Source organism: Caenispirillum salinarum AK4 (assembly GCF_000315795.1).
GTDB lineage: Bacteria > Pseudomonadota > Alphaproteobacteria > Rhodospirillales > Rhodospirillaceae > Caenispirillum > Caenispirillum salinarum.
In genome coordinates this window covers 56,680-111,593 of the sequence record NZ_ANHY01000021.1, presented here as the reverse complement: position 1 = coordinate 111,593, position 54,914 = coordinate 56,680, and the positions used below count along the sequence as shown (strand labels likewise).

Genomic DNA, 54,914 nt, shown 5'->3' with positions numbered 1-54,914 from the left:
CGACGGCGGCATCGTCCTCATCGCCCCGGACCAGCCCGTGCCGAACGGCCAGCGTCTGCACTGAAGCCGCTTACGTCCGATTCCCGATTGACCGACTCGGGTTTAACCGGTTGTCATTGCTGCACAACAACCGGGAGGACGTCACGCATGGCTTTTACCCTTTCACGCCTGGCCGCCTCGACCGCCGTGGCGGTCGGTCTTCTGGCCGCCGGGCCGGCCGCCGCCTATGACGAGCTGGTGGAGAAGCAGGTCTTCGACATGCCCGAGTACACCACCGCCGGCGGCGAGACCATCGCGCCGGTCAAGGTGGGGTGGGAGGCCTACGGCACCCTGAACGAGGCGAAAGACAACGCCATCCTGATCACGCATTTCTTCTCCGGCACCGGTCACGCGGCCGGAAAATATGCCGCCGACGACGCCGCGCCAGGCTACTGGGACAGCATCATCGGCCCCGGAAAGCCTATCGACACCGACAGGTACTACGTCATCTCGTCGGACACGCTGGTGAACCTGAACACCGGCGACCCCAACGTCACCACCACCGGCCCGGCCAGCATCAATCCCGAGACCGGCGAGCCCTGGGGCATGGACTTCCCGGTGGTGACCATCCGCGATTTCGTCAACGTGCAAAAGGCGCTGGTGGAAAGCCTGGGGATCGAGCGCCTGCACGCCGTCATGGGGGCCTCCATGGGGTCCTTGCAGGCCTACGAGTGGGCCAGCGCCTATCCCGACATGGTGGAGCGCGTCATTCCCGTCATCGGCTCGGGCGCGTCCGACGCCTACCTGATCGGCTGGCTGAACGCCTGGGCCGCGCCCATCAGGCTGGACCCCAACTGGCAGGGCGGCGATTACTACGGCGGTACGCCGCCGACGGCCGGGCTGGCCGAGGCGCTGAAGCTGGTGACCCTGCAGGCCAATCACTGGGAATGGGCCGACGACACCTTCGGCCGCGCCTGGGCGGACGCCTCCGCCGATCCCGCCCGCAGCATGGAGGCGCAGTATCAGGTGGAGGCCGTGCTGGATCAGGTCGCCGCCGCCCGTGCGGCCAAGTCCGACGCCAATCATTTCCTGTACCTGGTGAAGGCCAACCAGACCTTTCTGACCGGCCACGGCGGATCGCTGGCGGATGGGCTGGCCGCCATCGAGGCGCCGGCGCTGGTGATCCATGCGCCCGAGGACCTGATCTTCTTCCCCGAGAAGGTGCGCGAGACGGCGACGCTGATCGGTGCCGACGGCACGCCGGTGGACATCGTGGAGCTTCAGGGCACCCGCGGCCACCTCGACGGCGTCATCGGCATTGCGCAGGCCGGCGAGGCGATCCGCGCCTTCCTCGCCGAAAAGGTCTCCGGCACGGCGCCGGACTGAGGTCTACACCGGCAGTTCCACCCGCACCCGCAGTCCGCCGAGCGGGCTGCGGTCGAGCGTGATGTCGCCGCCGTGGCTGCGCACGATGTCGCGGGCGATGGTCAGGCCCAGGCCCGTGCCGCCGGTCTTGGGATTGCGCGAGCCCTCCAGCCGCACGAAGGCCTTGAATACGGCCTCGCGCTTGTCCTCGGGGATGCCGGGGCCGTCGTCGTCAATGAGGATGACGATGGTCCCGTCCCGCAAGCCGGCGCGCACCGCCACATGGCTGCCGTAGCGCATGGCGTTGCCGATCAGGTTCTGCAGGCAACGCTCCATGGCGTTGCGCTTGAGCGGCAGCACCAGGTCGCGCTCCAGGTGCAGGTCGACCGGGTGGTTCTGGCGGCGAAAGCGCGCCGCCACCTCAAAGAGCAGGGCGCCCAGGTCGGTGGGGGCGATGCCCTCGGTCCCCTCGCCGCGGGCGAAGGCCAGGTAGTCGTTGAGCATGCGCTCCATCTCGGCGATGTCCTCGCGCAGGGCGGCGACGTCCTCGTCCTCGTCGTCGAGCATGGCGAGCTGCAGCTTCATCCGTGTCAGGGGCGTGCGCAGGTCGTGGGACACGCCGGCCAGCATTTCCGTTCGCTGCTCGATCTGGCGGGTGATGCGCTCGCGCATCTGGTTGAAGGCCAGGCTGGCCTGCCGCACCTCGCGCGCGCCTTCCACCTTCAGGCGCGGCACCTCGCGGCCCTTGCCGAAGCTGTTGGCGGTGGCGGCCAGGCGGCGGACGCTGCGCACCTGATTGCGCATGAAGACGGTGGCGATGCCCATCAGCAGCATCGACGTGCCGACCATCCACAGCACGAAGATGTAGGTGGTGGAGCTGAACAGACGCTTGCGCGGGGCCAGCACGCGCAGCACGCCGTCGGCCAGTTGCACGCGGATTTCCACCCGGTCCTCCACCGACTCGGTGTCGATGATGAAGGGCCGCCGCACACGCTCGTCCAATGCGTTCACGAGGGCGTTTTCCATCTGGCCCCAGGGCTCGGCCTTGGCGCGGTTGGGCAGGATGGCGCCCTCCTGCAGGGTGATCGCCAGGTGCAGGCGGTGGTGCACGTTGGTCAGAAGCTGGGCGCGCGCTTCCTCGTCGGGCATCCGGCGCAGCATGTCGGAGACCAGCGCGATCTCGCCCGCCAGGCCGCCGGTCAGCCGGCGCAGCATGGTGTCCCAGTGGCGGTCGTAGAAAATGATGGCCGCCACCACCTGCGTGATGACCAGCGGCGTGATGATGATGAGCAGCGACCGGCCCATCAGCCCGCGCGGCGCCAGCTTCTTCAGGCTGCGCGGCGTGCGCAGCAGGCGCCGGCGGCGCGGCCGGTCGTCACGGGACGGGTCGGCCGTGCGGCCGGCGTCCTCCGTGCCGTCGGCGCCCGTTCCGCCGGAGCGTGAGATGGAAATGCCCATCGCGGTCTCGTCCGTCCTTGTGGCCCGGTGGCCCGGTGTCAGTCGGGCCGCAGCATGTATCCCTTGCCGCGCACGGTCTGAAGATAGCGCGGCAGCCGCGGGTCGTCCTCCAGCTTCTTGCGCAGGCGGGTGACCTGGACGTCGACGTTGCGCCCGGCGCCGCTGGTGCCGGTCATCGCCGCCAGGTCCTCGCGGCCGAGCACCTCGAACGGGTGGTCGGCCAGCGCGCGCAGCAGCGCGGCCTCCGCCCCTGTCAGATGGATGCGGACGCCGTCGTGGGACAAGTCCTCGCGCGTGCGGTCGTACTGGAATGCGCCGAACCGCAGGACCGGCGGGACGTCGCCCGCCGCCGCCTCGGCCGCCGGGGCCGGGGCGGGTGCCGTGCGGCGGAGGATGGAAGCGATGCGCAGCAGCAGTTCGCGCGGCTCGAACGGCTTGGCCAGATAGTCGTCGGCCCCGTTGGCCAGTCCGTTGATGCGGTCCTCGGTCTCGCCCATGGCCGTCAGCATGAGAATGGGCACCGCCGCACCGTCGGCGCGCAGGGCCTTGGTGAGGTCCAGGCCGTTCTCGCCCGGCATCATGACGTCCAACACCAGAAGGTCGAAGGCCAGCGCCGCCATCTGCGCCCGGGCCTCGGCCGCGTCGGCGGCGGTTGAGACCAGATATCCGTGGTCCGTCAGGTACTTGCGCAGCAGGCGGCGCAGCCGTTCGTCGTCGTCGACCACCAGGATGTGGGGCGCCTCGTCGGCGGTCATGCGGATCATCTCCGTCTTGCGGGCAGCCGGGTCAGGGGCGGCGGCGGCGGCCGGTCGGTGCGGCGGCGGCCATGAAGTGGCTGCGGTCGGGCTCGTCGATCATGCCCGTCAGCACCTTGCGGAAACCGTCGACCGCTCCCGGCCCCGCCTCGCGGAAGGCGCGGGCGATGCGGCGGCGCTGACGCTCGGTCAACTCGGCTTCCAGCGCGACGCCCTTGTCGGTCAGTTCCAGCAGGCGCTGGCGGCGGTCGCGCGTGCCCTGCTTCTGGGTGATGAAGCCCTCGCGCACCAGCTGGCTGAGCACGCGCGACAGGCTCTGCTTGGTGATCTTCAGGATGCCCAGAAGCTCGCTCACGCTCATGCCGGGGCGGCGGCCGACGAAGTAGATGACGCGGTGGTGCGCCCGACCGAAGCCGTGCTTGGCGAGCATGGCATCGGCCTCGCCGGTGAAGTCGCGATAGGCGAAGAACAGAAGCTCGATGCCCTGGCGAAGTTCCTCCTCGCGGAGGAACAGAAGGTTTGCGCCGGATTTGATGTCTGACATGGAAGCTTTGCGCGCGTCTCGGCTGTGGTCGGTGGCGGGCGGGCGGACCTGGCCGGGGGCGTCCGACACAGGGCAGTATGGCATAAACTGCATGGGACAGTCATATTGACATATCTGCGGGAACAATGTTACCGAGGATAACCCGGTACGGCTAAATTTCTATCACCAAGAGGCGCAGAAACATGTCGGTTCCCTCCTTCGACGACCGCGACGGCCTGATCTGGCACGACGGCAAGCTTGTTGACTGGCGCGACGCCAAGGTGCACGTGCTGACCCACGCCCTGCACTATGCGTCGGCGGTGTTCGAGGGCGAGCGTGTCTACGCGGGCAACGTGTTCAAGCTGCGCGAACACTCCCAGCGCCTGATCGATTCGGCCAAGGAGCTTGGCTTCGAGATTCCCATGACGGTGGAGGAGATCGACGCCGCCACCATCGAGACGGTCAAGGCCAACAACATCGTCGACGGCTACGTCCGCCCCATCGCCTGGCGCGGGTCCGAGCAGATGGGCGTGTCCGCCCAGCAGACCAAGACCCACGTCGCCATCGCGACCTGGCCGTGGCCCAGCTACTTCTCGCCGGAAGCCCGCCTGCGCGGCATCCGCCTGGCGATTTCCGACTGGCGCCGCCCCGACCCGCGCACCGCGCCGGTCAAGTCCAAGGCGGCGGGCCTGTACATGATCTGCACCATGTCCAAGCACAAGGCCGAGAACGAAGGCTACGACGACGCCCTGCTGCTGGACTGGCGCGGTCAGGTGGCCGAGGCGACGGGCGCCAACATCTTCTTCCTGATGAATGGCGACCTGCACACGCCGACGCCGGACTGCTTCCTGGACGGCATCACGCGCCGCACGGTCATCGAGCTGGCGAAGAAGCGCGGCCTGAAGGTGGTCGAGCGCAAGATCATGCCCGAAGAGATGGCCGACGCCACCGAATGCTTCCTGACCGGCACGGCCGCCGAGGTCACGCCGGTGCGCGAGATCGGCCCCTACAGCTTCACCCCCGGCGACGTCTGCAAGGCGCTGGTGGAGGACTACGACGCCCTGGTCGGGCGCACCCATGACAAGGCGGCCTCGGCCCGCCACTCCGCCGCCTGACCCGGCGGCACCGTACCGGATGACGAAAGCGGGGCGGCTCCCACGGGGCCGCCCCGTTTTTCATACCGTTTTCCGGTTGCGCTGCAGTGAAATGCGAGGGAGCCACGGCCTCCCTCGGGCTCCGTCGCTTCCTGGTGGGATCGATCAAGCGCTTAAACCGGGTGAAGAGGTCGCCGGCGGGCGTTCCGGTGCGCCAGCGCGCGCTGTCTTGGGGCCATTGGTGTCGTGGTGGCTATCCCCGCACCACGCCAGCCGCTGACGCCCCGTCACCCCGCCAGCTGCCGGCTTTCCGTGCCTGTGCCCGACGGAATGCGGCAGATGACGGTCGTCCCCTCGTCGGGCACCGACACCAGCTCTACCGAGCCGCCGTGCAGTTCCACGAAACTGCGCACCAGCGACAGGCCCATGCCGTGGCCGGGCGCGCCGCCCCCGCGGGCGAAGGTGTCGAAGATGACCCGCTGGTCCTCCTGCGCGATGCCGACGCCGGTGTCGGCCACCGTGAAGACGATGTCCGCCCCATCGCGCTGGGCCGCCAGGATGACGCTGCCGCCCTGGGGCGTGAACTTCACCGCGTTGGACAGAAGGTGGTAGAGAACCTGCTTCACGCGCTTCTCGTCGGCGACCATCCAGCCCGTGTCCGGCGGACAGTCGAAGTTCAGCGTCACCTCTTTGCGCTTCATGCTCTCGCGGGTGAGCGCAAGCACGCTCGCCAGCGCGGCGTGGACGTCGAAGGCGTCCAGCTCCAGCGACAGTTCGCCGGCCTCGATGGACGCCAGGTCGGAAATGTCGTCGATCAGCGTCACCAGCGACTGCGCCGTCTCCGCCACCGAGCGCGCATATTCCTGCTGGCGCGGGTTGAGCGGGCCGTAATAGCCGTCGGCCAGGATCTCGGCAAAGCCCGACACGGTGGTCAGCGGCGTGCGCAGTTCGTAGGAGACGTTGGCGAGGAAGCGGCTTTTCAGCCGGTCGGCCGTGGTCAGGGCCTCGGCGCGCTCGCGCAGGGCGCGCTCCACCCGCGCGCTGTCGGTGACGTCGGCGAAGGTCGCCAGCACCCCGCCGTCGGGCAGGGGGACGGAGACGGCCTCCAGCACCGTGTCGTCGGCCTTGATGAGCCGCGCCCGCCGCGCCGACCGCTCGCCGGGGGCGGGCGGCGCGAGGAAGGCGTGCAGGGACTGCGCCTCGTGCTCGCTGGCGCACAGGTCGTCCAGCCGTTCCGCCAACTGGACGACGTGGGGCCGACTGCCGACGTCGGTGGGCTGCAGGTCCCACATTGCCAGGAACGTGGGATTGGACAGGCGCAGGCGGCCATCGTCGCCGAACACCGCCACGGCCTCGCGCAGGTGGTCGAGGGTCTCGCGGTGGACGGCGATGAGGGTGTTGTAGCTGCGTTCCAGCGCCAGGCGGTCGGTGACGTCCTCGAAGGTGCAGAGCAGCCCGCCCATGGGGTGCGGCGCGATCACCCGCCGCAGGGTTGAGCCGTCGGGCAGGTGCAGAAGGTCTTCCGTCGCGCTGAGCTGGTGGCGGAAGCGCGCCAGTTCCCCTTCCTTGAAGGCGGGGTAATCGGCCACCTCGGGCAGTTGGCGGTTCTCGCGCAGGATCTCCAGCACCTCGCCGTAGCCGGGCCCCTGCGACAGCCATTCCGGGTCCAGCGCCCACAGTTCCGAGAAGCTGGCGTTGAAGAAGCGCAGCCGCGCGTCGTTGTCGAAGATGGCGATGGCGGTGGACAGGCGCTCCAGCACCTCGGCATGGGCGGCGTCCTCGCGGGCCAGGCGTTTCGCCAGGTCCTCGCGGCTGGTGACGTCGTAGGCGACGCCGGCGGTGAAACGGCGCGGCTGGTCGTGGGGCGTGCGGCCGGGCAGGTTGATGGGCCCTTCGGACACCTCCATCAGCCGCCGGTTGCCGCGCACCACGATGGGCACGGCTTCCTGCCGCAGGGTGCCGGCGGCGCGGGCGGCGGCGGCGAGCGCCCGCAGGCGCCGGGCGGTGGTGGTCGAGGCCAGCTCGCGCTGCTCGGCGGTGACGGCGTCGCGGTCCGCGGCATCGACGGCCAGCATGTAGGCGCGGTTGGCGTAGACCAGCGACAGGTTCTCGTCACGCAGCCACACGGGGCAGTCAAGCCCATCCAGCGCCGCCCCCAGGCGGTCCCGCTCGGCGCTCAGGGCGGCGGTTTCGGCAGTCAGGCCCTCGACGGCTGCGGCACCCTCGGTGACGTCGCGCATCCACACCACGTCGGCCAGCGGACCACCGTCGTCGCGCACCGCACGGATGCCGACGGCGAGGATGCGGCGGCCGGAGTCGCGGTGCTCCAGTTCGATCTCGAACCCCTCCCCATGGGTCCGCAGGGTGCCGACGGCGTCTTCCAGCCGGGCCGTCTCGCCGCCGCCGAAACCGCCGGCGACGTCGCTCCAGGGGGTGTCCGTGCCGCGGAACAGGCCCAGCAGAACCGCCAGCCGGCGCGAGCAGCCGCCCGCCGCCTCCTCGGGTCCGTCGCGGTGGAACCAGATGAAGTGTCCGTCGGGCGCGGCGGCCAGCGCCCCTTCCAGGGCGGCGACACGTTCCGCCAGGGCGCTGGCGCGGGCGTCCGAGCGCGCGCGGTGGTGGCGCTGCAGCAGGGTGAGCGCCAGCAGCGCGCCGGCGGCGCCGAGCGCGGCCACCAGGGCGGTCATCAGTGCGGGGGCGAAGGCCAGGGTCACGGCCGGAGCGGGTCCCTCGGTCGGCGTAGGAGAATTGGATGAGACGCTGGGCGCCAGTTTGCACGCCGGGCGGTCCGGCGGCAAGGCGCGCGCCCTTCCTAGTCGAAGATGTCGAGCAGCCCGCCGCCGTCGGGATCGCCCGGCCGCACAGGCGCCGCCGGCAGGTCGGGCACGCCGGGGTCCTCGCCCTCAGCCGGTTCGTCGACCACCGGTCCCGGGACGCGCACGCCCAGCGGCCCGGGCTCGACGCCGGTGACGCGCTGCTGGCTGCCGTCGGCCGGCGCTTCGGGCTGGTCGCATCGGAAGAAGCTGCGGTGCGGGTGGAGGACCGTGCACTGTCCGACGTCGGAGGTCTCGTAGACGGCCACCCGCCCGGTTTCGGCGCAGACGGCATCGGCCAGGGCCTGCACCTCCTGGGCGGTGGCGTTGATGGTGTTGTAGCAGATGGCCGGCCGTTCGAGCCTGGAGCTGCCCACCACCCGCAACGTCCCCGCTTCGCGCCGCATGTCGATGAACGGCTCGGGCAGCGGATTGCAGGCCGTCAAACCGACACCGGCGGCAACGAGGACGATCAGCGCCCGGGCGGCAGGGGCGCGGCGGCTGGGTGCGGACATCGGCGGTGGCACTCCTTCTGAAGACGGTCCAGTTGTAGGGGATCGCGCGCCGATCGGCTAGACTGCGGTGACAGAACGGGAAAAATCCGTCGCCTGCTGAAGGACGTCCGCCTGATGAACCTGCACGCCATGCTCGCCCGCCGCGCCGCCGACTCCCGCCCCGTGCGCGTCGCGCTCATCGGGGCCGGCAAGTTCGGCACCATGTTCCTTGCCAGCGCCCGCACGACGCCGGGGCTGCACGTCATGGCCGTCGCCGACCTGGACCCCGAACGCGCCCGCCAGGCGTTCTCCGCCACCGGCTGGCCGCAGGGGCACGCCGACGCCAACACCGCCGCCAAGGCGCTGCGCCACGGCACCGCCTGGGTCACCGACGACCCCCACGCCGCCATCACCGCCGGCGGGGTGGACGTGGTGGTGGAGGCCACAGGCCACCCCGAGCCGGGCCTGCGCCATGCGCTGTGGTGCCTGGAGAACGGCCGCCACGTGGTGATGGTGAACGTGGAGGCCGACGTGCTGGCCGGGCCGCTGCTGGCGCGCCGCTTCACCGACGCGGGCCTCGTCTATTCCATGGCCTACGGCGACCAGCCGGCGCTGATCTGCGAGATGGTGGACTGGGCGCGGGCCTGCGGCCTGGAGGTGGTCGCGGCCGGAAAGGGCACCAAGTACCTGCCGGACTACCATGCCTCCACGCCGGACACGGTGTGGGGCTACTACGGCCTGACGCCCGGGCAGGCGCGCGAGGGCGGCATGAACCCCAAGATGTTCAACAGCTTTCTCGACGGCACCAAGAGCGCCATCGAGATGGCCGCCGTCTCCAATGCCACCGGACTGGCCGTGCCGACGGCGGGGCTGGACTTCCCGCCGGTGGGCTGCGACGACCTTGCCAAACGCCTCAAGCCCGAGGCCGACGGCGGCCTGCTGGCGGAGGCCGGCGTGGTGGAGGTGGTCTCCAGCCTGAACCGCGACGGGTCGGCGGTGCCGCGGGACCTGCGCTGGGGCGTCTACGTCACCTTCCGCGCCAACGGCGACTACATGGCGCGCTGCTTCGGCGAATACGGCATGGCGACCGACGAGTCGGGGCGCTACGGCGCGCTCTACCGCCCCTACCACCTGATCGGGCTGGAACTGGGGGTGTCGGTGGCCTCGGCCGCCCTGCGCGGAGAGCCGACGGGCCAGTGCCACGGCTTTACCGGCGACGTCGTCTGCATCGCCAAGCGCGACCTCAAGGCCGGCGAGGTGCTGGACGGCGAGGGCGGGGAAACCGTCTGGGGCCGCCTCATGCCCGCCGAGGACTCGGTGGCCGCCGGCGCCCTGCCCATCGGGCTGGCCCAGGGCGTGCCGCTGACCCGGCCGGTGCGCAAGGGCGAGGTGGTGACGCGCGCGGCGGTGACGCTCGACCGCGACTCCCTGGCCGTGCGTCTGCGCCACGACATGGAAAGCGCGTTCGCCGCCGCGCCGCCCGAGGATATTCCCGGCCCGCCGTGACCGGTCTGCCGCGCCGCACAAGAGCGCGTTGCATCGGCCGCGCCGCGCGTCTACTCTGCCATCCGGACTACCACCTTAGATACTGTTCGGATGGGGGAAAGAGATGACCGCCGGTGAAAAGTTCCGCCTGGTGACCCGCAGCGACTTCGACGGCCTGGTGTGCGCCATGCTGTTGAAGGAACTGGGCATGATCGACGACATCAAGTTCGTCCACCCCAAGGACATGCAGGACGGCAAGGTCGAGATCACCGGCCGCGACATCACCACCAACCTGCCCTATGTGGACGGCGTGCACCTGGCCTTCGACCACCATTTTTCGGAAACCCTGCGCGTCGGCCAGAAGGACAACCACATCATCGATCCCGACGCGCCTTCGGCGGCGCGGGTGGTCTATGACTACTACGGCGGCAAGTCCAAGTTCCCCCGCATCTCCGACGAGATGATGGAGGCGGTGGACCGGGGCGACTCGGCCAACTTCACCAAGGAGCAGGTGCTGAACCCGCAGGGCTGGGACCTGATGAACTTCATCATGGACGCCCGCACCGGCCTGGGGCGCTTTCGCGAGTTCCGCATCTCCAACTACCAGCTGATGATGGAGCTGATCGACTACTGCCTCGACCACTCCATCGACGACGTCCTGGCCCTGCCCGACGTGAAGGAGCGGACGGACCTCTATTTCGAGCACCAGGACAAGTTCAAGGAGCAGCTCAAGCGGTGCTCCGAGGTGCACAAGAACCTGGTGGTGCTGGACCTGCGCGACGAGGAAACCATCTGGGCCGGCAACCGGTTCATGATCTATGCGCTGTTCCCGGAAACCAACATCTCCATGCACGTGCTGTGGGGGTTCCGCCAGCAGAACACGGTGTTCGCGGTGGGCAAGAGCATCTTCGACAAGTCGTCCAAGACCAACGTCGGCACGCTCATGCTGGAATACGGCGGCGGCGGGCACGAGGCCGCCGGCACCTGCCAGGTGGACAACGCCATGGCCGAGGAGGTGCGCCAGGCGCTGATCGACCGGATTACCGCCGACGGCTGAGGCCGGCTGCTCTTCCCGCGCCCATGGCGAACGCCGGTCCCGGCCGCCGTGTTGGTCCGTTGACCCGGACGACACGGAGGCCGAGGGGCGGTCATGCTTGCAGCCGAGGAACGCGCCAGTCTCGCCGCCTTTTCGCGGCGCCTGCTGATCGTCGTGATGGCGGTGGTGGCGCTGTGGGTGGCGTGGAAGGTTTCCACCCTTCTGATCCTGGGGTTCGGCGGCATTCTGCTGGCGGTGATCCTCAACCGCGTGACGGCCGGTCTCTGCGCCCGCACGGGCCTCGGCCACCGCTGGGCGCTGACGCTGGTTCTGGCGACGCTGGCGATCATCCTGGGCGCCGTCGGGACCCTGTTCGGAGCGCAGGTGATCAGCGAGGTGCAGGACCTGCGCACAACGGTGTCTGAGGGCATCGACCAGGTCCGCCAGTGGTTCGGGCAGGTCGGCGTCAGCATGGAAGCCGCGACCGGAGCCGGCGCGGCGGGGTCCGGGGACACCGGCACGCGGGCACAGGGGTTCGGCGAGTTGCTGTCCGGCAGCATGGTCGAGCGGGCTGTCAGCGTCGCCACCGTGGCGGTGGATGCGGTGGTCGGGGCGCTGATCGTGCTGTTCATCGCGCTCTATCTGGCGGCGACGCCCGACGTCTACCGCAAGGGCGTGGTGCTGCTGTTCCCCAGGGAGCGCCACGCCCAGATCAGCGGCGCGCTCCAGGCCACCGGCGAGGCGCTGTGGCGCTGGATGATCGGCCAGTTCATCTCCATGCTCATCATCGGCGTGCTGACGACGGCTTTGCTCTATGCTCTGGGGGTGCCGATGGCCTGGGCGCTGGGGCTGATCGCGGGGCTCTTGGAGTTCATCCCCATCCTTGGGCCGTGGCTGGCGGCGGTGCCGGCGGTGCTGGTGGCGCTGACGGTGGGACCGCAGACGGCAGCCTTCGCGGCATTCGGGTATTTCGTGATCCAGCAGGTGGAAAGCTACCTGATCACGCCCCTGGCCGAGCGCTGGGCGGTCAGCCTGCCGCCGGCGCTGACGGTGGCAGCGGCGACGGCCTTCAGCCTGATGTTCGGCTTCATCGGCCTGCTGTTCGCCACGCCCATCACGCTGGCGATCCTGGTGCTGGTGCGCCGCCTGTACGTGCGCGATGCGCTGCGGGCGGAGGTGGAGGACACCCGGATGCCGGGGTGAGGGGGCAATGGCAACGCGCCCTTCCGCATTGCATTATAACCCGGTATCGTTCCGCCGCCCTTGGCGTTCAACAGGAAGGTTTCCGCGCAGTCCATGTCCCAGACCGGCCCCCTCGCCCTGTACCGCAAGAAGCTCTCCGACGGCGAGCTGAAGCCCGACGGCGCCCAGGAACTGGCTGCCGAAAAGCTGGAGAGCCTGCACCACGCGCTTAACGGCTATGAGCCGGCCACCGGCCCCACCGGCTGGCGGGCGCGGTTCGGGCTGGCCAAGCGGCAGGAGGCGCCGACGCCGCCGCAGGGGCTTTATCTGTACGGAGAGGTCGGGCGCGGCAAGTCCATGCTCATGGACCTGTTCTTCCAGACCGCGCCCGTGCCGCGCAAGCAGCGCCTGCACTTCCACGAGTTCATGCGCGACGTCCACGCCGATTTCCACGCGCGGCGCACCGCCAAGAAGGGCGGCGACGACATCCTGGCCGACATCGCCAAGGGCATCGCCGACCGCACATGGCTCTTGTGCCTGGACGAGCTGGAAATCCACGACATCGCCGATGCCATGATCGTCGGGCGCCTGTTCCAGACCATGATGGCCGCCGGCACGGTGGTGGTCACCACGTCCAACCGGCCGCCGCAGGACCTGTATAAGGACGGCCTCCAGCGCGAGAAGTTCCTGCCCTTCATCGACCTGATGTGCCGGAACCTGGACGTGCTGGAACTGGCCTCGGTCACCGACTACCGCCTGGGCCGGGTGCGCGGCGGCAACGTCTTCGTCACGCCGCTGGGGCCCGAGGCCGACGCCGAGATCGACCGCCTGTTCGACCGCCTGCTGGACGGAAAGCCGGCGAAGCCGGACACGGTGGTGGTGCACGGCCGCGAGATTCCGGTGCCGCAGGCGGGCAACGGGACGGCGCGGTTCGACTTCACCGACCTGTGCGACAAGCCGCTGGGCACCCACGACTACCTGCAGATCGCGACGCTGTATGATGCGGTGGTGCTGGAGAACATCCCGCGCCTGGGGCCCGAGAACCGCAACCAGGCGCGGCGCTTCGTGACGCTGATCGACGCGCTCTACGATCACAAGACCCTGCTCGTCGCCTCCGCCGCCGCCCCGCCGGAGGACCTGTACGTGGAAGGCGAAGGCAAGTTCGAGTTCCAGCGCACCGTCTCGCGCCTGATGGAAATGCAGTCCGAGGACTACATCGGCAGCCAGCATTTGACCTGAGACAAGGGGCCGGGCGCCTCAGCCGGCCCCGGTGCAGCGGCCCCCTGAAGTGCCGCCAGCGCCGCCCCCGTGACGCCGCTCCGGCTGTTGCGTTCCGTTGGGGGAGCGCCTCGGCCGGAGGGAGGATGCGACGGGAAAGCGGACGCCGGATCAGGGTTCGACAGCGGCCGAGCAGCGGGGGGTGGAGGGGGGCGTGCCCAGGCGTCCGGTGCACAGCTTCACCGAGCCGTCGTTGAACAAGAGCCACGCCCCGCTCACGTCGCCGGAGACGGCCCCGGCCGACGCGATGGAGGTGGCGTAGGCGGTGGGCTTGAGCGGGTTCTGCTGGGCCAGCGGCGCCTGGGCGAGGGCGATGCCGATGAGGATGCCGGCCAGCGTGGGAAACAGGATGGTGACGGCGGTCTTCATGCGCGTGCCTCCGGGCGGCGGTGAAGTGCGGGAGCGACCATCAGACCATTCCCGCGCCGCCCGGTCAGGTGTGCAGCCGTCGTACCACCGGCGCACGAAACCCGCCGCCCATGGACTCAGGCGCCGGAGTCTCCCGGCGCCCCCAGACGCTTGTCCTGGCTGCGCTTGACGACGGAGACCCCCAGCACGGCCAGCGCCACGCCCCAGATGGGCGCGGTGTTGACCAGGGCCGAGATGACCCCCGGCGCCAGTTCGGGCTCGGCCACCACCGTGTAGGCGGCGGCCCCCATGGTCGCCATCCACGACAGCGCCACCGCGTATCCGAACGTGGGCCGCCAGCGCCGCACATAGGCGTCGCCGCTGGAAATCTCGGCGCGGAAGGTGCGGTTGATTTCGCGGATCTTGGTCTGCACCTCGCGGCTTTCGATCTCCATCATGCGCTCGGTATGATGATTGGCGGCGGCGATCTGGTCGGGCGTGATCTGGCGGCCGCTGATGGCTTTTTCCACATCGCCGACTGCGGCGCTGGCGGCCTTGGCGACCGGGTTGTCGATGGCGTCCAGGCCGAGCCCCACCGCCTTCAGAAGAAGCGGCAGGCCGATCTGCGCCAGAAGGGCGGGCAGCATGGCGGTTACTCCACGTCGTTGTAGAACAGGTGCCGGCCGATCTCCGCGCATGGGATCAGCCGCCACGCCCATGGCGGATGGATGCCGCGGGCGTGGTAATGGGTGGCGCCGGCCGTCGGGTCGGGCAGGCGCCCGGCCAGCGCCCGGCGCGCGATGCGCAGGCACGCGGCGAAAGCGGGATCGCGCGGCGTGACCTTCAGAAGCTTGGCGCGGTTGGGGTCGCCTTCGTTCCAGCAGGAGAACTGCCAGGGCTTGTGGCAGACCTCCACCACGCTGCCGCCCCACCAGTAGCCGCCGGGGCGGTCCAGCGACCGGGCGACGCGGTTTAGCACGACGCAGGCGACGGCCTCCTTGCCGCGCACCGGCTCGCCACGTGCCTCGCCCCAGATGGTGCGGGCGAGGATGTCCACGGCCTCGTCCGACGGCGGCGGTGCCGGCGCGGTCGGGGCCGGCGGCTTGGGCGGAGGCGGCGGCGGCGAAGCGGGCGCGGTGACGGGGACTTCGGCCTCGGCCATGGCGGCCAGGGCGACGCAGGCGTTGTGCCAGCGGCTCTTGCGGCGGCTCATGGGCGGCCTCCCGCCACGCTCGCGGCCGTGGCCTGGACCTGCACGCCGTCGAGCTTCTTCTCGATGCGCTCCAGGTGGGTGGTCAGGCGCTTTTCGGTGTCGCGCAGATGCCCGAGGGAGGCATAGGACTGCGCCACCTCCAGCTTGTAGGCGGCCAGGCCTTCGCGCACCTGGGCGATGCCGCGCTCGAAGCAGCGGCGGTTGTCCTCGGTGGCGGCATCGGCGTCGCGCCGGTTGCGCCAGACGAGCCAGAACAGCCCGCCCAGCGCCGGCAACTCGACGGCGCTGATCCACCACATGATGTCCATCACCATGGGGGTCTCCTCATTGTTCGGTGGAAGCGCCACGGTCATCCGGCGCGCGCGGTGCGCGTGCCGGCAAGGGCGACTGCCCGCCGGCCGGTCAGGCCGTGAGCCTGCGTGGCGCTTGAACGCAGCCGAGCCGAAGGCTCGGCGTCCAAAGCTCTAAAAACCCGGCGCGCGCGGTGCGCGTGCCGGCAAGGGCGACTGCCCGCCGGCCGGTCAGGCCGTGAGCCTGCGTGGCGCTTGAACGCAGCCGAGCCGGAGGCTCGGCGTCAAAAGCTCTAAAAACGGCGCGCGCGGTGCGCGTGCCGGCAAGGGCGACTGCCCGCCGGCCGGTCAGGCCGTGAGCCTGCGTGGCGCTTGGACGCAGCCGAGCCGAAGGCTCGGCGTCAAAAGGCTCAAAAACTGAACTCGCTTTCCGCCGTCCATCCGGCCCCGCCGGGGCGCCAGCCGCCGGGGTGGCGGGCGGTGGCGGAGGGGACGCGGGGCAGGCGGACGGGCTCCGCCGCCAGGCAGCCGGCGACGGCGTCCAGGCCGTCGTCGCGCCCGCCGGTGCCGGGCAGCCACTCGCGCATCTCGGCCACGAAGGGCGTCGTCCACACCGAGCGGTGCGCCGACAGGGCCCCCGCCGCCAGCACGGCGTCGAAGGCCTCGATGATGCGCAGGTCCTTGTTGCGGCTCGAAGAAACCTCCACCACCGCACACCGCAGGCCGGCGTCGGCGATGGCCTTGCGGAGCAGGCCCGGCAGAAACTTGCCGACGCCGTTGGTCTCCACGCGCACCGATGGCAGGTGATGCTCGCCCAGGAAGCGGGCGACGGCGGCGCACTGCTGCGTCGCCTCGTCCTCCTTGGCGGCGGTGTCGGTTTCCAGCCACTGGATGCGGTGGAGCCAGTACTGTCCCGCCTCGTCGGTGAAGACGCAGGCGATGACGCTGCCGTCGCCGCGCCCGGGCGCGCCGTAGGCGGGGTCCCAGAAGCATGACGCCGAAACCAGCGTGCGGCCCATGAGGGTCAGCGTGGCGACACCGTTGCCTTCCAGATACTCAAGCTCGCCGTCGTAGAGCCGCAGGCGGTCGGGGTCGAGCCGGCCGTCGGCGATGTTGACGGGCTTCAGCATCATCTGGCTGGCGAACTTGTTGGGGCCGGTGCGCCGACGGATGCCGGCCACCTTGTCCAGCGGAAACCGCTCGGGCCAGGCGCTGGCGCCTGCGCCGTCCAGCAGCGGGATTTCCAGGCGGTGGAAACCGTCCAGGAAGGGCCGCGCCTCGCCGACCTCGGTGCGCGGCTCGGCGGCGTAGATGGTGTAGAAGGTGTGCGGCGTGCCGACGTAGAGCTGCATCCCGCCGGGCACCAGCACGTAGTCCAGTTCGCCCAGGCGGGCGCGCAGGTCGGTGCGCTTGGGCGCGGTGTCGCAGGTGTTGGGCACCTCCACGTCGTCGCAGACGATGACGTCGGCGCGCGAGCCCGTGATGTTGCCGCCCATCCCGCGCGCCAGCATCGACGGATCGCGCAGCTCGCCGGGGCGGTTCACGGTGAACTGGTCGGACGCCCAGCTGTCGCGCCGTTTGGGCTTGAGTCCCTTGGTCAGCGGGTGGCGTTCGATGATGCGCTTGACGTTGCGCACCATCTTCTTCGCCAGCGCATGATCGGCGGCCAGCACCATGATGCGCAGGTCCGGCCAGCGCCACAGCAGCCAGGCGCAGAACAGGCCGACGACGGTCGACTTGCCGGAATTGCGGAAGGCCATGAGAAGGCATTCGCGCTGGTTCGTCGTCCAGCGTTCGGCCAGCCAGCGGGCCATGCGGACCTGGTGGCGCGGCGTCGAAAGGCCGGTGGCGCGGTTCCAGATCCAGGCGAACTCCGGAAAATCCAGCGGCCCGCCGACCGTCAGGTCAGGCGTCGTCTTCTTCGTCGGTGTCGTCCTCTCCCGCGTCGTCGGCGGCGAAGGGGTCGGGGCGGGCGGTCGGGTGGTCATGGGGATCGCTGTCCTCGCTCAGGGCGGCGCGGGCCTCGGCGATGAGGCGGGCCAGGTCGTCGGCCTCGGGGTCCGGGGCGGTGGCGGCGGGCTCGGGCGGCGCCGCCCAGCGCAGCAGCTTGACCGCCGCCTCGACGTGGGCGAGCGCCGCCTTGCAGGCCGCATGATGGGCGGCGAAGCCCTTGGCGTCGTCAGGCGGGGCTTGCCCGGCGAAGGCCTCGTAATCGGCCACCGCCGCCGCCGCCCGGGCCGGCAGCCGGGCCGCCAGCACGCCCTTCAGCCCGTCCAGGTCGCGGGGCGCGGCGGTGGTGGAGGTCGAGGCGGGCGCGCTCATTGCGTGGCCTCGATCAGGTCGGCGTCCGGCAGCCGGCGCGGATAGTGAAGCAGCAGCCCGATATGGCCGCAGAAGTCCCGTCCGGCGTTCTCGCGCCGCTGGTGGCCGAGCGCCAGGGCGACGCCGGTCTCCGCCGCGATGGCCGAAACCGTGCCGCCGCCGGTCAGGGCGGTGCGGCTCAGGCTGCCGTTCATCACCGCCGTGGGATCGCTCTCGCCGGCGGTCCAGCCCAGGGCGATGCGGTGCCAGGCAGCGTTCCAGGTGCCGGTCGCGCCGCCGCCCGCACCGTAGCCGGCCGAGGTGCCGAAGGCCCAGCCGGTGCGGTCGCCCTGGTCGGGCTCGCGCTTGACTTCCAGCAGCGCGTCGGTGGCGGCGGAACTGTCTCCCACCGCCACCAGCGTCTGCACGGCGGCGCCGGCGGGCAGATCGGCGGCCAGCGGGCGGCAGTGGACGATCAGCGCGCCCTCGGCGGCGTTCCAGAAGTCCGACAGGTCGCGCACGGTCAGCCGGTCCGGCGCGCGGGATACGGCGCCGGTGCCCGTGGCGATGCGGCTGGTGGCGTGTGGGCCGTCCTCCAGTTGCGCGAAATCGGCCACCACCGAATCCCCCGCCGCCGACAGGCGGATGCCGACGGAGGGGTCGGCGGCGGTGGTGGTGAGCGTCACGCGGGTGAAGCGTCCGGCGCGCAGAAGGCTCGTCACGGCGGTCCAGGTCGCGCCGCCGTCGACGGTGATGGAGACGGCGCCGGTCACCGTCAGCGGCAGGATGTCGACGCTGAAGGTGCGCTCGCCGGAAAACAGGGACAGGGCCTGGGTCACGGTGGCGTCGGCGGCATCGGCGCGCAGGCGGCAACCGCTGCCCGCGACGCCGTCGGCACCGGCGCGGTCCTTCACCGTAGTCAGGCCCGTGCGCGTCCAGGCGCCGGCGCCCATGTCGCGGCCGTGGGGCAGGTGGTTGGTGGCGAAGGGCTCGACCAGCCAGCCCCGGTAGGCGCCGGTCTCGCGGTCGAAGTCGTCGCGCAGGACGTCGTTGCCGACCTCCGCCACCAGGCCGGTGGCGGTGACGCGGGTGGCGGGCGAGCTGCGCACCACCTCCAGGCGCGGCGGGACAAGACCGGGGCGGGCGGCGAGCACCAGCCCAGGGTAGTGTCGGGGAAGCAGGGTCATGTCTCGGTCCTTTACTGGGATGCGGACGCGAAAAAGGCCGCGCCCCTGGGGGACGCGGCCTTTCTTTCGCGAGCACGTTGGTCCGGGCCTCGGCCCGGCGATGTCGGTTACTTCTCGGGCACCCGCAGGGTCAGCAGCTTGACCACGTCGCCGATGAGGAAGCGGCTGTCGATGGTCTCCAGCCCGACCTCCTGGGCGTAGCGTTCGTAGCCGGCGGTGTAGCGGGCGGAGAAGGCGAAGTTCAGCCACGGCGTCATGACGCGGCTCCAGGCCTTCACCAGCGGCTTCTTGCTCTGGGTGTAGTCCAGGATGCGGATTTCCGCGCCCGGCTTGCAGATGCGGGTCATCTCGGCCAGGGCGGCGCGCTGCACTTCTTCAGGAATGACGCAGAACACGTAGGTGGCGGCGGCGGCGTCGAAGGTATCGTCGGCGAAGCCGGTGGCCGTCAGGTCGGTCTCGCGGAACGCCACCGGCCGGCCCAGGCGCTGTGCGCGGCGCTCGGCGCGGGCCAGCATGCCGGGGCTCAGGTCGGCGGCCAGCACGTCGGCGTCGGCCGGATAGTAGGGGATGTTGCAGCCCGTGCCGGCACCGGCGTCCAGCACCCGGCCCGACAGGCCGGCGAAGGCGTGCTCGCGCAGACGGCCCTTCCACGAGCGTTCGTAGACGGCGTCCAGAAGGTCATAGACCGGTGCGATCCGCTCGTACTTGCGCAGACTCACCCGCGTGGCCTCCGCCGGTGCCGCATGACCGGAGGGCGTGGCGTCGGCCGAGGTAAGGGGCTGTTCGGTCTGGCTGACGGGGGTCTCGATGGGGCGGTCGAACACGCGCGGGCTCCTTCGCCGGTCGGTTGCGGGGCGGGCTGCCTTCGGTTGTGAACGCACGGCGCCCTATCGCGGTTGATCGCCTCACGCCCTGCCGGTGGCGGCCCAATTGGGCAGAACCTGCCACGGCTTGCTGCCGACGACAACCATTGCCTCGGCCCGCGCGGCGGCGGCTTCGGTGCGCAGACGCTCCACCAGGGCGGCGTCGGCGGCGGCGCGGGCGCCGGTCTCCGCGGCCTGCGCCACAGCGGCCATGCCCGACACGGCCAGCCGGTTCACCTCGGCGATCCACAGCGATGTCATCGTATCGTCACCACCCGTCCGGCTGACGGTCGCGTCGGCCGCGGCCTCGGCGGCGGACCCGGCGGCGGCGGTTTCCGAGGCCGCTGCGGCGGAGGCGGATGCGGCGGCTGCCGTCTGGCTGTCCTGGGCCATGATCGCCGCCTCCTGGGCATCGACGGTGGACAGCAGCAGCGGCTCGGTCACGGATTCGGCGATGGCCGCCCGCTCGTCGGCCCGCTGGGCGGCGGCCTCGGCGGCGGCGGCATCGGCGGCGACGGCGCTTTGCACAGCCGTGAAGTCGGCTGGATCGTTGGTCAGGCCGGTGCCGTCGGCGTTCCACCCGATGGGCTTGCCCGGCTCCACGTGCGGCAGTTCCAGGTTGGCCTGCGTGGGGTCGGTGGGAGACAGGCGCAGGCAGCGCGAAATGTCCACCGCCAACTGCTGGAGCACGGCCGTCTGGTAGTCCAACTCGTCGTTGACCACCTTGGCCCGGAAGGCGCCGCCCTCCTGGAAGTCGGTGACGCGCTGCACCGTCAGGCGGCGGCGCAGGGTGACCAGCGTGCCGGCGGCCGGGGCGGCGGTGAAGGCGACCGTGCCGCCGCCGTTTTCGCCGATGCCGGTCACGGCGAAGCCGCTGGCGGTCAGCGTCTCGCCCAGATAGACCTCCAGGTCGGCGGCGTCGAAGATGGGAAAGGGATAGCTGAAATCGGCCAGCGTGCCGTCCGCCACGTACTGCACGCGCGGACGCAGGTCGCCGATGGTGATGTGTTGCGATGCCGTCATGGCGGGTGTCCTTCGGACCTAGAAACGCCGCGCCAGCCCGCTGATGGTGCGGGTGACGACGGGCTGGAAGAAGCTCATGGGGTCGGGCCGGCGTACCGTCAGGTCGGCCAGCCGGCCTTCGGTCTGCAGCGCGCTGCGCCGCACCTGCAGCCAGGCGTCGGCGACCATGCGGTTGGCGGCGCTCCTGGCGCGGTAGACGGCCAGTTCGTTGTCGGAGACGGCGCGCGAGCGATCCAGTTGGGCCGCCTCCGCCAGGTCGCTGAGCGACAGCGTGGCGCGCTGGCGCATCTGGCTGAGGTCGAGAAGGTTCTGCTGGCGCGTGCTCTCAACCGACCGCCACAGCGAGCCGATGTCGCGCGCGCGCTGGGCGGCCTGCTCGGCGGCCGCGTCGCGGGCGGCCTGTCCGGTGCGGCCGGCGGCCGCGTCGCGCGCCGCCTTCTCCTGCGCCATGCCCGACAGCACGGCGGTGGCCGAGGTGGAGGCCGCCAGGCCCGATGCGCCGAAGCGGGCCCGGGCGGCGGCCTGGGCCTTCTTCAGGTCCGCGGCCCGCAGGCGGGCGGCCTCGGCGCGGGCGTCGGCGGCCTTGCGCTGCTCGATGTCGGCCCGTTGCTGCTCGCTTTCCAGGCGGCGCTGGGCGGCCTCGGCCTCGGCGCGCGCCTGGGCCTCGGCCAGTTCGGCCTCGCGTTCGGCGTTGGTCAGCGTGAAATCGTTCCAGCGCGCGGCGGCGGCGCGCTGGGCCTCGGTTTCCAGGTCCAGGAAGGCCAGCCGGCGTTCGGCTTCGGCCTTGGCGTCGGCGACCATGCCGTCGGCCTCCTGGCGGACGTTGGCATAGGACTCCTGGTCCAGGGCATGAAGCTGGCGCAGGCGCCCGGCATCCTGTGCCGCCGCCGCCGCGCGCTGCTGATAGCCGGCGCGGGCATTGGCGTAGTCGAGGGCGGCGGGCAGCAGCGACGTGCCGACGCCCACCACGGCGTTGGTGAAACCACCCATCAGTCGGTGACCTTCATTTCGGTTGCAACGGAAAGGATCGTGCAGGGCAGCGGCGTGTCCTGGACGACGCGCCACACCGGCTCCAGCGCCTGCCGACGCCAGCCGACGGCGCGGACCGAGACGTCGCCGGACACCGCCGGCGGCGGGCTGTCGAGCACGCCCGACGGCCCCAGCCTTTTCAGCGGTGCCGGCGCAGGGCCGCGTCCGGTGTCCACCGCCAGCGCCTGTGTGTCGAGCACCCGGAAGCTGGCGCGGATGAGGCGCAGGGCGCGGCTCTGGCGCACGCCGCCCTGGCCCACCGAGACGGGCGGCAGCGGTGCGATCTCGTGCGTGAACGGCAGTCCGACGCGGATTCCGGAGACGGCATAGGGCAGATCGACGGCGCCGCCCGACACGGTGGCCGGCGGCAGTTCCGCCCCGTCGCCCAGGACCTTCACCGTGCGCCCCTCAAGGTGGTCGAGGCCGCTCCAGCGGGTCTTGGGTTCGGCGGCGGTGCCGGACAGGGCGGCGTCCATGGCGTGGACGTCGTCGAAGGCTTCCACCGACCAGGTGCCGGCCCGCTCGATGCAGGCGTAGACGGTTTCGCCCACAACGGCGACGGCGTGAAAGGCGCCGTCGGTTTCGTGGCGGGTCCAGCCGGTGACCTGCTCGGCGCGATAGTTGGTGACGGTCGCCAGCGAGCCGTCGGACATCACCAGGTGAATGAGTCGGCGGGTGGCGTCATAGTCCATGTCCGAGGGGTCCACCATCAGGTGCCGGGCCAGCATGGCCAGGTCGGCGGCCTGATAGGCCTGCTCGGCGTCCGTGAACAGGAACTCGCGCAGTTCCTTGCCGGCGGCGCCGATGAACAGGGTCGCCCCGTCCACGTCGCGCGGCGGGATGGCGCGGCTTGGCGGCATGCCGACGCGGGTCTGGCGGTGGACGGCGATGCTGGTCGGCGTGATCGGGCTGCCGGTCACCGTCCACTCCGCGCCCGTGGTGAAGACCTGCAAGGTGCGGCCCGAGAACACGGTGCGGATGGCGTTCACCTGGTCGGACAGGATGGCGAAGTCCACCGATTCGTCGTCCAGGCCCGTGCCGGGATCGAAGGTGAAGTAGGCGGACGTCTTGGACATCCACACCCGGTTGGGAAGGTCGCGCGAGCCGCCGATGACCAGCCTGTCCTGGTGGAAGGTCACGCTGACCGGCCAGCCCCGCGCCGCCGAGAACGCCATCTCCGTCCAGTCCTTGGTGGAGTCGGTCGACGCCAGGGTTTCATGGCAGGTGGCGGTGGCGGTGCGGGCGTCGGTGACGGCGGTGATCTCCACCTCCTTGCCGTCGATGCGCAGGCGGGCGCCGACGTGCTCGGCCGTGAACACGTCTTCGTCCACCGTCAGCGTCACGCTGCCCGAGGTGCCCGACGGCGTGATGCGCGAAAACGTCGAGGCGAACTTGTGGTGCGGCTGATGGCGCCGGTTCTGCACGTCGTACCAGTACCACGGCGCGATCACCCAGCGGGTGTGGCTGGTCCGCGTGATGGTCTGGGGCTCGCAGTCCGGGTGGACCACCAGCAGCGTGTCGGCCGACTGCGTCCAGTTGAGGTTCGGCAGCATGGCCTCGGTCCACGGCGTGTCCAGCACGGCGATGCGGACGTCGTCCTTGTAGACGGCCATCTTCGCGTGCGTGAACACCAGCAGGTAGACCTGTTCGGTGTTGAACTCGAAGGCCAGCAGGCGGGCCTTGCCCTCGATGCCGTCCACCCAGCGCAGCCCCGGCCGCCGGCTGACGCCGCCCGTCGGGTGAATGACCACGTTGCGCAGGCGGCTCGCCCCGTTCTCGTAGGCGCGCAGGTCGCCGCGGCCGTACAGGCGGGGCGACAGCTCGCCGGCGGAGAAGTTGGTCTTGGTCTGGATCACCATGCCGCTCATCGCCGGGCCTCGATCAGGCTGAAGTCCTGGATGGCGGCCGGCGTGTCCTCCTGGGCGTCGATCAGGCGGGCGCGGCGGATTTCCTCTTCCGCCAGCTTGTGCAGAAGCTCCGCCCGGCTGGTGCTCTCGGTCAGCGGCAGGCAGAATTCCGCCGCCAGCCGCATGATGAGCGCCTGGTCGAAGAAGGCCGGGAAGGCCTCTTCTCCCGGCCGGAAGACGTAGGTCAGCGTCACGGCGTCGGCATCTGTGTGCAGGCGGCGTTCGTGGATGCGGTAACGCAGGCCCCGGCCGCTGGCTCCCGCCCCCGCCGACAGCGCCCGCAGGAAGCCCGGCGGCAGCTGGAAGGCGTTGGCGAAGTCGGCTGCGGGGACGGCGGCCATGCGCGGCAGGGCGCTTTGCGCGGTGGCGAAGTTCCAGGGGTGCGACGACAACAGCGCGTCGCGCAAGGACGGGTAGAGGTTCGCGGCGACCTCGGCCTCGGCGGTGCCTTCGTCGAAGGAGGCGATGCCGGTGGCGCCGATCTTCAAAAGCGCGCGCGAACACAGGGCGATGGCGGTCAGCGCCATGGCGAGGGTCTCCTTAAGAAGCGGCGTCGGGCGGCGGGGCCGCTCAGCGGGTCAGCAGTTGCAGGTCGGCGTCGGACAGGCGCCGCGGGAAATAGGCTCCGTGGCGGAAGTGACCGTAGAGGCATTCGGTCGCCCCGATGTTGACGCCGCAAAGCAGGTGGGTGACGGCGGGCAGCGCGGCCGGCGCTGCGGTGCCGATGATGGTGCCGGCGACGCAGAAGCTCACCTCGCCCGACGCATAGGCGACCGCCATGCGCACCGGCGCATCGGCGGCGGCGGCGGTCGACGCCGTGATTTCGGCTTCCACGACGGAGGCGGCCTTGACCATGACGCTGGGGCGGCGCGAGCCGTCGAAGCGCAGGGACAGGCGGTTGTTCTGGTCGCTGCTCAACTCCAGGGCCGTCAGGGCGTGCGACAGGCCGAAGGTCGAGGCCTCGACGTACAGCGTCCCTTCGTCGGGGCGCATGGCGATGTCGGCGATGCTGCCGTACAGGCCGTCGTAATCCCGCCGCCCGCTGACCGAGGTGGTGGGAATGACGCTGCTGGCGAAGGCGCCGAGTTCCAGCTGGAATGCGTCGGGCGTGCCGGTGACGGTGACGGTCACGCTGCCGCCGCCGGTGGTGACGGTCAGCGGCGTGCCCTCGCTCGCCGATCCGCTGGCTGCGCCCGACAGGGTGGCCGATCCCGCGCCGTGGACGGACAGCGTGTAGGTGCCCGCGTCCAGGGTCACGGTCTGGCTGGCCGGGGCCAGGCTGTTGAGCAGCAGGTTGTCGCGCCGGCCCTCCAGCAGAAGGCCGCGGTAGACGCCGCTGTTGCGTTCGAAATCGTGGCGCAGCGTGTTGCTGGCGACGCTGACCCGCGCGCCGGTGGCGTCGATGCGCGTCGACTCGCCTTCCCGCGTGAAGGGCGGAAAGCTGATCGTCGCCCCGGGGCGGGCCAGAAGATTGAACGTCGGGAAGATGTCGATGGTCATGGGTCGCTCTCGGAATCGCTGGTGGCGCGCTGGGCATCCGCGGCCCCCGCACCGCCGGGGCGATGGACGGGGGCTGCGGCACCGGTCAGACGGCGGCGGTGGTGACCGTGCCGCCCGAGACGTCGCTGATGCGCGACAGCGCGGTGGCCGGGGCCGTGCCGGTGTCGGTGGTCAGGATCATCAGGTCGCCGGTGTTGATCATGTCGGCGGCCGGATTGAAGTAGCCCGCGCCGGTGACCGTGGCGGCGGTGTCGGCGCTGGCGTAGTGCCACAGGGTGAAGCCGTTGGCGTAGGCCAGGACCGACAGGTCCTTGCTCTGGAAGGCCATCGTTCGATACTCCGGTTTGTTTATGAAATGTTCCCCAGTCCCCTAAAGGCGGGGGATCAGGATTCCAGGCAGCGCAGGGAGACGACGCCCGAGGGGTCGATCAGCTTGGCGCCCTGGCTCATCATGTTGTTGACGAAGTGCGACGCGCGGTCGCCGTGCCACGAGACGTCGGTGACGACCTCGGAGCCGATGGCGTGGCCGACGGCGGTCTTGTGGTACCAGTAGCAGAAGCGCACGCCGCTGGAGAGCGTCAGGCCGCTGTGCGGCATCCACAGCGTCCCCAGCCACTTCTTGGCCTGGGTCCCCTTCCACGGCAGGTCGTCCTCGCCGACGTAATCGGCGTTGGAGAACTCGGGGATCGCCAGCAGCTCGGACCACTGTTTCCAGCCGACCACGGCGTGGCGGTCGCCGTCGTCGGGCACGTCGGCCTCGCCCAGCATCTCGAAGGCGGCCAGCACCTTTTCCTTGGTCAGGCCGGTGGTGCCGTCCTGGGCGTAGTTGGTGGAAGCGTCGAACTCGTTGATGATCAGCTCGTCGGTCTTGCGGCCCAGCGCGTAGGCGCCGGCCTTCACCAGCACCTGGCGCTCGTCGATGTTGGTCTTCAGCTCGTCCAGCCGGTCGACCCAGTCGCCGGCGTAGTAGTCATACAGCTGGCACTCGACCGGCGTGTGGTCGAGGTTCATCACCGGCACCTTGCCGTGCCGCGCCTTGGTGGAGGCGGTGCCCTTGCCCACCTTCTGGAAGACGGTGGAGGAGCCCCGGACGTCGTTCTTGGTGCGCACGGTGTTGCGCAGCTTGGACCCCATCTGCTGGAAGGCCAGGTGGACGTCGGCCTGGAAGTGCTTCACGAACGACTTGTCGATCTGAACGGACATGATTGGTCGGTCCTTCGGTTGTGGTGGTGGTGTCTTGGGGAAGGGCGAGAGGGGAACCACCAAGACACCAAGACACCAAGAAAGCGCGCGACGGCGCGTCACCCTCATGTCCTTCCCCGGCTTTCGCCGCCGGGCAATGGACCGCGGGAGCGCGTGGGAGGCCGTGCCTCCCTCGCAATGGATCGCCGCGCAGCGGCGAAGTCTTGGTGTCTTGGTGCCTTGGTGGTTAATCCCCCGCCGCCGGGGCCTTACGCCCCCGGGTAGAGCCGCTTGAAGCCCTCGGCGACCTTGCGGACGGTGGCGGGGTCGCGGTCGCGCCAGTACTTGGGGTCGCGCATCAGGGCCTTGACCTCGTCCTCGGACGACGGTCCGGCCGCGCCCTTGTCCATGCCGCCGAGGCCGGGTTCGCCGGACTGCATCATGCGGAACAGCGCCATGACGCCGTCGGCGGTGCCCGACAGGGCCGTCAGCACGTCCGCGGGCAGGTTGGCCTTGCCCCAGGCCTGGAGCTGGCGGCTGATCTCGCCCCAGCGTTCCTCGCCGCCGAAGTGCTCGATCAGGCGCGACAGCTCACGGTCGCCGTCCATGTCGGCGGCCATGGCCTCGATCACGGGGATCACGCGCTCGGCGGCCAGGTCGTAGACCAGCTGCACCTGCTCGGGCGTGAAGCCGGCGGCGTGGAGGCGGGCGTTGACCTCCGGGTCGGCCTCCAGCAGCGCGTGCGGCGCGGCGATCTGGTAGCCGTCGGGGCTGTCGGGCACACCGATGGGGCCGGCCGCGACCTGCTGCTTGAGCGCCATGTAGGCGGCGAACAGCGCCTCGACGTCGACCTCGCCGGTCTCGGGGTTGAGGAACTCCGCCGGCACCGCGGGCGTGACGCTGGCGGGCTGGGGCGCGGGAATGGCGGGAATGGTCATGGTGACTCCTTCCTTCGGGTGAAGAGGAAGAACCACCAAGACACCAAGGCACCAAGAGAGCACGCGAAGGCGCGCCTTCCCTATTTCCTTCCCCGGCTTGTGCCGCCGGGCAAAGGAAACGAGGGAGCGCGAGGGAGGCCGTGCCTCCCTCGCAACCTCATCGCCGCGCAGCGGCGAAGCCTTGGTGTCTTGGTGTCTTGGTGGTTCAAAAAATGTGCTGGCCTCAGCCCGCCCGTCCCCGCGCCACCAGGGCGAGGATGTGGCGGACGAGGCAGCGCTGGCCTTCCAGGTGACGCAGGGCGTCGGGGCTGGCCTCGGGGCCGAGGGCGCGGTCGAGGGTCAGCGCGCGCAGGTGCTCCAGCGCGCGGGCGCCGTCGCCGCCGGAAAAGACGCGGGCGAAGAGGAAACCCGTGTCGTCTTCCTTGGCGGCGACGGCGTTCTGCCGACCGTCTTCGACCGCACCCCCGGCCCCCGGATCGAGGCCGCTCCAGCCCTCGCGATCAGGCACGCCGGGCATCATGGCGTGCCTCCCGCGCCGGGACCGGCCGCGCCCGGGGAGGGGGCGGGCGTCAGGCCGGCGGTGGCGGGGTGATCGGGCGAGGGCGGAGCGGCCCCGGCGGACGGCGGCGGCGGCGCGGCGGGCGTCACGCCCAGCGGCACGGGGCCGCCGGGGACGGGCGCCTCGGGCGGCGTTTCGCGGATCAGTTCCGCGGGCACGCCCAGCGCGCGGCCCAACCAGCGGGCCGCCGCCACCGTGTCCACGGCCCCGGCCGCTTCCGGGCCGAGGCCGGCGACGGATGTCAGCCAGGTGAGGGTGTTCTGCGCATCGGCCTGGGCCTGCGTGCGCGCCAGCGGCGACTGATAGGTCAGGTCGACCACGCGGCCGTCCACACGCATGTCGGGGATCTCGCCCCGCCGGCGCAGGATGGACAGGGCCCGCATGACCAGCGGCGTCAGAAGCTCCGATTGCAGCCGGCCGTAGGTGGCGCCCAGGATGCGCGCCATCTCGGCCGACCGTTCCAGCACCTCCGTCGCCGTCATGGTCGGCGCGTCGGGCTGGCCCAGGCGGTCGACCAGCAGGGCGTGCCGGATGCGCCCGCGCAGGTCGTCGAGGACAAGCTGGCTGACGTCGAACCGTCCCGGCGCCTCCAGCGGCGTCAGGCCCGACGAGCCGACGGCCTTGGGAATGATGGCGCCGGGAACCAGGCGGATGTTGGCTGGGTTCAGCACGCCGTCGTCGTCGGCCTGCCAGATGCCGGTGACGGAGATGCTGGCGTTCTTCAGCACCAGTTCCACCACCTTGTTGGCGGTCTTGATGTCGGGCAGGGCCTTCATCACCGGACTGCGGCCGTAGGCCTCGCCGGGCGCCTTGAGCCAGCGGAAGGTGATGAACGGCGAGCGTGCGAAGCGCCCTTCGGCCAGCACGACGGCGTCGGACACCGCCGGCATGCCTTCCGGGTCCAGCAGGGCCGTGTAGACGAAGCCCGCGCCGTCCGGGGCGGGCGTCACGGCCTCCAGCACGGCAAAGCGGGCGTCGGGATCATCCTCGGCGCGGGCGACCATCGCGTCGGGCAGGGCGGCGGCGGGAAAGCGCTCGCGCAAGGTGGGCAGACCGGCTTCCGATCGGCGGAAGGTGATTTCCAGCCGGCCCGAGGCACCTTCCTCAACCACCAGTTCCGACAGCGGCACGGCGGTGAAGCGGAACGCGCTGGGGCTGCCCGGCGGGGCTTCCTCGAACAGAAGGCTGGCGGTGCCGGCGATGACCAGGTCCAGGTAGGCCTGGTGCATTTCCACGGCGAAGTTGGCGCGGTCGAAGTGGCCGCGGACGATCTCGGCGGTCTTTTCCAGCAGCGGCGCGACGGCGTCGCGCTCGGCGTCCTCCACCTCCACGCCGGCGGCCAGCCCGAACCAGCGCGCCCATGGCGGGGTGAGCTGGGCGAGCAGGCTGGCGGCCAACTGGTCGACGGCGTCCGGCGCGGTGCCGTCGAACAGCCGGTCGGTGCGCTTGGCTCCCTCCGCGCCCGTGCCGGCGGTCGAGCCGTCACGGCTGGGCAGGGTGAAGTCGTAGCATTCGCGCCAGTGGCCGTCCCAGGCGCTGCGGCGCGACCGGGCGGCCCGGTAGCGGCGCAACAGGGCCTCGGTGTCGACGGTCATGGGTCATTCTCCCAACAGGGTCTTGCGGCGGCGCTCCGGCGCGCCGGGCGGCGGGGTGAGGACGCCGCGCCATGATGTCGCGACGGTGCGGCGGCGGGCGGCCTCGGCCTCTTCCCGGGCGCGCATCCGACGGCGGCGGTCGTCCTGCGGCGTCGGTCCGGCGGGCGCCGCCGAGGCGGGGTTGGGCGACGGCTCGGCACCCTGCGGGGGCGCGGCGTTGTCCGGCTGCGGCGAAACCGGCGCCGGGTCGGGGGCGGCGGGTGCCGGCGCCTTCCTCTCGGCGGGGCCGTCGCTGGCCGCCGCGACCACCCGGCCGTCGGCGGTGACGGCGGTGGGCGGGGCGTAGGTCCCCGTCTTCTTGCGCCAGGCCCGGTATTCCGCGGCGGACATCTCGGTGCCGTCATCGAACACGACGCGGTACCAGTCGCGCCCGGGGGTCTTCATCCAGGACGGCGGGACGGGCTCGCCGGCGCCGTCGTCGACCCAGGTCATGGGCTTGGGCGGCGGCGGCGTCGGCAGGCTGTCGAGCAGGGCCTTGCTGGGACGGCCGGGCGGCAGGTTGCCGGAGTCCATCAACCGCTCGAAGTCCTCGATGGTGTCGAGCGGCGGCAGGGATGCAAAACCTCCCATGGACCGGATCTCCCTTCGGTGGGTGGGTGGGTGGATGAGCGGTCACGCCCGGGCCGCCTACGAAAAAGCCCGCCGGACGGGGTGTCCGGCGGGCGGTGGGCGCACCTGTGGCGTTGACAAGAGGATTTATGCCCCATATTCCGGCGTCGTGTCAAGAATATTTTCTTCGAAAACGCATTTTGTCTTCGTGCCGCCCAGCGCGCGGTACAACTGCCAGGGGGTGAAAACGCCCGGCAGCCGCACGCCAATGACGCGCTTGACCGCTTCCACACACGTATAGGGCCGCCACGGCGCCAGGCGGCGGGCGGGCTCGCGGATGCGGGCCGGCAGGACGGTCAGGCCGCGCGCCCGAAACCAGCGCGCCGGGTCCCATCCCGCCAGTTCGGGCACTACGCGCAGGGCGGTATAGTGGGACAGCGGGTCGACCACCACCCATGCCCCGTCCGTCCGCACCACGGCGAAGCAGTGGCGGAAGCCGGGGCGCAGCAGGCGCAGCCAGCGGATGTCGGTGTCGCCGCTGAACACCACCAGCGCCGGTGCTCCAGGCGCGTCTGTCGTGGCGGCGGCCTCTGGCGGCAGGCCGGGGCGCGGTACGGCCGCAGCTGCAGTGGCGCAGGCGGGGGAGGACGCCGTGCCGCTCATGCCACGATCCCCTTGCCGCGCAGGACGGTGGTCAGGCGGTCCAGCGCGTCCTCCCACAGACGGTGGGCGACGACCTGGTCGGGCAGGCGGGGGTCCGGTGGGGTGAGCGCGCGGCCGTAGTTCCCCAGCACCCGCAGGTGGCGCCGGTCGATGACGCGCCGGCGGGCGAGTGCCAGTGCGGCGCGGCTGATGTCGTCGGGGTCGCAGGGGCGGGCGACGCGGCCGGCGCCGGCGACGAATCGGGCGCCTTCGTCACGGGCGATCTGGCACTGCCAGAACCAGAACCAGGCCTCCTGGGCATCGGCGAAGGGGTCGGTCGGCCGCTCGTCCAGGGCACGGACGGCGGCGGGCTGAGATTGGGCCATGACGGGTCTCTCCACGGTTGGAACATAACAAGAACAACCGGAAGTGTTAGGATTGCGCGCCCAGCCGGTCAAGGAAATTCTCGGAATTTCTTCTTAATGCGTTAGCGGTCCTGCTGTAAGACCATGTTCCCATGCTGAAGCACTCGCAGATCTGGCGCGCCATTGATCGCCTTGCCGAATCCAAGGGCCTGTCTCCCTCCGGGCTGGCGCGACGGGCCGGACTCGATTCCACCACCTTCAACAAGTCCAAGCGCACGACGCGCGAGGGCAAGCCCCGCTGGCCCTCCACCGAGTCCATCGCCAAGATCCTGCAGGCCACCAACACCTCGCTGGCAGAATTCACGGCGCTGGTGGAGGGCGACGGCATCGGCCGCCCGGCACCGCAGACCCTGCCGCTGATCGGCTTTGCCCAGGCCGGGCAGGCGGGCTACTTCGACGATGCCGGCTGGCCCGTCGGCGCCGGCTGGGACGAGATCCGAACGCCCGAGGTCACCGATCCCCACGCCTATGCCCTCGAGGTCTCGGGCGATTCCATGCAGCCGGTCTACCGCGACGGCGATATCCTGGTGGTCGCACCCGACGAAGCGCCCCGCCGCGGCGACCGCGTGGTGGTCCGCACCATGGAGGGCGAGGTCATGGTCAAGGAACTGCTGCGCCTGTCGGAAAAGCGGGTGGAACTGAAAAGCCTCAACCCCGTGCACGACGACCGTTCGCTGGCGCGCGAACAGGTGGAATGGATCGCCCGGGTGCTGTGGGTGAGCCAATAGATCATTTTCCTTGACCACAGGCAAAGGACTGTGGTCCTAATTCTCCCCTCCGAGATTCGCCGGAAGGAGCCTGTCATGCTGCCCGAAACGCTGGAGCGCCGCTTCAATGGGCCGGTGCCGTGCGCCCTGGCCCTGGGGACGGTGGTGGACGAGGCGGTGCTGCGCCGCCGCCAGGCGCTTGCCCGCGCCCGCGCCCTGGCGCGCATGGCCGCCCGCGCCCGCGCCGACGTCGCCCACCTGCGCCGCCGCGCCGCCCCTTCGGCGGCCCTGTCCCGTTGCGCCGACCGCCTGGAGTGGGCGCGGGCGGAGGCCGAACACTGGCGCCGTCGCGCCCTGTAACGGCGCGTGCCGCGGCGTTGGACAGGGGCGGCAGCCCGTGGCTATCCTGAGCGTTCCAATCAGGATCACCAACCGCTCTCACGCCGCCGCGCTCGCCGGCGGCCAAGCATAAAATCGAGGAGCGCCATGAAGGGCCAGATCGCGACGGAAGGCGTCGTCTACGCGCAAGGGGAATGGCACGTCGGCAACCCCAAGCTGCTGGGACCGCGCACCCACGGGGTGTGGCTGGGCTCGGTGGTGTTCGACGGGGCCCGCTATTTCGACGGCGTCGCGCCGGACCTGCTGCCCCACTGCGAACGCGCCGTAACGTCCGCCCGCGTGCTGGGCATGCAGCCCCAGATCACCGGCGCCGAGATCGCCGAGCTGGCATGGGAGGGCATCCGCCGTTTTCCCCGCGACTCGCAGCTCTACATCTGCCCCATGTTCTGGGGCGAGTCGGGCTTCATCGTCCCCGACAGCCACGACGTCGGGTTCGGCATGTCCATCTATCCGTCGCCGCTGCCGCCGGCCGACGGCTTCAAGGCCATGCTGTCCAGCTTCCGCCGTCCCGCCCGCGACATGGCCCCCACGGAAGCCAAGGCAAGCTGCCTGTACCCCAACACCGGGCGCGCCGTCGCCGAGGCCAAGGCGAAGGGATGCGACACCGCCGTCATGCTCGACCCGTCGGGGAACGTTGCGGAATTCGCCTACACCAACCTGTTCTTCGGCAAGGGCGGCGTCGTCCACACGCCGGCGCCCAACGGCACCTTCCTCAACGGCCTGACCCGCCAGCGCGTCATCAAGCTGCTGCGCGACTCCGGCGTGACCGTGGAGGAACACGCCATCACCTGGAACGAGGTGCTGGGCGCCGACGAGGTCTTTGCCACCGGCAACTATCAGAAGCTGGGCTGGTGCAAGCAGCTGAACGACCGGACGTTCATGAAGGGGCCGCTGTACGAGCGGGCGCGGGAGCTGTACTTCGCCTATGCGCGAGAGCATGGCCGGCCGTGAGCGCGGCAGGCTCCGGTGGCGGTGTGCGGCGAGGCCACCAAGACACCAGGGCTTTCCGGCTGCGCCGGAATATGATGCGAGGGAGCCACGGGCTCCCTCGCGCTCCCGCGATTCCTTATTCATCACCTTGTCGAAGACCTGGCTAAAGCGGACACCGGAATGAGGATGGCGCGCCTTCGCGCGCTGTCTTGGTGTCTTGGTGGTTCAAGAACCCACGCCAGCCATTGTAGCGACACCGCCCCCGTCAGCACACCCTCTTGGTGTTCTTCGTGTCTTGGTGGCATCCCTAAACCACCGCCAGCCGCGTCCAGCCCGGCCTACGAGTCGGCCTCCGGATGCGGCTCGGGGCCTTCCTCGACGTCGATGGGCACGCCCGGCTGCTGCTTGCCGGTGCGAATCGCCAGCGCCGACTTCACGTGCGCAACGTTCGGCGCCGCCGTCAGCCGCGTGGTGAGGAAACGCTGATAGTCGTCCCAGTCGTGCGCCACCACCTTGAGCAGGAAGTCGGTCTCGCCGGCCAGCATGTGGCATTCGCGCACCTCGGGCCAATCGTTCACCAGCCCTTCGAACGCGCGCAGGTCGGCTTCGGCCTGGCTGTTGAGGCCGACATGGGCGAACACCGTGACGTTGTAGTTGAGCGCCCCGGGGTCGATGTCGGCGTGGTAGCCACGAATGAACCCCGCTTCCTCCAGCGCCCGCACGCGCCGAAGGCAGGGCGGAGCCGAGATGCCTGCACGGCGGGCCAGCTCCACGTTGGTCATCCGGCCATCCGCCTGCAGGTCGCTCAGGATGCGCCGATCGATGCGATCAAGCTTCACCCGCTGCATGTCGTAAATTATCCTCCCCGGTGTTCCGCCGGAATCTTATGTCGCTCCGGCGCAATGATATTTCAAGGTAATGGCCGCGCGCGGCAATGACAATAAGGGTTTCGGGCCAAAGGCGTCATTTTTCATGTGCCCATTGACGCGAAGCCGGGTAACGTCGTTTCATCGGGAACGCGGGACAAGCCCGAATGCTGCATGGCACCGCTGCGAAAAGCGCCGATCGGTGCGCCGCGGCGGTGGGGTTGCGGAGATTCCCGCATGCCCGAGTCGGGCAGGGCCGCCCGGCGATCGGGAGGTGCAGCGTCTGCGCCCTACGGCGCGCAAGCGGTGTGGGCGCTACAATTTAATCATTCCGACTTGCAAACCGGGGCGCCCGGCGTCTACATAGAGGCCGCACTCGGGTCCTTGCGATCCAGAAAGACATTTTCGAGAACGGAGCGAGCAATCATGACCGAGACCACCCCCACCGTGACCTCGCTGGTCGGCAAGCAGGCCCCGGACTTCACCGCCCAGGCCGTGATGGGTGACAACTCCATCAACGCCGAATTCAGCCTGAAGGACTACCTGAAGGGCAGCTACGGCTGGGTGTTCTTCTACCCGCTCGACTTCACCTTCGTGTGCCCGTCGGAGATCATCGCCCACGATCACCGCATGGCGCAGTTCGAGGAGAAGGGCTGCAAGGTCGTTTCCGTCTCCGTCGACAGCCAGTTCACCCACCTGGCCTGGAAGAAGACCCCGCAGGACGAAGGCGGCCTGGGCAACGTCAAGTTCCCCATGGTGGCCGACCTGAACAAGCAGATCGCCCGTGACTTCGGCGTGCTGCTGGAGGACGCCGGCGTCGCCCTGCGTGGTTCGTTCCTGATCGACAAGAACTTCAACGTTCGCCACGCCACCATCAACGACCTGCCGCTGGGCCGCAACGTCGACGAGGCCCTGCGCATGGTCGACGCCCTGGCCTTCCACGAAGAGCACGGCGAGGTCTGCCCCGCCGGCTGGACCAAGGGCAAGAAGGGCATGCAGGCCACGCCGGACGGCGTCGCCGCCTTCCTGAAGGAAAGCGCCAGCGAGCTGTAATCGGCTCCGGCATCACCGCCTTCATGCGCGAGGCGCCCGAGCGATCGGGCGCCTCGTCGCGTTTCGGCGGCGGACAGGGGTCGTGTTTCGGGCCGGTCCGGGCGCGGCGCAGTTGCGCGCCCCCGCCGCCGTCACTATTCTCGCCGCCACGTTTGAAAACCCGACCCCCGCGGCCTGTGCCGGCGGGGTGACAGACCAAGAGGCCTTCGCAGGACATGGCAGAGCATCACACCAAGGTTCTCATTCTCGGTTCCGGCCCGGCGGGCTGCACCGCCGCCGTCTACGCCGCGCGCGCCAACTTGGCCCCGATCCTGGTGTCCGGCATCCAGCCGGGCGGTCAGTTGACCATCACCACCGATGTCGAGAACTACCCGGGCTTCGCCGATCCCATCCAGGGCCCCTGGCTGATGGAGCAGATGCAGAAGCAGGCGGAGAACGTCGGCACCACCTGGATGCACGACACCATCACCGAGGTCGACCTGTCCCAGCGCCCGTTCAAGGCGGTTGCCGATTCGGGCGATGTGTACTACGGCGAAACCCTGGTCATCTCCACCGGCGCCTCGGCCCGCTGGTTGGGTCTGGAGAGCGAGTCGCGCTTCCAGGGCTTCGGCGTGTCGGCCTGCGCCACCTGCGACGGGTTCTTCTTCCGCAACAAGGTCGTGGCCGTGGTCGGCGGCGGCAACACGGCCGTCGAGGAAGCCATCTTCCTGACCAACCATGCCAGCAAGGTCTACCTGATCCACCGCCGCGACGAGCTGCGGGCGGAGAAGATCATGCAGGATCGCCTGTTCGCCAACCCCAAGGTCGAGCCCGTCTGGGACTCGGTGCTGGACGACGTGCTGGGCGGCGGCGAGCCGCTGGGCGTGACCGGCGTGAAGCTGCGCAACGTCAAGACCGACGCGGTGTCGGAACTGCCGCTGGAAGGTGTGTTCATCGCCATCGGCCACACGCCGAACACGGCGCTGTTCCAGGGCCAGTTGGAGATGGACGAGAACGGCTACCTGATCACCAAGCCCGACTCGACCGCCACCAGCATCCCCGGCGTCTATGCCGCCGGCGACGTGCAGGACCACGTCTACCGCCAGGCCGTCACCGCCGCCGGCACAGGCTGCATGGCGGCGATCGAGGCCGACCGCTTCCTGGCGCTCCACGGCCAGACCTGATACAGGTTCAACAACAAGGCTGAAGAACAGACAATGGCTCGCAGGGAGGCCTCCATGCCGCACCGCGCCGGCAGCAGGATGGACTGGGACAAGCTGCGCATCTTCCATGCGGTGGCGGAAGCAGGCTCCTTCACCCACGCCGGGGAAACGCTGAACCTCAGTCAGTCGGCGGTCAGCCGGCAGATCAGCGCGCTGGAGGAAAGCCTGACGGTCTCCCTCTTCCACCGCCACGCCCGCGGCCTGATCCTGACGGAACAGGGCGAGCTTCTGTACAACACGGTGCACGAGGTCTTCGCCAAGCTGTCCATGGCGGAAGCCCGCCTGACCGAAAGCCGCGAGCGTCCGGAAGGCCCGCTGAAGGTGACCACCACGGTCGCCTTCGGCTCGGTCTGGCTGACCCCGCGCATCAAGGAGTTCATGGACACCTACCCCCACATCGACATGAGCCTTCTGCTCGATGACGGGGAGGTGGACCTGGCCATGCGCGAGGCGGACGTGGCGATTCGCTTCCACCCGCCGCGCCAGCCCGACCTGGTGCAGCGCCACCTGATGGGGCTGCACTACCAGATCTACGCCTCGCCGGAATACCTGAAGAAGTACGGCATTCCCAAGCATCCCGAGGACCTGGACAACCACCGCCTCATCGTCTACGGCGAGGACGCCAAGGCGCCGGTCGACAACATGAACTGGCTGCTGACCGCCGGCGGCGTGCCGCGCCAGCGCCGCCAGCCGGTGCTGCGGGTCAACAACATCTACGGCATCTTCCGGGCCGTGCAGTCGGGGCTCGGCATCGCCGCCATGCCCGACTACTTCTCCACCGAGGCCACCAATCTGGTCCAGGTGCTGCCGGAACTGCGCGGGCCCGGCTTCGACTGCTTCTTCGTCTATCCCGAGGAGTTGCGTCACTCCAAGCGCGTCGCCGTCTTCCGCGATTTCCTGCTGCGCAAGCTGGCCGAGCGCAAGTAGGGCGGGCGAGTATCCGACCGTTGCGAAAGGGCTTCCGATGCGCCACCATCGGGAGCCCTTTTTCCTTGTGCCGGAGGACCTTGACCCATGCCGCACGACGGTCACGACCATGACCATCAGGCCGTTCCCTCCGACCCCGCGCTGCGCGTCAAGGCGCTGGAAACCCTGCTGACGGAAAAGGGACTGGTCGACCCCGCCGCGCTGGACGAGATCGTCGACACCTACGAGCACCGCGTCGGCCCGCGCAACGGCGCCCGCGTGGTGGCGAAGGCCTGGAGCGATCCCGCCTACCTGGAGCGCCTGCGGACCGATGCCACCGCCGCCATCGCCGAACTGGGATACGAGGGCCGGCAGGGCGAGCACATGGTGATCGCCGAGAACACCGACACCGTCCACAACATGGTCGTCTGCACCCTGTGCAGCTGCTATCCCTGGTCCGTCCTGGGCCTGCCGCCGGTGTGGTACAAGTCCGACGCCTACCGCTCGCGCGCGGTCATCGACCCGCGCGGCGTGCTGGCGGACTTCGGCATCAGGCTGTCCGACGAGATCGAGGTGCGCGTCTGGGACTCCACCGCCGAGACGCGTTACCTGGTGATCCCCCAGCGCCCCGCCGGCACCGAAGGCCTGGCGGAAGACCAGCTCGCCGACCTGGTCACCCGCGATTCCATGATCGGCACCGGCGTCGCCCTGTCGCCCGCGGAGGCCGGGCGATGAACGGCATCCACGACATGGGCGGGATGCACGGCTTCGGCCCCGTGCGCCCCGAGCCGGACGAGCCGGTCTTCCACGCCGACTGGGAAAGGCGCGCGCTGGCCCTGACGCTGGCCATGGCCGCCTGGGGCAAGTGGAACATCGACGCCAGCCGCCACGCCCGCGAGCGCATCCCGCCGGCTGCGTATCTCGACTACACGTACTATGAGCGCTGGATCGCCGCGCTGACCGACATGATGGTCGAGCACGGCCTGATTTCCGCCGAAGAGGCCGCGTCGTGCGCGCCTGACCCCGATGCACCCAGGGCCGAGCCGCCGCTGACGCCCGAGCGGGTCGGGCCGGTACTGCGCAAGGGCGGGCCTTCGGCGCGTCCGCTCGATCGGGCGCCGCGCTTTGCCGTCGGCGACCGGGTGCGGGCGAAAAACCTCAACCCGGACGGCCACACGCGCCTGCCGCGCTATGCCCGCGGCAAGGTGGGAGAAGTGGTGCAGCACCACGGCGGCCATGTCTTCCCCGACTCCAACGCCCATTTCCGGGGCGAGGACCCGCAGCCGCTCTATGCCGTGCGCTTCACGGCGCGGGAGCTGTGGGGGCCGGACGCCCATCCGCGCGACACCGTGACGCTGGACCTGTGGGAGCCCTACCTCGATGCCGTCTGACACCCGCCGCGCCGTGCCCGCGCCCGTGCCCATGCCCGAGCGCCCGTTCGAGGAGCCCTGGCAGGCCCAGGCCTTCGCCATGGCCGTGCACCTGTCGGAGACGGGCCTGTTCACCTGGGCCGAGTGGACGGAAACCTTCGGCACCGTCTTGTCCATGGCCCGCACGGCCGGCCGCCCGGTGGACGGCGCGGCCTATTGGGAGCACTGGGTGACGGCGCTGGAGATGCTTCTGGCCGCGCGCGGCGAGGCCGAGAAGCCGGCGCTGGAGGCCCTGAAGGAGGCGTGGGCGGAGGCCTACCGCACCACGCCCCACGGAACGCCCGTCCGCCTCGGGGCCTCCTGACCTCTGTCGTCAGAACCCGTCGACATGGCCGGCGGTGTTCAGGTGCATGCGCAGGGCCGCCGGTTGGCGGGGCAGGCCCGGCATGGTCATGATGTCGCCGCACACCGCCACCACGAACCCCGCGCCGGCGGCCAGCCGCACTTCGCGCACCGGCAGCATGTGGCCGTCCGGCGCGCCCTTGGCCGACGGGTCGGCGGAAAAACTGTATTGCGTCTTGGCGATGCAGACCGGCAGGCGACCGTAGCCCAGGGCCTCGAACTCCTGCAACTGGCGCAGCACCTTTGGCTCGATCACCACCCCGGCGGCGCCGTACAGCCCCGTCGCCACGGCCTCGATCTTCTCGGCCAGCGGCAGGGACTCCTCGTACAGGAAGCGGGGCTCGGGCGTCGGCTCCTGGGTGAGCGCGTCCACGGCCTCGGCCAATGCGACCGCGCCGCCGCCGCCGGAGGCCCAGTGGTCGGCCACCACCAGCGGCACGCCGGCGGTGTCGCACAGCGCGCGGACGGCGGCGACCTCGGCCTCGGTGTCGCCGGAGAAGCGGTTGAGCGCCACCACCAGGGGCAGACCGAAGCGCTGCATGTTGCCGACGTGGCGGGCCAGGTTGGCCCCGCCCGCGCGCACGGCCTGCGGGTCGGGGATGCCCAGCGCGTCCTTGCCGACGCCGCCGTGCATCTTCAGCGCGCGGACGGTCGCGACCAGCACGGCGGCGTCCGGGCGCAGGCCGCTCTGGCGGCACTTGATGTGCAGGAACTTCTCGGCCCCCAGGTCGGCGCCGAAGCCGGCCTCGGTCACCGTCACGTCGGCCAGGGCCGAGGCCGTGCGGGTGGCGAGGACCGAGTTGCAGCCATGCGCGATGTTGGCGAACGGACCGCCGTGGATGAAGGCCGGGTTGTGCTCCAGCGACTGCACCAGGTTGGGCGCCATGGCGTCGCGCAGCAGGCAGGCCATGGCGCCGTCGGCCCCGACGTCGCGGGCACGCACCGGGCGGCCGTCGCGGGCGCGGCCGACGATGATGTCGCCCAGCCGCCGCTGCAGGTCGTCCAGTCCCGTGGACAGGCACAGGATCGCCATGACCTCCGACGCCACGGTGATGTCGAAGCCGTCCTCGCGCGGAACGCCCTGCGCGGGTCCGCCCAGGCCGGCGACGATGTGGCGCAGGGCCCGGTCGTTCATGTCGGCGACGCGCTTCCAGGTGACGCGGCGGGTGTCGATGTCCAGCGGGTTGCCCCAGTGCAGGCTGTTGTCCAGCAGCGCCGACAGCAGGTTGTGGGCGCTGGTGACGGCGTGGAAGTCGCCGGTGAAGTGCAGGTTGATCTCGTCGATGGGCGCCACCTGCGCCCGGCCGCCGCCCGTCGCCCCGCCCTTCATGCCGAAGCAGGGGCCGAGGGAGGGCTCGCGCAGGCAGACGGCCGCCCGCTTGCCGATGGCGTTCAGCCCGTCGCCCAGGCCGACGGTGGTGGTCGTCTTGCCCTCGCCTGCGGGAGTGGGGGTGATGGCGGTGACCAGCACCAGCCGCCCGCGCGGCGCGCTGGCCAGGTCGGCGACGCGGTCGAGGTCCAGCTTGGCCTTGTGGCGGCCGTAGGGGATCAGGTCGTCGGCGGTCAGCCCCAGGCGGTCGGTGGCGACCTCGGCGATCGGCTTGAGGGGGGCCGCGCGCGCGATTTCAAGGTCGGAGCGGGGGCGGTCGGCGACGCGCGCCGGGTGCGCGGCGACGTCGGCATGGTGGTGGACGGCGGTCGGGCGAGTCATGGCGGCGGACTCCGTTTTCCTTGCTTGCGCCCCGGCGCTTGGCACGCCGGGGCCGTCGTTCAGGCGCCACGAGGGCAGGCGCCACGAGGGCTCACGCGCCTGATCGGCGCGGGATCGTGGTCACGACCCTATTCGCGTTTCGCGCCCGCGCTGCGCGCGTGAAAAGCTCTGTGCTTCCTCTTCGGCCCGTTGACCGGACAGCGCGCGGAACCAGTGGGCGGTGGTCTCCACCCCGCCGAAGGGAAAGGCGTGCAACCCCTGCGGCGCGCTTTGCGGTTCGGCCACGGCGGCGGCGGCGATGTCGCGGATCATGGCTTCGGGCGTCCAGGTGCCCAGCAGCCCGGCGGCGGCGCCGGGGCGGCGGCGCAGGGCGGTGAGGGAGGCGCCGATCCCGCAACTGAGCGCATAGCGGAGCAGCGTGCGGGGGCTGGCCGGTCCCGGCAGGCCGACCCGCACCGGCAGGGTGATCCCGGCGGCCCGGATTGCCCGCAGCCAGCCGACGACGGGCGTCGCGGAGAACGTGAACTGCGTCGTGATCCAGAGGGTGGAGCCGGTTTCGGCGGCGTAGTCCTGCTTGGCCTTCAGCGCCCGCGCCAGCTCCTCGGCCGAGGCCTGGGGGTGGCCTTCCGGGTGGCCGGCGACGCCCAGGGTGGTCAGGCCGTGGCGCAGCAGGATGCCGTCGTCGAGCACCGGCAGGGTCGAGGCGAAGGGGCCGGCCGGCGTTTCGGTTCCGCCGGCCAGCAGCAGCAGGCGGTCCACCCCGCCGCGGTCCACCAGCGCGGCCAGCCAGCGGTCGAGCGCCTCGCGGCTCGGCACGGCGCGGACGGCCAGGTGGGGGACGGGCACCATGCCCTCGGCCTTCAGACGGGCGCAGAGGGGCGGGACGACGGCTTCGTAATCCAGGCCGGGCAGATGCGGCACGTACACCGCCGTGCCGTGCGGCAGAAGGGCGTCGAAGCGGGAAAGCGCGCGCGCCGCCCGGGGCGTGACCTCGGTGGAAAAGCTCCGGGACAGCGCGCGCACCGCCGCGGCCTCCGCCAGGCCGGGCTCGGGGTCCTCCTCGCCGGAGGACGCAGGGGATGGGGAAGGCGATGGCGACATGACGCACCTCTCCTTTCGGCGGCCCCTTGGGCGGGGCCGCCGTTTCAGTGGCTTGCGGGGTGGCGGGCGGTCTCAGTCCGCGTAATCGCGGCCTTGCAGGCGGGCCCGTTCGCGCGCGCTGGGGTTGGCGGAGGCGCGGAAGGGCATCTGCACCACCTTGGCCTCCACCGGCTGGCCGGGGATTTCCGCGTACTGCTCGGGCAGCCAGACCCTCAGCGGGGTGTCCAGGGCCGACATCTCCAACGGGACGTAGCCCATGGCGATGTTGGCGCCCAGCTCCGGCGAGTACCACGGGCTGGTGACATAGCCCACGGGCTCGCCGCCGTCGGCGCCCGAGATCAGCCAGAAGTCGGGCGCATAGTCGGTGATCGGGCGCCCGCCCATGACCATGCCGACAAGCTGCTGGCGATAGGGCCGCCCGCCGGCCTCCAGGTCGGCGCGCACCTTTTCCAGCGCCGCCTTGCCGATGTAGTCGGCGGTCTTCTTGCGCGGCACCTGGTAGCCCAGGTTGCACTGGAAGGGCAGGGTCTCGTGGTCCAGGTCCTGGCCCCACGACAGGATGCCCGCGGCGATGCGGCGATGGTGGGCCGGCGCGATGACCATCAGGCCGTGCTTCTCGCCGGCCTCCAGCACGGCGTTCCACATGTCCTCCGCATACAGGGTGGCGTCGCGGAGATAGATTTCATAGCCCTTCTCGCCGGAGAACCCGGTCTGGGAGACCACGACCGACCGGCCGCCGACGGTGGCTTCCATCAGGCCGTAGTAGGGCATGGCGCGCACCGCGTCGCCCACCAGGTCGGCCATGAGGTCCTCGGACTTGGGCCCCTGGATCTGGACCGGGGACACGTCGATCTCGGCGATGTCGACGTCCATCTTCAGGCCGGTGTTGACGCCGCGCAGCCACATCTCGATGTCGCTGTCGGACAGGGAGAACCAGAACTCGTCCTCGGCGATGCGCAGCAGGACGGGGTCGTTCAGGATGCCGCCGCGCTCGTTGCACAGGATGACGTATTTACCGCGCATGGGCGCGACGCGGGTGACGTCGCGGGTGATGACGTAATTGACGAAGGCTTCGGCGTCGGGGCCCTTCACGCAGATCTGGCGTTCGACCGCGACGTTCCACATGGTCACGCGGTTGACCAGGGCGTCGTATTCCACCATGGCCCCGCCGTCCTCGGGACGGACGTAGCCGCGCGGGTGGTACATGCGGTTGTAGACGGTGGCGCGCCAGCAGCCGGCCTTGTGGCTCAGGTGCCAGTAGGGCGACTTGCGCACGCGGGTGGAGATCAGAAGCTCGGTCGGCGTCGGGCCGCTCTGGCGCAGGTTGATGGGCACCCGGCGGTCGGACTGGTCGACGCTCGACGCTTGCGTTTCCAGAAGGTCGAGGCGGCGCAGCGGCGCGTCGGCCGGTTCTGCGGTGGCGGTGTCGAGGGCTTCGGCGGCGGAGGCGGAGTTCGGCGGGGTCATCGGGGGCAACCTCCCTATGGGTCCGTTTCACCCCCTTACCATGCGCCGCTTGCGACACCTCCGCCGTCACGGATGCGACATGGAATAACCATTCTGCGCCATCAAGTTTGAAGGGGTTCCGCCCATGCGGATACGGCCGGCGCTGGCGCCGGCCGTTGGGTTAAGCCTTATCCTTTTTGTCAGGCATGGGCGGGTGTGGCCGGCGCCTCGGCCTTGTCGCGCAGCCGCAGGTTTTCCGGGTCCCAGGGGCTTTCGGCAATGACCTCCACCCGGTGCGGCGTGCCCAGGATGTCCATCACCAGTTCCGTCCCCGGCTCGGCCGCGTCGGGCCGCAGCATGGCGAGCGCCAGTGAGGCGCCGACCCGCCAGCCGTAGTTGCCCGCCGTCGCCCGGCCGACCAGTTCGCCGCCCGTGTCGTGGACCGGGTTGTTGCCCACCGCGTCGGCATCGGTGACGTCGTGGACCTTCAGCGTCACGAAGCGCCAGCGCAGCCCCTCCTCGCGCCGCTTCAGCAGCGCATCGCGGCCGATGAAGTCGCCCTTGTCGGGCCGCACGAAGCGGTCCAGGCCGGATTCCTCGGCCCCGTACTCGATGGACAGTTCGGCGCCGACCATGCGATAGGATTTCTCCAGGCGCAGGCTGTCCATGGCGCGGATGCCGAAGGGCTTGAGGCCCAGGTCCTGGCCGGCGGCCATGAGGGTGTCGAACAGATGGTTCTGCATCTCCAGAGGATGGTGCAGCTCCCACCCCAGCTCGCCGACGAAGTTGACGCGAAGGGCCTTCACCGGCGCCATGCCGATGACCACATCCTGCCCGGACAGCCAGGGGAAGGCGGCGTTGGACCAGTCGTCGTCGCTGACCCGCTCCAGCACCTGCCGCGCCTTGGGTCCGGCGAGCACCAGCGCGCCCATCTGCGTGGTCAGGTCCGTCATGCGCACCGAGCCATCCGTCGGCATGTGCTTGCGCAGCCAGTCGTGGTCGATGCGCTGGAGCGCGCCGGCCGAGACCAGATAGAAGCGGTCCGGCGCCTCGCGCTGGATGGTGAACTCGCTCATCACTCCGCCGGAGGGGGCGAGGGCGTGGCACAGGCCGACGCGGCCGATCTTCTTGGGCAGATTGTTGGCGACCAGGTGGTCGAGGAAGGCTTCCGCCCCCGGCCCCTCGATCCGGCACTTGGCGAAGGCCGTCATGTCCAGAAGACCGACGTTTTCCGCCACGTTGCGGCATTCGGCCCCGACATGCTCGAACCAGCGCGAGCGGCGGAAGGACCAGTGATCCTCCTGCGGCACGCCGGCGGGGGCGAACCAGTTGGGACGCTCCCACCCGAATTTCTGGCCGAAGACCGCGCCCAGGTTCTTCATGCGCTCGTAGCAGGGGGCGGTGCGCAAAGGCCGGCCGGCGGGGCGTTCCTCGTCGGGATAGTGGACGGTGTAGACGTTGGCGTAGGCTTCCTCGTTCTTGCGCTTGAGGTAGCCGCGGGTAGCGTAGGGGCCGAAGCGGCGCGGGTCGACGCCCATCATGTCGATGGACGGTTCGCCCTCGACGATCCATTCCGCCAGCTGCCATCCGGCGCCGCCGGCCGCCGTGATGCCGAAGCTGTGGCCCTCGTTCAGCCAGAAATTCCTCAGGTCCCAGGCCGGGCCGACGATGGGGCTGCCGTCTGGGGTGTAGGCGATGGCGCCGTTGTAGACGGTCTTCAGCCCCGCCTCGCCGAACACGGGCACGCGCCTGATGGCGTCCTCGATGTGGGGTTCCAGGCGCTCCACGTCCTCGGGGAACAGTTCGTACTCGCTGTCGGGGCGCGGGCCGTCGACGTAGCAGCAGGGCGCGCCGACTTCATACGGGCCGAGGATCAGGCCGCCGCGCTCCTCGCGCATGTACCAGCTGCCTTCCGCCCCGCGCAGCACGCCCATTTCCGGCAGCCCCTTGGCCTGGCGCTCCTGGACGGCGGGGTGGGCGTCGGTGACGATGTACTGGTGCTCCACCGGGATCACCGGCACGTCCAGGCCCACCATGGCGCCGGTCTTGCGCGCGAAATTGCCGGTGGCGGAGACGATGTGCTCGCAGGTCACGTCGCCCTTGTCGGTCTTCACCAGCCATTCGCCGGAGCCTGTGCGCTCGATGCCCAACACGGTCGTATGGCGGTGGATCTTCGCCCCGCGCATCCGGGCTCCCTTGGCCAGCGCCTGGGTCAGGTCGGCGGGCTGGATGTAGCCGTCGTCGGGGTGGCGGATGGCGCCGATCAACCCGTCGGTCTCGCACAGCGGCCAGTGCTCCTTGACCTGATCGGGCGTCAGGAACTCCACGTTCACCCCGATGGTCTCGGCGACGCCGGCATACTGGCGGTATTCGTCCATGCGGTCGGGCGTGGTGGCGAGCCGGATGTTGCCCACCTTGCGGAAGCCGACGTCCTGGCCCGTTTCCTCCTGAAGCTCCTGATAGAAGCGGACCGAGTACTTGTGGATCTGCCCCACCGAGTAACTCATGTTGAACAGCGGCAGAAGCCCGGCGGCGTGCCATGTCGACCCGCTCGTCAATTCGCGCCGCTCTATGAGCATCACGTCGGACCAGCCTTTCCGGGCGAGGTGGTAGAGGGTCGAGACCCCGACCACGCCGCCGCCGATCACCACCACGCGTGCATGCGTCTCCATGGCTGTCCTCCCGTGCTGTCTGGTCTGGGCCGGGGCCTTGTTATGTTGGCGGCCCCGTTATGGGGGCGACTGGTATTCGAGCATCGCGTCTTCCAGCCAGTCGGCCGTGTACTGGGCGAAGGAATTGCGCACCCAGACCTCGAAGGCCGGCGCTTGCGCCTCGGCCAGAAGGATCAGGGCGCGGGTGCGGGCCAGCACCGTCTGGGCGCAGGCGTTGGCGCCGAAGGCGCGCGGGTGCAGGTCGATGGGCGTCGCCTTCGCCAGCACCATGCGCGCGGCCGGCCCGGCGAGCCGGAAGACGGTGGAATTGTGGGAGACGTTCGTCACCGACAGCCAAGGATCGCCGCCGCGCGCGGTGCGGACGGCCTGCTCCAGCGCCTCCGCCGTGTCGTCGGGCGCGACCACCAGCCACTCGTCGGGGCCGAGCCAGACAGCCCGGCGGCTGCCGCCCTCGGTCCAGGTGTTGGCGTCGGTCGGCAGCGTCAGGCCGGTGGCCTGCTTGACGGCGTCGAGGAACCCCGCGTCGGCCGGGTCGCCGCGCAGGTTGAGCGTGGTGCGCAGCGCCAGCCGTTCCAGCGTCACGGCGGCGGCGGAGGCCTGCGGGCGCGAGGGAAGGGTATCAACCGTCACGGCGGGCTCCTTCGGCGTCATAGAACACGGGATCATGCAGGCGGACGGTCACCGGCCCGCTCGGCAGGGCGGCCTCCACGGTTTCGCCCAGGCGGTCGCGGCCGCCGGCGATCAGCGCCAGCGCGAAGCCGCTCTCCAGCGCCGGGCTGTGGTAGCTGGAGGTCACGAAGCCCAGCATGGGCACCGGCGGCGGGCGGTTGAGCGCGCCCGGCTCGACGATCTGCGTGCCCTCGGGCAGGACCACCTTGGGGTCCTCGGGCTTGAGGCCGACGAGCTGCTTGCGGTCGGGCCGCTGCATGTCGGGGCGGAACAGCGACCGCCGGCCGATGAAGTCGGGCTTCTTCTTCGACACGATCCAGTCCATGCCCAGGTCGAAGGGCGTCTGGGTGCCGTCCGTTTCCTGCCCGGTGATGATGAAGCCCTTCTCGGCGCGCAGCACGTGCATGGTTTCCGTGCCGTAGGGGGTGATGTCGAAATCCTTGCCGGCCTCCATCACCGCGTCCCAGAGGTCCGCGCCGTGGTGCCAGGGCACGTTGATTTCGTACTGAAGCTCGCCGGTGAAGCTGATGCGGAAGATCCGAGCCGGGATGCCGGCGGCGGTGGCGGTCTTCCACGACAGGAAGGGGAAGTCCGCCGGCGCCATGGCATCGTCGGGGCACACGCGCTTGACCACCTCCAGCGCCTTGGGCCCGGCGACGGCGACGGTGGCCCACTGCTCGGTGACCGAGGTCAGGCGCACGCGCAGGTCCGGCCACTCGGTCTGGAGGTATTCCTCAAGATGGTCCATCACATGCGCGGCGCCGCCCGTGGTGGTGGTCATCAGGTAGCGGTTTTCGTCGATGCGGGCGGTGGTGCCGTCGTCGAACACCATGCCGTCCTCGCCGCACATGATGCCGTAGCGCACCCGGCCCACGGCCAGCTTCGTCCAGGCGTTGGTGTAGACGCGGTTGAGGAACTCCGCCGCGTCCGGCCCTTGGATGTCGATCTTGCCGAGGGTGGAGGCATCCAGCACGCCCACGCTGTCGCGGGTCGCCTTGCACTCGCGCGCGACGGCGGCGTGCATGTCCTCGCCGGCCTTGGGGTAGTACCAGGGGCGTTTCCACTGGCCCACGTCCTCGAACGCAGCCCGCAGGGCGACGTGGCGGTCGTGGATGTTGGTCAGGCGCTGCGGCTCCAGCCGGTCGCCCAGATTCCGGCCCGCCATGGCGCCGAAGGTGACGGGGGTGTAGGGCGCGCGGAAGGTGGTGGTGCCGACCTCGGGGATCGGGCGGCCGAGCGTGCCCGCCAGGATCGCCAGCGCGTTGATGTTGGCCGTCTTGCCCTGGTCGGTGCCGAAGCCCGCCAGCGTGTAGCGCTTGACGTGCTCCACGCTCTCGAAGCCCTCGCGCACGGCCAGCAGGATGTCGGCGGCGGTGGTGTCGTTCTGGAAGTCGACGAACCACTTGCCGCCGCGCCCGGGGGCGGTGTCGGCGGGCACCAGCCACAGCGGCACGGGCGGCGTCGCCTCGGGCGCCTCGACGGACGGCGCGGGCGCGGGGGCGGCGGTCTCGAAACCGGCGGCGCGGGCGGCCTCAACGCCGGCCTCGGCGGCTTCCGCCAGGGTCTCGGCCAGCCCGAAGGTGCCGTTGCAGGCACCGACGCTGGCCTGCGGCTGGACGGCGACGCCGGGGCGGAAGCAGGCCCAGGTGTCGTCATAGGTCAGCGTGCCGCGCGACTGGCTGAACAGGTGCACCACCGGAGACCAGCCGCCCGAGGTGGCGATCAGGTCGCAGGCGAGGGTTTGCGCGGGGCCGTTGACCCTGGTTCCGTCGGCGTTCACCGGCTGGACCAGGGCCGCCGTCACCCGCTTTCCGCCGCGCGTGCCGGTGACGGCGTGGCCGGTCTTCACGGTGATCCCCGCCTGTTCGGCGTCCCGCTTGAGCGCATCGGAGACCTTGGGGCGGCTGTCGATGATCGTCACCGCCGGCGCGCCGGCCTTCTTCAGCAGATGCGCGGCTTCCCAGGCGCCGTCGTTGTTGGTGAAGACGACGGCCTCGCGCCCCGGCAGCACCGCCCAGCGATGCACATAGGCCGCGACCGCGCTTGCCAGCATGATGCCGGGACGGTCGTTGTCGGCGAAGACCAGCGGGCGCTCGTGCGCGCCGGTCGCCAGCACCACGCGCCGGGCGCGGATGTGCCACAGGCGTTGGCGGGTGACGTGGCTGGGGGCCTCGGCCAGATGGTCGGTGCGGCGCTCCAGCGCGCAGAGCAGGTTGTGGTCGTAGTAGCCGAAGACGGTGGTGCGCGGCAGAAGCGTCACCTCGGCTTCCTCGGCCAGCGCCGCCACCTCGCGGTCGGCCCAGCCGTGGCCGGGCAGTCCGTCCAGGTTGCGCGGCCGGTCGAGCAGCCTGCCGCCGAAGCGCTCCTGCTCGTCGGCCAGCACCACGCGGGCGCCGGACTTCGCCGCCTCGCGCGCTGCCGCGATGCCCGCCGGGCCGCCGCCGACCACCAGCACGTCGCAGTGCAGGTTCATGTGGTCATAGGTGTCGGGGTCGGGCTCGGTGGGGCAGGTGCCCCAGCCGGCGGCCTGACGGATGATGGGCTCCCACACCCGCTGCCACATCGTCTGCGAGCCGTGGAACATCTTGTAATAGAAGCCCGCCGGCATGAACCGCGACAGCATCCCCATGCCGGCGCGCGGATCGCTCTCCGGCCCGCCCTTGGCGGTGTTGACGCTTTTCGCGCGCAAGCCTTCCACCAGCGGCACGACGGTGGCCTTGGGGTTGGGCTCCGTTCGGTTGCCGTCGCCGGTCTGCACCATGGCGTTGGGTTCCTCGGTGCCATGGCCGAGGATGCCGCGCGGGCGGCGGTACTTGAAGCTGCGGGCGACCAGGTGCACGCCGTTCGCCAGCAGGGCCGAGGCCAGCGTGTCGCCCTCGTAGCCGCCGAGGACGCGGCCGTTCCAGGTGAAGGTGACGGGCTTGGTGCGGTCGATCAGCCCGCCGTCGCGCAGGCGGTCGGGGCCGGTCATCGCGATGCCTCCTCAAGCGTGTCCGGGGCGGGCGGGGCCTCGCCCATGCGGTAGGTCGCCAGGATCTGGTGGCTGACGGTGTGGCGCAGCGCGTTGAACCAGCGGCGGCAGCCGGCGGCATGCATCCAGCGCTCGGCGAAGATGCCCTTGGGGTTGTCGCGCATGAACAGGACGTCGGCCCACTGGGCGTCGTCCAGCGCCTCCGGGTTTTCCGGCCGGGCGATGTGGGCCTGGCCGCCGTACGTGAACTCCACTTCCTCGCGCGGGCCGCAGTAGGGGCATTGGATGATGTGCATGGTTTCGCTCCTCCCCCTCAATGCGCCACGCCGGCGGCGCCGTGCTCGTCCACCAGCGCGCCGGTGGTGAAGCGGTCCAGCGCGAAGGGGGCTGCGACGGGGTGCGGCTCGTCGTTGGCGACGGTGGCGGCGAAGACGTAGCCCGAGCCCGGCGTCGCCTTGAACCCGCCGGTGCCCCAGCCGCAGTTGAAGTACAGCCCCTTGACCGGCGTCTTGCCGATGATCGGGGAAGCATCGGGGCAGGTGTCGACGATGCCGCCCCACGAGCGCATCATCTTCAGGCGCGAGAACATGGGGAACAGTTCCACCAGCGCCGCCGTCTGCCCCTCGATCACATGGAAGCTGCCGCGCTGGGCGTAGGAGTTGTAGCTGTCGATGCCCGCGCCGATAACCAGCTCGCCCTTGTCGGACTGGCTGACGTAGACGTGGATGGCGCCCGACATGACCACGCAGTCCAGCACCGGCTTGATCGGCTCGCTCACCAGCGCCTGCAGGGGGTGCGACGATATGGGCATGCGGAAACCCGCCATTTCCGCCAGCACCGAGGAATGGCCGGCGGTGACGACGGCCACCTTCTTCGCCCGGATGGTGCCGCGCGTGGTCTCGACGCCGGTGACGCGGTCGCCGTTTCGGTTGATGCCGGTGACCTCGCAGTTCTGGATGATGTCCACGCCGCGCGCATCGGCGGCGCGGGCATAGCCCCAGGCCACGGCGTCGTGGCGGGCGACGCCGCCGCGGGGCTGCCAGGTCGACCCCAGCACCGGATAGCGCAGCGACCGGGACATGTTGAGGATGGGGCAGACCTTCGCCACCTCGTCGGGCTCCAGCCAATGGCTGTCGATGCCGTTCAGGCGGTTTGCCTCGGCCCGGCGGCGGCCGGCGCGCACGTCGCCCAGCGTATGCGCCAGGTTGAGCACGCCGCGCTGGCTGAGCATGACGTTGAGGTTGAGGTCCCGGCTCAGGCCCTCCCACAGCTTCAGCGAGAGTTCGTAGAGGGCCGCGCTTTCGTCGAACAGGTAGTTTGAGCGGACAATGGTCGTGTTGCGCGCCGTGTTGCCGCCGCCCAGCCAGCCCTTCTCAACCACCGCGACATTGGTGATGCCGTGTTCCTTGGCAAGGTAGTAGGCGGTGGCCAGCCCGTGCCCGCCGCCGCCGACCACAACCACGTCGTACTCCGGGCGGGGGTCGGGGCTGCGCCAGTAGCGCGGCCAGTTCTCGTGCCAGGTCAAGGCATTACGCGCCAGGGACCAGATCGAATAGCGGGTCATGCAAAGCCTCCTGCCGGCCCGTTCCGTGGGCCGGTATTCCCGAAACACTGCGCCGAACCCGATCGGCCGACTAGAACATTCGGGACACGCGGGCGGTAGATTTGCGACATGCCCGCGTCGCGCCGATTGACAGCCGGGCGCGCCTCTCCAACTCTTTATGAAACACCGAAGAACGGCCGCGACGCACCGGCCGGCGGAGGCGACATGACGGGACCCGGGGACGCTCTGGACGGCGAAGGCGTGCGCCTGCGCGTGGCCTTCGTGCTGCTGCCCAATTTCACCCTGCTGCCCTTCGCGGGCTTCATGGACGTGCTGCGGCTGGCCGCCGACGAGGGCGACCGGTCGCGCCAGATCGCCTGCCGCTGGGTGGTGACCAGCGTCGACCGCGCGCCGGTGCGGGCCAGTTGCGGCGCCATCGTCCGCGCCGACGGCGGCTTCGTCGATCCGAGATCCGTGGACTACGTTGTGGTGGTCGGCGGTCTTCTGGCCGGACCGCCGGTGGACGAGCGCGTGCTGACCTATCTGAAGGAGGCCGCCGCCGCCGGCACCCGGCTTGTCGGCCTGTGCACCGGCGTTTTCGCCATGGCGCGGGCGGGGCTGCTGGACGGGCGGCAGTGCTGCGTGTCGTGGTATCACTACACCGATCTCGCCGACCGGCACCCCGACGTCACGCCCGTGGCCGACCAGTTGTTCGTGGTCGACGGGCCGCGCATCACCTGTGCCGGCGGCACCGGCGCCATCGATCTGGCGGCCTGGCTGGTGGACCGCCACGTCGGCCCGGCGGCGGCGCAGAAGGCCCTGCACATCATGGTCTCCGACGGGGCCCGCCCGGCCGACGCGCCGCAGCCGCACGAGGCCGGCGCCAGCGCGCGGCCGCGCGATCCGCGCCTGCGCCGGGCGGTGCTGATCCTGGAGCAGTCCTTCGCCGACCCGCCGTCGACCGAGGTCCTGGCCCGCCGCGTCGGCCTGTCGCGCCGGCAGCTCGAACGCCTGTTCCGGGCGGAAATGGACAGCACGCCCGCCGGCTATTCCCGCATGGTCCGCCTGCGCCACGGACGGGCGCTGCTGACCCGCACACAGCTCAGCATGACCGCCATCGCCCATGAATGCGGGTTCGCCGATGCCTCGCATTTCGCCCGTCACCTGAAGTCCGCCTTCGGCCAATCGCCCCAGGCGGTGCGGGCGGCGGGCGCCGGCCCGGGCCCGGACCCGGCCCAGGGCCCGGGCTCGGTCATCGGCGACGTGGCGGCGGCGTCCTAGCGCGGCGGCCGGAAGGAGGGCGCGGCCATGTTCGGCAAACCGGCGTCCCAGGAGCCCCAGGACCTGTGGTTCTTCCTGGCCCCCAGTTTTTCCATGATGGCGTTCGCCTCGGCGGTGGAGCCCCTGCGGGCGGCCAACCGCATGGCCGGGCGTACGCTCTATACCTGGCGCACGCTGACGGCGAGCGGCTCGCCGGCGGTGGCGAGCAACGGCCTGCATGTCCTGCCCGACGGCAGCCCGTTGACGCCCGCGCCGATCCCGGCGGCCATCTTCGTCTGCGCCGGCATGGGCGTGGAAAACTACCGCGAGCGTCCCGTCTTCGCCTGGTTGCGGCGCATGGCGGGGCAGGGCACGCCCATCGGCGGCCTGTGCACGGGGCCGCTGATTCTTGCCCGTGCCGGGCTGCTGGACGGCTACAGATGCACCCTGCATTGGGAGACGGTGGAACCCTTCGTGGAGGAGTTCCCCGATCTGGCGGTGACGGCGACGCTGTTCGAGATCGATCGCGACCGCTTCACCTGCTCGGGCGGGACGGCGGCGCTGGACATGATGCTTCACCTGATCGCCCTGGACCACAGCCGAGACCTTGCCATGCAGGCGGCCGAGGTGTTGATGCACACGCTGCTGCGCCCGGCCGACGACCCCCAGCGCATGGCCCTGCGCTACCGCACCAACATCCGCGACGCCAAGGTGCTGGCCGCCATCGCCGCCATGGAATCGCACCTGGAATTGCCGTTGACCACCGAGGCCATCGCCGCCCACGTCAAGCTGTCGCCGCGCCAGCTGGAGCGCCTGTTCCAGTCCCGCCTGGGCACCACGCCCTCGCGCTATTACCAGGACCTGCGGCTCAAGCGGGCGCGGCAGCTTCTGGGGCAGACGTCCATGTCGGTGACGGAGGTGGCGCACGCCTGCGGCTTCTGCTCGGCCTCCCATTTCGCGCGCAGCTACCGCGCCCGCTTCGGCCGTGCCCCGCGGGCGGAGCGGCCGGACCAGTCGGCGCCGCGCTGAGGTATGACGCCCGGACAAAAAAAACGGCCCGGACGGGAGAAGAGGGCGTCCGGGCCGCGAGGGGCGCCCCATGGCAGGGCGAAGCGGGAACGTCACCGGCGGAAAATGGCCGTGCATGGCGCATCCGATGAACAGGCACACCCTAGCGGCCCGCCGCGCGGCATGACTTGATTTTGGGTAAATGCGGTGTCCGCACCGGCTTTTGAACCAGCGTCATGGTCGCGGCGCCCCCGCCGGTCTACGCAAGGGGCTTGGACCCTTTCGACCACCGGGAGAAGCGATGCCCGCCGCCTCCGTCCGTGCCCTGACGCCCGGTCTTCTGGCCGGGCTGGCCCTGCGCCCGCTGCCGCCGTCGCTGCTGCGCCGCCTGTCGCGCCCGGTTCTCGCACGCCTGCGTGCCCGCCTCGCCCCGCGCCTCGGCGATCGCCTGGAGGGCTTGAGCGGCCGGGTGGCGGTGGTGCCCGCCGGGCATCCGGTGGCGGTGGTGGCGACCATCGCCGACGGCACGCTGTTCCTTGACGTCGACGACGCCGAGGCCCCGGCGGACGCCATCGTGCGCGCGCCGCTGGAGGTCCTGGCCGCGCTGACCGACTCCGCCGGACTAGACGGCGACGCCACCTTCTTTTCCCGCGCCCTGACCATCGAGGGCGATACCGGCCTCGTCATGGCGCTGCGCTATGCCCTGGAGGACGCCGATGCCGGTCCCGCCGACCTGATGGCCGCGCTGCCGGCGCCGGCGCGGCCCGTGCTCGCGCGCGGCGGCGGGCTGGCGCGACGGCTTCATGCAAGGGCCAGCCGCGATCTCGCGCTGGTTCAGGATGCCGCGCTGGCCCCCCTGCGCGCCGATCTCGCCCGGCAGGAGGCGCGGCTGGCGCGGGTCGAGGCCGCCGCCAAGCGCCGCCGCTGATGGCTCGACAGACCCAAGGAGCGTTCATGGAACTCGTCTGCCCCGCCGGCACGCCCGCCGCCCTGTCCGCCGCCGTTGAGGCCGGCGCCGACGCCGTGTACTTCGGCTTCCGCGACCGCACCAACGCCCGCAACTTTCCGGGCCTGAACTTCAGCCCGAAGGAGGCCGCCGATGCCGTCGCGCTGTGCCGGGCCAGGGGCGTGCGGCCGATGATCGCCATCAACACCTACGCCGACGCCGGCGACGACCGGATCTGGCGTCGTGCGGTGGACATCGCGGCGGAGGCCGGCGTGCACGCCGTCATCCTGTGCGACATGGGCGTCGCGGCCTATGCGGCGGAGCGGCATCCCGGCCTGCGCCTGCACCTGTCGGTCCAGGCCTCGGCGTCCAACCCGGCGGCGGTGCGATTCTATCGCGATGCCTTCGGGGTCCGGCGCGTGGTGCTGCCGCGCGTGCTGACGGTGCCGCAGATCGCCGCGCTGACCGAGGCCGTGCCCGACGTGGAGACGGAGGTTTTCGTCTTTGGCGGCCTGTGCGTCATGGCCGAGGGCCGCTGCGCGCTGTCCTCCTACGCCACCGGCCTGTCGCCCAACAAGGACGGGGTGTGCTCGCCGGCCAGCCATGTCCGCTACGAGCAGGAGGGCGAGGTCATGGTCTCGCGCCTGGGAGAGTGGACCATCAACCGCTTCGGCCCCGG

Annotated in this window: 55 protein-coding genes (2 of these 55 only partly in view); 20 read left to right on the top strand and 35 right to left on the bottom strand. The window is 70.6% G+C overall.

Annotated elements, in window-relative coordinates; genetic code table 11:
- Together C882_RS19530 and C882_RS19525 are read left to right on the top strand one after the other, a co-directional pair.
- A protein-coding gene (locus C882_RS19530; RefSeq protein ID WP_009542408.1) for a tRNA-binding protein crosses the window boundary here: on the top strand, positions 1 to 64 show its 3' portion. The gene continues 287 nt to the left of window position 1, outside the view; 64 of the gene's 351 nt are visible here — the last part of the coding sequence; its start codon lies beyond the left edge, outside the window; its stop codon occupies positions 62 to 64.
- Positions 65 to 147: 83 nt separating this feature from the next.
- Positions 148 to 1,365, top strand: a complete 1,218-nt coding sequence (locus tag C882_RS19525) for an E22 family MetX-like putative esterase (RefSeq protein ID WP_009542407.1) — start codon at positions 148 to 150, stop codon at positions 1,363 to 1,365.
- 3 nt (positions 1,366 to 1,368) lie between these two features.
- Here C882_RS19525 and C882_RS19520 read toward each other — a convergent pair whose 3' ends face one another.
- From C882_RS19520 to C882_RS19510, 3 genes are read right to left on the bottom strand one after another with little or no spacing between them, the layout of a single operon-like run.
- The gene (locus C882_RS19520; RefSeq protein WP_009542406.1) at positions 1,369 to 2,802 is read right to left on the bottom strand and encodes an ATP-binding protein; all 1,434 of its coding nucleotides are present in this window, start codon (positions 2,800 to 2,802) and stop codon (positions 1,369 to 1,371) included.
- Between the two features lie 38 nt (positions 2,803 to 2,840).
- Positions 2,841 to 3,557, bottom strand: a complete 717-nt coding sequence (locus C882_RS19515) for a response regulator (RefSeq protein WP_052000233.1) — start codon at positions 3,555 to 3,557, stop codon at positions 2,841 to 2,843.
- 31 nt (positions 3,558 to 3,588) lie between these two features.
- On the bottom strand, positions 3,589 to 4,101 hold the full coding sequence (locus tag C882_RS19510) for a MarR family winged helix-turn-helix transcriptional regulator (protein WP_009542404.1): 513 nt from the start codon (positions 4,099 to 4,101) through the stop codon (positions 3,589 to 3,591).
- 182 nt (positions 4,102 to 4,283) lie between these two features.
- Between C882_RS19510 and C882_RS19505 the strand changes: the two genes are divergently transcribed.
- Positions 4,284 to 5,195 carry a branched-chain amino acid aminotransferase gene (locus tag C882_RS19505; RefSeq protein WP_009542403.1) on the top strand — a complete coding sequence of 304 codons (912 nt, stop codon included), beginning with the start codon at positions 4,284 to 4,286 and terminating at the stop codon, positions 5,193 to 5,195.
- Between the two features lie 266 nt (positions 5,196 to 5,461).
- Here the strand turns inward: C882_RS19505 and C882_RS19500 are convergent, their stop codons facing one another.
- Together C882_RS19500 and C882_RS19495 are read right to left on the bottom strand one after the other, a co-directional pair.
- A complete protein-coding gene (locus C882_RS19500; RefSeq protein WP_009542401.1) occupies positions 5,462 to 7,888 on the bottom strand; it encodes a PAS domain-containing sensor histidine kinase in 2,427 nt (808 codons plus the stop codon).
- A 98-nt stretch (positions 7,889 to 7,986) separates the two neighbouring features.
- Complete coding sequence (locus C882_RS19495; RefSeq protein ID WP_009542400.1) at positions 7,987 to 8,502, bottom strand: hypothetical protein; 516 nt, start codon at positions 8,500 to 8,502, stop codon at positions 7,987 to 7,989.
- A gap of 114 nt (positions 8,503 to 8,616) precedes the next feature.
- On the opposite strand from C882_RS19495, the gene C882_RS19490 reads away from it, so the two are divergent.
- From C882_RS19490 to zapE, 4 genes are all read left to right on the top strand, one after another.
- Complete coding sequence (locus C882_RS19490; RefSeq protein ID WP_009542399.1) at positions 8,617 to 9,987, top strand: NAD(P)H-dependent oxidoreductase; 1,371 nt, start codon at positions 8,617 to 8,619, stop codon at positions 9,985 to 9,987.
- Positions 9,988 to 10,090: 103 nt separating this feature from the next.
- Positions 10,091 to 11,023: an exopolyphosphatase-related protein gene (locus C882_RS19485; protein ID WP_009542398.1), complete on the top strand. Its 933-nt coding sequence runs from the start codon at positions 10,091 to 10,093 to the stop codon at positions 11,021 to 11,023.
- A gap of 93 nt (positions 11,024 to 11,116) precedes the next feature.
- Complete coding sequence (locus tag C882_RS19480) at positions 11,117 to 12,205, top strand: AI-2E family transporter (RefSeq protein ID WP_009542397.1); 1,089 nt, start codon at positions 11,117 to 11,119, stop codon at positions 12,203 to 12,205.
- A gap of 93 nt (positions 12,206 to 12,298) precedes the next feature.
- A complete protein-coding gene (gene zapE, locus C882_RS19475) occupies positions 12,299 to 13,423 on the top strand; it encodes a cell division protein ZapE (protein ID WP_043646610.1) in 1,125 nt (374 codons plus the stop codon).
- A gap of 150 nt (positions 13,424 to 13,573) precedes the next feature.
- Here zapE and C882_RS19470 read toward each other — a convergent pair whose 3' ends face one another.
- The 21 genes from C882_RS19470 to C882_RS19370 form a co-directional block, all read right to left on the bottom strand.
- The gene (locus C882_RS19470; protein ID WP_009542395.1) at positions 13,574 to 13,831 is read right to left on the bottom strand and encodes a hypothetical protein; all 258 of its coding nucleotides are present in this window, start codon (positions 13,829 to 13,831) and stop codon (positions 13,574 to 13,576) included.
- Between the two features lie 116 nt (positions 13,832 to 13,947).
- Entirely contained in the window at positions 13,948 to 14,457 is a 510-nt protein-coding gene (locus tag C882_RS19465; protein ID WP_009542394.1) for a 3TM-type holin, read from the bottom strand.
- 5 nt (positions 14,458 to 14,462) lie between these two features.
- Positions 14,463 to 15,023, bottom strand: coding sequence for a cell wall hydrolase (locus C882_RS19460; protein WP_009542393.1), 561 nt, complete (start codon positions 15,021 to 15,023; stop codon positions 14,463 to 14,465).
- Positions 15,020 to 15,337 carry a hypothetical protein gene (locus C882_RS19455; protein ID WP_009542392.1) on the bottom strand — a complete coding sequence of 106 codons (318 nt, stop codon included), beginning with the start codon at positions 15,335 to 15,337 and terminating at the stop codon, positions 15,020 to 15,022. The genes C882_RS19460 and C882_RS19455 overlap by 4 nt, the downstream gene beginning before the upstream one ends.
- A 386-nt stretch (positions 15,338 to 15,723) precedes the next feature.
- Positions 15,724 to 17,301, bottom strand: a complete 1,578-nt coding sequence (gene terL / locus C882_RS19450; protein ID WP_152415421.1) for a phage terminase large subunit — start codon at positions 17,299 to 17,301, stop codon at positions 15,724 to 15,726.
- Positions 17,219 to 17,635, bottom strand: a complete 417-nt coding sequence (locus C882_RS19445; RefSeq protein WP_009542390.1) for a hypothetical protein — start codon at positions 17,633 to 17,635, stop codon at positions 17,219 to 17,221. The genes terL and C882_RS19445 overlap by 83 nt, the downstream gene beginning before the upstream one ends.
- Positions 17,632 to 18,801, bottom strand: a complete 1,170-nt coding sequence (locus C882_RS25135; protein ID WP_009542389.1) for a phage head spike fiber domain-containing protein — start codon at positions 18,799 to 18,801, stop codon at positions 17,632 to 17,634. Before C882_RS25135 ends, C882_RS19445 begins: the two co-directional genes overlap by 4 nt.
- A 107-nt stretch (positions 18,802 to 18,908) precedes the next feature.
- Complete coding sequence (locus C882_RS19435) at positions 18,909 to 19,625, bottom strand: class I SAM-dependent methyltransferase (RefSeq protein WP_009542388.1); 717 nt, start codon at positions 19,623 to 19,625, stop codon at positions 18,909 to 18,911.
- Between the two features lie 81 nt (positions 19,626 to 19,706).
- A complete protein-coding gene (locus C882_RS19430; protein WP_009542387.1) occupies positions 19,707 to 20,687 on the bottom strand; it encodes a phage tail fiber domain-containing protein in 981 nt (326 codons plus the stop codon).
- An 18-nt stretch (positions 20,688 to 20,705) separates the two neighbouring features.
- The gene (locus tag C882_RS19425) at positions 20,706 to 21,677 is read right to left on the bottom strand and encodes a hypothetical protein (protein WP_009542386.1); all 972 of its coding nucleotides are present in this window, start codon (positions 21,675 to 21,677) and stop codon (positions 20,706 to 20,708) included.
- Positions 21,677 to 23,584: a hypothetical protein gene (locus C882_RS19420; RefSeq protein ID WP_009542385.1), complete on the bottom strand. Its 1,908-nt coding sequence runs from the start codon at positions 23,582 to 23,584 to the stop codon at positions 21,677 to 21,679. Before C882_RS19420 ends, C882_RS19425 begins: the two co-directional genes overlap by 1 nt.
- Positions 23,581 to 24,150: a hypothetical protein gene (locus C882_RS19415; protein WP_009542384.1), complete on the bottom strand. Its 570-nt coding sequence runs from the start codon at positions 24,148 to 24,150 to the stop codon at positions 23,581 to 23,583. The genes C882_RS19420 and C882_RS19415 overlap by 4 nt, the downstream gene beginning before the upstream one ends.
- Before the next feature lie 43 nt (positions 24,151 to 24,193).
- The gene (locus tag C882_RS19410) at positions 24,194 to 25,123 is read right to left on the bottom strand and encodes a hypothetical protein (RefSeq protein ID WP_009542383.1); all 930 of its coding nucleotides are present in this window, start codon (positions 25,121 to 25,123) and stop codon (positions 24,194 to 24,196) included.
- 85 nt (positions 25,124 to 25,208) lie between these two features.
- Entirely contained in the window at positions 25,209 to 25,451 is a 243-nt protein-coding gene (locus tag C882_RS19405; protein ID WP_009542382.1) for a hypothetical protein, read from the bottom strand.
- A 56-nt stretch (positions 25,452 to 25,507) separates the two neighbouring features.
- Positions 25,508 to 26,326, bottom strand: a complete 819-nt coding sequence (locus C882_RS19400) for a phage capsid protein (protein ID WP_009542381.1) — start codon at positions 26,324 to 26,326, stop codon at positions 25,508 to 25,510.
- Between the two features lie 248 nt (positions 26,327 to 26,574).
- Positions 26,575 to 27,243 carry a capsid assembly protein gene (locus C882_RS19395; RefSeq protein WP_009542380.1) on the bottom strand — a complete coding sequence of 223 codons (669 nt, stop codon included), beginning with the start codon at positions 27,241 to 27,243 and terminating at the stop codon, positions 26,575 to 26,577.
- 223 nt (positions 27,244 to 27,466) lie between these two features.
- Complete coding sequence (locus tag C882_RS19390) at positions 27,467 to 27,763, bottom strand: Bbp19 family protein (RefSeq protein ID WP_009542379.1); 297 nt, start codon at positions 27,761 to 27,763, stop codon at positions 27,467 to 27,469.
- On the bottom strand, positions 27,760 to 29,397 hold the full coding sequence (locus C882_RS19385; protein ID WP_009542378.1) for a portal protein: 1,638 nt from the start codon (positions 29,395 to 29,397) through the stop codon (positions 27,760 to 27,762). Before C882_RS19385 ends, C882_RS19390 begins: the two co-directional genes overlap by 4 nt.
- 3 nt (positions 29,398 to 29,400) lie before the next feature.
- Complete coding sequence (locus C882_RS19380) at positions 29,401 to 30,027, bottom strand: hypothetical protein (RefSeq protein WP_009542377.1); 627 nt, start codon at positions 30,025 to 30,027, stop codon at positions 29,401 to 29,403.
- 126 nt (positions 30,028 to 30,153) lie between these two features.
- Entirely contained in the window at positions 30,154 to 30,669 is a 516-nt protein-coding gene (locus C882_RS19375) for a hypothetical protein (protein ID WP_009542376.1), read from the bottom strand.
- A complete protein-coding gene (locus tag C882_RS19370) occupies positions 30,666 to 31,034 on the bottom strand; it encodes a hypothetical protein (RefSeq protein WP_009542375.1) in 369 nt (122 codons plus the stop codon). The genes C882_RS19375 and C882_RS19370 overlap by 4 nt, the downstream gene beginning before the upstream one ends.
- Before the next feature lie 131 nt (positions 31,035 to 31,165).
- Between C882_RS19370 and C882_RS19365 the strand changes: the two genes are divergently transcribed.
- The 3 genes from C882_RS19365 to C882_RS19355 all read left to right on the top strand — a co-directional run bounded on the left by C882_RS19365 (position 31,166) and on the right by C882_RS19355 (position 33,130).
- Positions 31,166 to 31,801: a S24 family peptidase gene (locus C882_RS19365; protein WP_009542374.1), complete on the top strand. Its 636-nt coding sequence runs from the start codon at positions 31,166 to 31,168 to the stop codon at positions 31,799 to 31,801.
- Positions 31,802 to 31,876: 75 nt separating this feature from the next.
- Entirely contained in the window at positions 31,877 to 32,140 is a 264-nt protein-coding gene (locus tag C882_RS19360) for a hypothetical protein (RefSeq protein WP_009542373.1), read from the top strand.
- Positions 32,141 to 32,266: 126 nt separating this feature from the next.
- Positions 32,267 to 33,130: a branched-chain amino acid aminotransferase gene (locus C882_RS19355; protein ID WP_009542372.1), complete on the top strand. Its 864-nt coding sequence runs from the start codon at positions 32,267 to 32,269 to the stop codon at positions 33,128 to 33,130.
- A gap of 317 nt (positions 33,131 to 33,447) precedes the next feature.
- Here C882_RS19355 and C882_RS19350 read toward each other — a convergent pair whose 3' ends face one another.
- The gene (locus C882_RS19350) at positions 33,448 to 33,957 is read right to left on the bottom strand and encodes an Lrp/AsnC family transcriptional regulator (protein WP_009542371.1); all 510 of its coding nucleotides are present in this window, start codon (positions 33,955 to 33,957) and stop codon (positions 33,448 to 33,450) included.
- A 444-nt stretch (positions 33,958 to 34,401) separates the two neighbouring features.
- On the opposite strand from C882_RS19350, the gene C882_RS19345 reads away from it, so the two are divergent.
- From C882_RS19345 to C882_RS19320, 6 genes are all read left to right on the top strand, one after another.
- Entirely contained in the window at positions 34,402 to 35,028 is a 627-nt protein-coding gene (locus C882_RS19345) for a peroxiredoxin (protein ID WP_009542370.1), read from the top strand.
- Between the two features lie 215 nt (positions 35,029 to 35,243).
- Positions 35,244 to 36,191, top strand: coding sequence for a thioredoxin-disulfide reductase (gene trxB / locus C882_RS19340; protein WP_009542369.1), 948 nt, complete (start codon positions 35,244 to 35,246; stop codon positions 36,189 to 36,191).
- 54 nt (positions 36,192 to 36,245) lie between these two features.
- A complete protein-coding gene (locus tag C882_RS19335) occupies positions 36,246 to 37,157 on the top strand; it encodes a LysR family transcriptional regulator (RefSeq protein ID WP_009542368.1) in 912 nt (303 codons plus the stop codon).
- 87 nt (positions 37,158 to 37,244) lie between these two features.
- Positions 37,245 to 37,871 carry a nitrile hydratase subunit alpha gene (nthA, locus tag C882_RS19330; RefSeq protein WP_009542367.1) on the top strand — a complete coding sequence of 209 codons (627 nt, stop codon included), beginning with the start codon at positions 37,245 to 37,247 and terminating at the stop codon, positions 37,869 to 37,871.
- Positions 37,868 to 38,527, top strand: a complete 660-nt coding sequence (gene nthB / locus C882_RS19325) for a nitrile hydratase subunit beta (RefSeq protein ID WP_009542366.1) — start codon at positions 37,868 to 37,870, stop codon at positions 38,525 to 38,527. The genes nthA and nthB overlap by 4 nt, the downstream gene beginning before the upstream one ends.
- A complete protein-coding gene (locus C882_RS19320) occupies positions 38,517 to 38,870 on the top strand; it encodes a nitrile hydratase accessory protein (RefSeq protein ID WP_009542365.1) in 354 nt (117 codons plus the stop codon). Before nthB ends, C882_RS19320 begins: the two co-directional genes overlap by 11 nt.
- 9 nt (positions 38,871 to 38,879) lie before the next feature.
- Here C882_RS19320 and C882_RS19315 read toward each other — a convergent pair whose 3' ends face one another.
- From C882_RS19315 to C882_RS19280, 8 genes are all read right to left on the bottom strand, one after another.
- The gene (locus tag C882_RS19315; RefSeq protein ID WP_009542364.1) at positions 38,880 to 40,619 is read right to left on the bottom strand and encodes a formate--tetrahydrofolate ligase; all 1,740 of its coding nucleotides are present in this window, start codon (positions 40,617 to 40,619) and stop codon (positions 38,880 to 38,882) included.
- A gap of 120 nt (positions 40,620 to 40,739) precedes the next feature.
- Complete coding sequence (locus C882_RS19310) at positions 40,740 to 41,720, bottom strand: methylenetetrahydrofolate reductase (protein WP_052000228.1); 981 nt, start codon at positions 41,718 to 41,720, stop codon at positions 40,740 to 40,742.
- A gap of 72 nt (positions 41,721 to 41,792) precedes the next feature.
- A complete protein-coding gene (locus C882_RS19305; RefSeq protein WP_009542361.1) occupies positions 41,793 to 43,187 on the bottom strand; it encodes a glycine cleavage T C-terminal barrel domain-containing protein in 1,395 nt (464 codons plus the stop codon).
- 179 nt (positions 43,188 to 43,366) lie between these two features.
- Entirely contained in the window at positions 43,367 to 45,838 is a 2,472-nt protein-coding gene (locus C882_RS19300) for a GcvT family protein (RefSeq protein WP_043646606.1), read from the bottom strand.
- A gap of 57 nt (positions 45,839 to 45,895) precedes the next feature.
- A complete protein-coding gene (locus C882_RS19295; protein WP_009542359.1) occupies positions 45,896 to 46,468 on the bottom strand; it encodes a sarcosine oxidase subunit gamma in 573 nt (190 codons plus the stop codon).
- Positions 46,458 to 49,478: a sarcosine oxidase subunit alpha family protein gene (locus tag C882_RS19290; protein WP_009542358.1), complete on the bottom strand. Its 3,021-nt coding sequence runs from the start codon at positions 49,476 to 49,478 to the stop codon at positions 46,458 to 46,460. The genes C882_RS19295 and C882_RS19290 overlap by 11 nt, the downstream gene beginning before the upstream one ends.
- Positions 49,475 to 49,774 (bottom strand): sarcosine oxidase subunit delta, encoded by a 300-nt coding sequence (locus C882_RS19285; protein WP_009542357.1) that lies wholly within the window; start codon positions 49,772 to 49,774, stop codon positions 49,475 to 49,477. Before C882_RS19285 ends, C882_RS19290 begins: the two co-directional genes overlap by 4 nt.
- A gap of 17 nt (positions 49,775 to 49,791) precedes the next feature.
- Positions 49,792 to 51,042 (bottom strand): sarcosine oxidase subunit beta family protein, encoded by a 1,251-nt coding sequence (locus C882_RS19280; protein WP_009542356.1) that lies wholly within the window; start codon positions 51,040 to 51,042, stop codon positions 49,792 to 49,794.
- A gap of 204 nt (positions 51,043 to 51,246) precedes the next feature.
- On the opposite strand from C882_RS19280, the gene C882_RS19275 reads away from it, so the two are divergent.
- From C882_RS19275 to ubiU, 4 genes are all read left to right on the top strand, one after another.
- On the top strand, positions 51,247 to 52,302 hold the full coding sequence (locus C882_RS19275; protein WP_009542355.1) for a GlxA family transcriptional regulator: 1,056 nt from the start codon (positions 51,247 to 51,249) through the stop codon (positions 52,300 to 52,302).
- A gap of 27 nt (positions 52,303 to 52,329) precedes the next feature.
- On the top strand, positions 52,330 to 53,310 hold the full coding sequence (locus C882_RS19270) for a GlxA family transcriptional regulator (protein WP_009542354.1): 981 nt from the start codon (positions 52,330 to 52,332) through the stop codon (positions 53,308 to 53,310).
- Positions 53,311 to 53,590: 280 nt separating this feature from the next.
- Entirely contained in the window at positions 53,591 to 54,217 is a 627-nt protein-coding gene (locus C882_RS19265) for an SCP2 sterol-binding domain-containing protein (protein WP_009542353.1), read from the top strand.
- 26 nt (positions 54,218 to 54,243) lie between these two features.
- A protein-coding gene (gene ubiU / locus C882_RS19260; protein ID WP_009542352.1) for a ubiquinone anaerobic biosynthesis protein UbiU crosses the window boundary here: on the top strand, positions 54,244 to 54,914 show its 5' portion. It continues 307 nt past the right edge of the window; 671 of the gene's 978 nt are visible here — the first part of the coding sequence; it begins with the start codon at positions 54,244 to 54,246; its stop codon lies off the right edge, out of view.

Bases quoted from the DNA above. Each gene is read 5' to 3' on its own strand.
- C882_RS25135 (WP_009542389.1), bottom strand. From the start codon at position 18,801: ATGACCCTGCTTCCCCGACACTACCCTGGGCTGGTGCTCGCCGCCCGC.
- C882_RS19470 (WP_009542395.1), bottom strand. From the start codon at position 13,831: ATGAAGACCGCCGTCACCATCCTGTTTCCCACGCTGGCCGGCATCCTC.
- C882_RS19370 (WP_009542375.1), bottom strand. From the start codon at position 31,034: ATGGCCCAATCTCAGCCCGCCGCCGTCCGTGCCCTGGACGAGCGGCCG.
- C882_RS19490 (WP_009542399.1), top strand. From the start codon at position 8,617: ATGAACCTGCACGCCATGCTCGCCCGCCGCGCCGCCGACTCCCGCCCC.
- C882_RS19510 (WP_009542404.1), bottom strand. From the start codon at position 4,101: ATGTCAGACATCAAATCCGGCGCAAACCTTCTGTTCCTCCGCGAGGAG.
- C882_RS19425 (WP_009542386.1), bottom strand. From the start codon at position 21,677: ATGGGTGGTTTCACCAACGCCGTGGTGGGCGTCGGCACGTCGCTGCTG.
- terL (WP_152415421.1), bottom strand. From the start codon at position 17,301: ATGACCACCCGACCGCCCGCCCCGACCCCTTCGCCGCCGACGACGCGG.
- C882_RS19355 (WP_009542372.1), top strand. From the start codon at position 32,267: ATGAAGGGCCAGATCGCGACGGAAGGCGTCGTCTACGCGCAAGGGGAA.
- C882_RS19365 (WP_009542374.1), top strand. From the start codon at position 31,166: ATGCTGAAGCACTCGCAGATCTGGCGCGCCATTGATCGCCTTGCCGAA.
- C882_RS19415 (WP_009542384.1), bottom strand. From the start codon at position 24,150: ATGGCGCTGACCGCCATCGCCCTGTGTTCGCGCGCGCTTTTGAAGATC.
- C882_RS19400 (WP_009542381.1), bottom strand. From the start codon at position 26,326: ATGTCCGTTCAGATCGACAAGTCGTTCGTGAAGCACTTCCAGGCCGAC.
- C882_RS19465 (WP_009542394.1), bottom strand. From the start codon at position 14,457: ATGCTGCCCGCCCTTCTGGCGCAGATCGGCCTGCCGCTTCTTCTGAAG.
- C882_RS19385 (WP_009542378.1), bottom strand. From the start codon at position 29,397: ATGACCGTCGACACCGAGGCCCTGTTGCGCCGCTACCGGGCCGCCCGG.
- C882_RS19275 (WP_009542355.1), top strand. From the start codon at position 51,247: ATGACGGGACCCGGGGACGCTCTGGACGGCGAAGGCGTGCGCCTGCGC.
- C882_RS19335 (WP_009542368.1), top strand. From the start codon at position 36,246: ATGCCGCACCGCGCCGGCAGCAGGATGGACTGGGACAAGCTGCGCATC.
- trxB (WP_009542369.1), top strand. From the start codon at position 35,244: ATGGCAGAGCATCACACCAAGGTTCTCATTCTCGGTTCCGGCCCGGCG.
- C882_RS19280 (WP_009542356.1), bottom strand. From the start codon at position 51,042: ATGACCCGCTATTCGATCTGGTCCCTGGCGCGTAATGCCTTGACCTGG.
- C882_RS19480 (WP_009542397.1), top strand. From the start codon at position 11,117: ATGCTTGCAGCCGAGGAACGCGCCAGTCTCGCCGCCTTTTCGCGGCGC.
- C882_RS19515 (WP_052000233.1), bottom strand. From the start codon at position 3,557: ATGACCGCCGACGAGGCGCCCCACATCCTGGTGGTCGACGACGACGAA.
- zapE (WP_043646610.1), top strand. From the start codon at position 12,299: ATGTCCCAGACCGGCCCCCTCGCCCTGTACCGCAAGAAGCTCTCCGAC.
- nthB (WP_009542366.1), top strand. From the start codon at position 37,868: ATGAACGGCATCCACGACATGGGCGGGATGCACGGCTTCGGCCCCGTG.
- C882_RS19460 (WP_009542393.1), bottom strand. From the start codon at position 15,023: ATGAGCCGCCGCAAGAGCCGCTGGCACAACGCCTGCGTCGCCCTGGCC.
- C882_RS19300 (WP_043646606.1), bottom strand. From the start codon at position 45,838: ATGGAGACGCATGCACGCGTGGTGGTGATCGGCGGCGGCGTGGTCGGG.
- C882_RS19390 (WP_009542379.1), bottom strand. From the start codon at position 27,763: ATGATGCCCGGCGTGCCTGATCGCGAGGGCTGGAGCGGCCTCGATCCG.
- C882_RS19310 (WP_052000228.1), bottom strand. From the start codon at position 41,720: ATGTCGCCATCGCCTTCCCCATCCCCTGCGTCCTCCGGCGAGGAGGAC.
- C882_RS19320 (WP_009542365.1), top strand. From the start codon at position 38,517: ATGCCGTCTGACACCCGCCGCGCCGTGCCCGCGCCCGTGCCCATGCCC.
- C882_RS19375 (WP_009542376.1), bottom strand. From the start codon at position 30,669: ATGAGCGGCACGGCGTCCTCCCCCGCCTGCGCCACTGCAGCTGCGGCC.
- C882_RS19345 (WP_009542370.1), top strand. From the start codon at position 34,402: ATGACCGAGACCACCCCCACCGTGACCTCGCTGGTCGGCAAGCAGGCC.
- C882_RS19305 (WP_009542361.1), bottom strand. From the start codon at position 43,187: ATGACCCCGCCGAACTCCGCCTCCGCCGCCGAAGCCCTCGACACCGCC.
- C882_RS19455 (WP_009542392.1), bottom strand. From the start codon at position 15,337: ATGGTGATGGACATCATGTGGTGGATCAGCGCCGTCGAGTTGCCGGCG.
- C882_RS19380 (WP_009542377.1), bottom strand. From the start codon at position 30,027: ATGGGAGGTTTTGCATCCCTGCCGCCGCTCGACACCATCGAGGACTTC.
- C882_RS19420 (WP_009542385.1), bottom strand. From the start codon at position 23,584: ATGAGCGGCATGGTGATCCAGACCAAGACCAACTTCTCCGCCGGCGAG.
- C882_RS19270 (WP_009542354.1), top strand. From the start codon at position 52,330: ATGTTCGGCAAACCGGCGTCCCAGGAGCCCCAGGACCTGTGGTTCTTC.
- C882_RS19360 (WP_009542373.1), top strand. From the start codon at position 31,877: ATGCTGCCCGAAACGCTGGAGCGCCGCTTCAATGGGCCGGTGCCGTGC.
- C882_RS19525 (WP_009542407.1), top strand. From the start codon at position 148: ATGGCTTTTACCCTTTCACGCCTGGCCGCCTCGACCGCCGTGGCGGTC.
- C882_RS19405 (WP_009542382.1), bottom strand. From the start codon at position 25,451: ATGGCCTTCCAGAGCAAGGACCTGTCGGTCCTGGCCTACGCCAACGGC.
- C882_RS19410 (WP_009542383.1), bottom strand. From the start codon at position 25,123: ATGACCATCGACATCTTCCCGACGTTCAATCTTCTGGCCCGCCCCGGG.
- C882_RS19350 (WP_009542371.1), bottom strand. From the start codon at position 33,957: ATGCAGCGGGTGAAGCTTGATCGCATCGATCGGCGCATCCTGAGCGAC.
- C882_RS19445 (WP_009542390.1), bottom strand. From the start codon at position 17,635: ATGAGCGCGCCCGCCTCGACCTCCACCACCGCCGCGCCCCGCGACCTG.
- C882_RS19495 (WP_009542400.1), bottom strand. From the start codon at position 8,502: ATGTCCGCACCCAGCCGCCGCGCCCCTGCCGCCCGGGCGCTGATCGTC.
- C882_RS19265 (WP_009542353.1), top strand. From the start codon at position 53,591: ATGCCCGCCGCCTCCGTCCGTGCCCTGACGCCCGGTCTTCTGGCCGGG.
- C882_RS19315 (WP_009542364.1), bottom strand. From the start codon at position 40,619: ATGACTCGCCCGACCGCCGTCCACCACCATGCCGACGTCGCCGCGCAC.
- nthA (WP_009542367.1), top strand. From the start codon at position 37,245: ATGCCGCACGACGGTCACGACCATGACCATCAGGCCGTTCCCTCCGAC.
- C882_RS19520 (WP_009542406.1), bottom strand. From the start codon at position 2,802: ATGGGCATTTCCATCTCACGCTCCGGCGGAACGGGCGCCGACGGCACG.
- C882_RS19395 (WP_009542380.1), bottom strand. From the start codon at position 27,243: ATGACCATTCCCGCCATTCCCGCGCCCCAGCCCGCCAGCGTCACGCCC.
- C882_RS19505 (WP_009542403.1), top strand. From the start codon at position 4,284: ATGTCGGTTCCCTCCTTCGACGACCGCGACGGCCTGATCTGGCACGAC.
- C882_RS19430 (WP_009542387.1), bottom strand. From the start codon at position 20,687: ATGACGGCATCGCAACACATCACCATCGGCGACCTGCGTCCGCGCGTG.
- C882_RS19285 (WP_009542357.1), bottom strand. From the start codon at position 49,774: ATGCACATCATCCAATGCCCCTACTGCGGCCCGCGCGAGGAAGTGGAG.
- C882_RS19485 (WP_009542398.1), top strand. From the start codon at position 10,091: ATGACCGCCGGTGAAAAGTTCCGCCTGGTGACCCGCAGCGACTTCGAC.
- C882_RS19290 (WP_009542358.1), bottom strand. From the start codon at position 49,478: ATGACCGGCCCCGACCGCCTGCGCGACGGCGGGCTGATCGACCGCACC.